The organism is Neobacillus nitrireducens, assembly GCF_030915405.1.
Classification (GTDB): Bacteria; Bacillota; Bacilli; order Bacillales; family Cytobacillaceae; genus Neobacillus.
In genome coordinates, this window is record NZ_CP133262.1 from 3,402,610 (window position 1) to 3,460,280 (window position 57,671).

The following is a 57,671-nucleotide window of genomic DNA, read 5'->3' on the forward strand; positions in this document are numbered from 1 at the left end:
TTTTACTTGCCTTCGGTTTAAAACTGCTTGCCCCCTTCTGGTAATAGGTGGATAGGCTAACCCTTTCGAATCCCAAACTTAAATATGATAAGATAAATTACATAAGATCTTGAGTAAGGAGGAAAACACATTGCAGCGCATTTTGTTTGTATGTACAGGAAATACATGTAGGAGTCCTATGGCTGAGGCAATTTTGAAAAATAAAGAAATTGACAGAGTTGAGGTGCGGTCGGCAGGAATCTATGCTGTGAACGGCAGTGAGGCTTCCGCTCATGTGAAAAGGGTATTGGAGGACAATGGGATTACACACAATCACCGCTCCAGCTTGTTAACCCGTGACGAGGTCGAATGGGCTAATCTCATCCTCACGATGACATCCTCACATAAGATGGCCATTCTGCAGCAATACCCGCAGCTGGGTCAAAAAGTATTTACTTTAAAAGAATACAGCGGTGAAGGCTCGGGTTCAGATGTGGTTGACCCTTACGGAGGAAGCTTAGCCATGTACGAAGAAACCTTTCGTGAACTAAATGGATTAATTGACAAAGCAATTGGAAAACTAAAGTAACTCAGGCTCTCTTTTTTGAAAAGAGGGCTTTAATTTTTGGCATGGCTTTTTAGTTTAATGGGAAACTTTATTTTTGGTTGGAACTTTATCTTTTTATAGCAGTATGTCAAAATTAATCACGAGAGGATAAGCCCTATAGTGGGGATAGTCCGTTAATAAGATATCGGAGGTTTTTAACATGAAAGTGGCACTAGCGTCAGACCATGGCGGGGTTAATCTTCGCAAAGAAATTGCACAATTACTTAAAGAAATGGGACTCGAATACGAGGATTTTGGCTGTGAATGTGAAACATCTGTCGATTATCCTGATTACGCACTGCCCGTTGCAAAAAAGGTGGCAAGCGGCGAGTTTGACCGTGCCATCCTAATTTGTGGGACTGGAATTGGCATGACGATTGCCGCCAATAAGGTGAAGGGGATCCGCTGTGCCCTAGTACATGATACATTTAGCGCAAAAGCAACGCGGGCCCATAATGATTCAAATATTCTTGCGATGGGTGAGCGTGTCATTGGACCCGGTCTTGCCCGAGATATTGCCCAAATCTGGTTAACAGGTGAATTTGAAGGCGGCCGCCATGCAGGGCGTGTTGGAAAAATTAGCGAATATGAGGATAAGCACCTCTAACCAGGCTTGGATTGGACTGAAAATCTGTTCGAGGAGGGTAAGGTTTATGATTCTAAAGTGTGAACAAGAATTGGAAGCGATACTAACGGAATTCAAAGAACAAGCAGCATTCCAACAAGGGCAGCTGCTAGTAATTGGCTGCAGTACGAGTGAAGGTTATCGGGGAGAGAATTGGGACATCGGGGACCGTTGAAGTGGCGGAAATGATTTACCGCTGTTTGAAAAAACTCCAAGAGGAAACGGGGATTGTACTTGCCTTCCAATGCTGCGAGCATCTGAACCGAGCCTTGGTTGTCGAACGAGCTGTTTTAGTGGAAAATCGTCTCGATGAAGTTTCAGTTGTCCCTGTCCGAACAGCTGGCGGGGCGATGGCAACGTACGCGTTTGGAGCGATGGATGATGCCGTTGTTGTTGAGTTTATAAAGGCGGATGCCGGCATCGATATCGGCAACACACTCATTGGTATGCATTTAAAACATGTCGCCGTTCCCGTCCGCGTCAAGCAAAAAAGCGTCGGACAGGCCCATGTCACCCTGGCCAAGGTTCGCCCAAAGCTGATTGGCGGAGTGAGAGCTGTATATGAACGGAGCCAGGAAAACACGAGCTGCTCTTAATGCAATGGGGTGTCTGCCATTAAAGTTTTATATGGCTGTATGATTTTATGGAGTAGAAGCGGTTTTGTTGAAAAGACGAATATTATTTTAAAATAATAGATGTTCGTTCGTGAAAAAATGACCCTAGATTTAAAAATGTTTACTTTCGGTGAAAAATATTATAAAAAACCGAAGAATGTTTTTCTTTTAATTTGAGTGTGTTTCTGCTAAAATAAAAAAGAATTTTTCGAAATTTATAAGTACTTACATATAAAGGGGGATTTTTTGTCATGAAGCATTTGTCTCAAGCCGATGAACAGGTTTTTCAAGCGATTCAAAAAGAATTAGGTCGTCAGCGTTCCAAAATTGAATTAATTGCCTCAGAAAACTTTGTTAGTGAAGCAGTCATGGAAGCCCAGGGGTCTGTATTAACGAATAAATATGCAGAGGGGTATCCTGGCCGTCGCTATTATGGTGGCTGTGAATATGTTGATATCGTCGAAGACTTAGCACGCAACCGGGCGAAGGAAATTTTCGGAGCGGAGTATGTAAACGTACAGCCGCACTCAGGTGCACAGGCCAATATGGCCGTTTACTTCACGGTTCTTGAGCAAGGTGACACCGTGCTTGGCATGAATCTCTCCCACGGCGGCCATTTAACACACGGCAGTCCAGTTAACTTCAGTGGTGTTCAATATAACTTTGTTGAATATGGAGTCGACGAAACAACACACCGCATCAATTATGATGATGTCCGTGCCAAAGCACTTGAGCACAAGCCGAAAATGATTGTTGCCGGTGCCAGTGCCTATCCTCGTGAGATTGACTTTGCGAAGTTCCGTGAGATTGCCGATGAAGTCGGTGCGTACCTCATGGTCGATATGGCGCACATTGCCGGGCTTGTAGCGGCAGGTTTGCATCAAAATCCAGTTCCTTACGCTGATTTTGTGACAACAACCACTCATAAAACCTTGCGCGGTCCACGCGGCGGGATGATCCTTTGCAAAGAGGAATTTGGCAAGAAAATTGATAAATCAATCTTCCCTGGAATTCAAGGCGGTCCATTAATGCATGTGATAGCTGCAAAAGCTGTTGCCTTTGGTGAAGCACTGCAGGACAGCTTTAAAGCATATGCTGGTCAGATTGTCACCAATGCCCAACGTTTAGCCGAAAGTCTCCAAAAAGAGGGCTTGAAGCTCGTTTCCGGCGGAACGGACAACCACCTGCTGTTGGTGGACGTGCAGACGCTTGGTCTGACAGGCAAAGTTGCTGAAAAAGTCCTTGATGAAATTGGGATTACAGTCAATAAAAACACGATTCCATATGATCCACAAAGCCCATTTGTAACAAGCGGTATCCGTATCGGTACGGCGGCAGTAACAAGCCGTGGCTTTGGTGAAGCGGAAATGGACGAAATTGCTTCAATCATCGCGTTTACCTTGAAAAATCATGAAGATGTGGCGAAGCTAGAGGAAGCAGCAGGCCGCGTCGAAGCGTTAACAAGCAAATTTACACTTTATCCAGAATATTAATTAGAAAAGTTCAAGCCTGGAACTTGACAGTTTTCATTTTTATCAGCAGAGAATCGACCTAACTTTTTAAAGTGGGGTCGATTTTTTTTGAAAAATCTAACTAGTTGATTTGAGCGTATTTTGATTTGCTCATTGCATTTTTTTTCTGTAAAATGAGACGAAGTGTACATTAATATAAAATAAGGGGCGATGATTATGGCCAAGGTATTTGTTTTTGACCATCCATTAATTCAGCATAAACTAACATACATACGTGATAAAAACACCGGAACAAAGGAGTTCCGCGAGCTCGTTGATGAAGTTGCGACCTTGATGGCGTTTGAAATTACTAGGGATATGTCGCTTGAGGATATCGATATCGAGACACCTGTTTGTCCGGCGAAATCAAAGGTTCTATCCGGTAAGAAAATGGGGATTGTTCCGATTTTACGTGCAGGAATTGGAATGGTGGATGGCATCCTGAAATTAATTCCAGCCGCGAAAGTGGGCCATATCGGTTTATACCGCGACCCTGAAACCTTGATGCCGGTCGAGTATTATATTAAGCTGCCAAGCGATGTCGAAGAGCGCGATTTCATTGTGGTTGACCCGATGCTAGCAACAGGCGGTTCGGCGATTGAAGCGATTCGCTCCTTGAAGAAGCGTGGCGCCAAGCACATCAAGTTTATGTGTTTGATTGCTGCACCAGAAGGCGTGGAAGCGGTAAAGACAGCCCACCCGGATGTGGATATCTATATTGCTGCCCTAGATGAGAAATTAAATGACCACGGCTACATCGTCCCAGGCCTTGGTGATGCAGGAGACCGGTTGTTTGGAACAAAATAAGATTTAGTTTGAAAAAAAGTCGGGCTTGCTCGGCTTTTTTTTTGTTGGTTTTTATTAAAATAGGTCATTGTCTTTTGGAAATTTAATTTGAAACCATCCATTTTTGAAAAAATAAAAGAAATCGCTTCAGAACGCTGGAAAAATTTATAGAAAGATACTTATTCTTTACTGGAATAGGGTTCCTTTTTAAAAAAAAGAGAATGATCAAGAGATAAAAAAGCAAAAACAGGAGTTTTATTTGGTAAAATTTGTCTAATTGTACAAAACACCTTGAAAAGTGAACAAAACTATTTAGAAATTGAACAAAACGATTAAAAAATGAACAAAACCTGTTTAAAAGTGAACAAAACCAATAAGAATTTTAAAAAAACCCCAACGAGAAGGAATTTCTTCAAAAAAAGAGCACTAAAGTCAATAAAATTCAAAATATATCCATAATTTTTATGCAGGAAATCTCAATTTTTAATAGAAAGTACCTCTGAAACTAGAAAATGAGGTGTGATGGATGGTTGTTTTAGAATTACAATTACCAATTCAAGCTTATCAATGTATGGCGTTGCTGCGTAGATTGAAGAAAAGTCATCCAATCAGAACGACAGTCGAACGCGACCTGCGATCGTGGCTGAAAGGATACTACGGGGAGAAGGAATGCAGCTATTTTCTGTCGCTTTTGCCTGAAGATCAATATTACATTTTTCATGGCCTGCGGCTAACCGACAAGAAGGTATTCCAAATGGATCTGGTACTCGTTTCACAGAGATTTATCTTCATGGCAGAAATCAAAAATCTATCGAAGAAATTGATTTTTAACAAAGAAACCAATCATGTAACAAAGGAATTTAATAATGAAGAAGAAGGCATTTCGAATCCAATTCTTCAGGTGAAAAGGCAGAAACTGCAATTCGTAAATTGGCTCAGGAAGAAGCAAATGCTGGGTTTACCAATTGAAAAGGCGGTCATCATCAGTAAACCAACGACGAAAGTGGAAACAACTCCAGACAATCAGCAAATTTTCAATGAGTTGATTTATGCTGAGTCGCTTCTGGATAAGTTGGAAGAACTGGAAGCCAGGTATCAAAAGCCTTTGTTTACGAAAAGAAAAACGAATCAATTAGTGGACCTCCTTTTAAGCCACCATCAAACTCCTATTCCGGATATCCCCCTATCGTACAAATTATCCAAGTCTGACATAATTTCAGGAGTGTTTTGCCCTAATTCTCAAACAGGTAACATGGAATTTTACTCAGCAAAGTGGCACTGCCCCGATTGCGGATATTCCTCTAAAACTGCCTTTTTTCAGACAGTCGATGATTATTTCCTCTTGTTGGGACCGACGATTACCAGGAAGCAGTTTGCAGAGTTTTTGTGTATCGGTTCTAGTTCCGTAGCGGGGCATCAACTTCGATCGCTCAACCTCACGTCATCAGGCTCCAAACGAGGAACAAACTACACTCTTCCCAAAAATCAACTCCTGTGCCCACTCGACGAAAAGGGAATCAACGCCTATACGATTCCGACCAGGTAAACTAGATAGGAGGTTCCACCGTAAATACAGGAAATCAACACCCAACCAAGGTGTCACCCGATAATTAGGTGTGCATACTTTCCCCCTTCATTGAAAACGATATGGAAAAAGGGGAATTCCGTCGATGAAAATTCTACTTGCGTTACTGCTGGTTTTTCAAACTCCGAAAATACTCATCCATCCTCAGATCACCAAAAGCACGCAGGAAACAACTGCGATTATTATCCTGGACAAAGCGCATACTGACCGGGAAATCCGGCAGATTATTCAACCCTACAAAGACGTTAAATTGCGCCGAGTTTTTCACGATGCGCTGGATGGATTCTCCGTCGCAGGCAGTGCGGAATCACTTGCGAAGCTCGGTCGCAGCCATGAACAAATTCGCAGTGTCTCACCAGTGATTACCTACCAGGCGGAAACGGAAGAGAGCGTCAAGATCATTGGCGGAGACGAGGTTCGCCGTTTTTTTGATAAAAAAAACCAACGGCTGACAGGAAAGGGGGTCACGGTCGGGGTCATTGATACCGGAGTTGATTACACTCATCCCGACCTCATGCGTAACTATGCTGGCGGCCGGGATCTGGTCGATAACGACCGCGATCCGATGGAAACGCTCGCCATCGGGAAGGCGACGATCCACGGAACACATGTGGCTGGCATTATTGCGGCCAATGGGAAAATAAAAGGCGTTGCCCCAGAGGCGAAAATTGTTGCGTACCGGGCACTTGGACCTGGCGGGGGCGGGACCACCGAGCAGGTGCTCGCGGCGATTGACCAAGCGATAAAGGATAAAGTCGACATTGTGAATCTCTCGCTAGGAAATGATATTAACGGGCCTGACTTGCCAATCAGCCTTGCCCTCAACCGTGCCGTCGACCGCGGGATCGTCGCTGTTGCAGCTTCAGGTAACTCTGGGCCGGATATATGGAGTGTTGGCTCGCCCGGGACGGCTTCCAAAGCAATCTCGGTCGGGGCATCTACCCCAACCCTGGAAACACCTTATTTATTAATAGAAGGAAGCAGGAATAAATTCCGGATTGAGCCGCTTGAGGGCTCAGCCAATTGGGCACTCGACCGCTCAGCTGACATAGTCGATGGCGGGATGGGCAGGCCGAATGAACTGAAGAATGTTGATGGGAAAATTGCCCTCATTAAAAGAGGCATCCTAACTTTTTCAAAAAAAGCAGAAAATGCGAAGCGAGCGGGGGCGAAGGCGGTCCTAATCTATAATAATATGAGTGGCGGCCGCTTCATGGGAAACCTTGACACCCAAATGTCGCTCCCGGTCGGCGCCATCTCGAAGGAAGACGGGGTTATTTTACAAAAAGCTTTAAAAAGCAAACCGACCTCAGCACGAGTCACTGTCCGTGAAGACCAGGACCAGCTCGCCGACTTTAGCTCACGCGGACCTGTGACAGGGACTTGGGAAATCAAACCGGATATTGTTGCGCCCGGGGTAGCGATTCATTCGACGATTCCGGGCGGCTATTTATCGCTTCAAGGGACGAGTATGGCGGCTCCGCATGTGGCGGGGGCGTGTGCGTTAATTAAGCAGGCCCATCCGGATTGGACGCCCGAAGAAATCAAAGCGGCGTTGATGAACACCGCGAAACCGCTGGCCGACTCCGGAACCACGGACCACGTAGGGAAGGGGAACCTGAGAAGCGGATCAACCTATTACCGTACCTATGAACAGGGGGCAGGAAGAATCCAAGTCGATGAAGCCATCAAAGCGACATCCCTTGTTTCACCAAGCAGTCTCCGTTTTGGGAAATTTACCGAACGAAATGATGACCATAAAGCCTATTTGCATGTTGTCAATACAAGCAACCAGGACCAGCGCTATTCATTTGCCATCCCGCCCCATGTTGTGGGAATCGACTGGCGCATGCCGTTAACGTTTACATTGAAGCCAAAAGAAACAAGAGACATTACCATTGAATTAACGGTCGACCCAGAGCTGTTTAAAGGGAAAATTTATGATGGCTACCTGCGCCTCGAGGCGGGCGGGTCCACGATCAGAATCCCCTATCTCTATGTTTTAGCGGAGCCAAATTACCCACGGGTCATGGGCTTTGATTTTGCAGAGGGAGACAAACCCGGGCAGTACCGCTATGAGGTATATTTGCCAGGCGGGGCGGAGGAATTTGGGATTGCGCTGTTTAACCCAGAGGATTACCGTTTTGTCGGTTTTTTAGATACGATTACTAATGTAAAAAAAGGACTCATTCGCAAGGACATCGAGGCTGAAATGCTGCCGGCGAATGGGAACTATTTAGTAAAAGTTTTTGCGATAAAGGCCGGCAGGGAGGATCACATGGAACGCATGATCACCATTGATAGGCAGGAAAACTAAAATAGCATGATGAAACAGACCATGTTCTCTCCAGACATGGTCTGTGTTTCGCAAAAACCATAACAAAAGTTCATAAAATTGTACCATTAGTATAATTCTAAACGTTCACAAAACGGACACAAATTAGGCAAAATTCCTTCACAATTTCCAATACAATAGGATTGTTGAGTTAATTCTAAATTGGAGGAAAATTAAGGGAAAGACTTTGTGGTATAATTCACGTAAATTCATTGACAATGCCAGGGTGCTATTGTATGCTAACAAAGGGTGTAAATGATAGGGTTTTCATGCAATTTAATCTATCTGAGGATAGTATTTAGGTAATGAATTTTACTTTTTGCCCGATTGGCATTCTCTAAGAGTGAGGATGTGTAATATGCGTCAAAACAACCGCAACCCATTACAAGCTATGGCTTTAATGTCCGCAATTGTCTCCCAATTAGTAGGTTCCATTTTAATAGGTATTTTCTCAGGCAGATGGCTGGATCAACATTGGGGTACCGAGCCAATTTTCTTAATTGTCGGACTGCTTATAGGTTTAGCAGCGGGTACCTATTCCATGCTTCTCTCAATCCGCCATTTCTATTCAGGAGATAAATAACTATGCCAGAATTCAGAGTTATGTACAACAGGCAGCGCAAATGGATTTTTTACTTGTTGTCCATTTATGTTCTAGGCTGGGGCTTCACATCGTATCAACCAATCTTTTTAGGGTTAATTCTTGGGACGTGCTTTAGTTATCTGAATCTGTGGATTCTAGTGAGAAAGACGGAAAGCTTTGATAAAAAGGTAACAGAGGGTAAGAAGCCCAAATCTTTAGGGTCGCTCTCGAGGATGGCTGTGGCGGGAATTGCTGCGTTAATCGCCTTACGATATCCCGAGCAATTTGATATGATTAGTTTAGTGATAGGATTAATGACATCCTATATTGTCATTATGATAGATTATTTTTACCATGCATTGCATGTACATAAATGAAGCGGAAGCGAGGTGAGTTTACATGGAACATGGTATTCCACAGTTTGAATTTATGGGCCTTTGGTTTAATGGCGCCAATATGCTGATGATTACGGTTGCTAGTTTAATCGTTTTCCTTATTGCTGTTCTTTCGACACGGAAGCTGGCAATGAAACCTACTGGGATGCAAAACTTCTTTGAATGGGTAATGGACTTTGTTAAAGGAATAATCAACAGCACGATGGATTGGAGAGATGGTGGAAGATTCCACATCCTGGGGATTACATTAATTATGTATATTTTTGTATCCAATATGCTAGGTCTTCCATTTGCAATTGTGGTTGATGAAAAGCTTTGGTGGAAATCACCAACGGCTGATCCAATGATCACCCTAACCCTAGCAGTTATGGTATTGGTACTATCCCATTATTATGGGGTCAAGCTAAAAGGTGTAAAAGGTTATGCAAAAGGTTTCTTCAGTCCAATGGGATTCTTATTCCCATTGAAAATCATTGAGGAATTTGCCAATACGCTGACTCTTGGTCTGCGTCTATATGGGAATATTTTTGCAGGTGAATTGCTTTTATCCCTATTGGCAGCTGGATTAGCACATCAAGGTATTGTCGGCACCATCGCAGCGATTCCGCTGACATTGGTATGGCAAGGGTTCTCTATTTTCGTTGGTACCATCCAAGCTTATATTTTCACAATGTTAACAATGGTTTACTTGTCTCATAAAGTGAGTCACGACCATTAATAATAATACACCCGTTCATTTTTTATGAACAAAATAAAAAAATAACCTATGTTTCATACATTTAAGGAGGAAAAAAGTAATGACAGGATCAATTGGTGTTTTAGCAGCAGCAATCGCAATCGGTTTAGCAGCAGTAGGAGCAGGTATTGGTAACGGTCTTATCGTAGGACGTACAGTAGAAGGTATCGCTCGTCAGCCTGAGCACCGTGGTTTACTTCAAACGACAATGTTTATCGGGGTTGCGTTAGTAGAAGCATTGCCGATTATCGGTGTAGTTATCGCGTTCATGGTATTAAACAAATAATTCTAGGCAAATCCACTTTGGCGATGATCAACAAATCTTCGCCATTCATTTATGTGTTTTTTCTATCGTTAAGCAACTCTTGAAAGGAGTGAACCGAGGGTGTTAACAAACAGTTTTGTATTAGCGACTGCTGCTGAAGGCGGCGGCCACATTAATACTGGAGATATCTTCTTCCAGCTCATCGTATTTATTATTTTGTTAGCCTTACTCAAAAAGTTTGCATGGGGTCCGTTGATGGGCATCATGAAGACTCGTGAAGAGCATATTGGTAATGAAATCAGCGCGGCGGAAAATAGTCGTTTAGAAGCTGAAAAGATTTTACAAGAACAAAGAAATCTTTTAAAAGAAGCACGTACGGATGCTCAAAACTTAATCGAAGCTGCGAAAAAGCAAGGGGAACTTCAGCGTGAAGAGATCGTTGCGGCCTCACGTACAGAGTCTGAACGTATTAAAGAAGCAGCCAAGCTTGAAATTGAGCAGCAAAAAGAAAAAGCTGTTGCCGCGATTCGTGAACAAGTTGCCTCACTATCTGTGTTAATTGCTTCAAAAGTAATTGAGAAAGAATTAACTGCAGCAGATCAGGAGCAATTAATAAACGAATATATTAAAGAGGCAGGAGAAGAGCGATGAGCAACTCAATGGTAGCAAAGCGCTACGCGTTGGCTCTTTTCCAAATAGCGAAAGAGACGAGTGCACTCGGAGTAATTGAAGAAGAACTTCGTGTAGTGAAGGAAGTTGTCCAATACAATCCTGACTTAAAAGTCGTCTTAAGTTCTTCCAAGCTTTCAAAAGAAGAGAAAAAAGAGATTATAAAAGCATCATTCACATCAGTAAATGTAAATGTACTTAATACATTGTTGATCTTAATCGACCGCCACCGTGAAGACCAAATTGTTGACGTGGCAAATGAATTTTTAGAGTTAGCGAATAATGAGATGGGTATTGCTGAAGCAAAAGTATACAGCACTCGTGAATTAACGGATGCGGAGCGCGAAGGAATCTCTTCTGTATTTGCTAAAAAAGTGGGCAAGAAGTCCCTAAAAATTGAAAATATCGTAGATTCCAACCTGCTGGGCGGCATTCGCCTGCGAATTGGAAATCGTATATATGACGGGTCATTAAGAGGCAAACTCGATCGTTTAGAACGTAAATTGTTAAGCTAGATTCGAAAGATTAGGGGTGAAACTCATGAGCATCAAAGCTGAAGAAATTAGTGCCCTGATAAAAAAGCAAATTGAAAACTATCAGGCGGAAATTCAAGTAACGGATGTTGGTACAGTTATCTCAATCGGTGACGGTATCGCACGTGTTCATGGCCTCGACAATGTCATGGCTGGAGAACTTGTTGAATTTTCAAACGGCGTTATGGGTATGGCACAAAACCTTGAAGAAAATAACGTTGGTATCATCATTCTTGGACCTTTCACAGAAATTAAAGAAGGCGACGAAGTACGCCGTACAGGACGCATCATGGAGGTTCCAGTTGGTGAGGAACTAATCGGACGCGTGGTAAACTCACTTGGACAACCAGTAGATGGTATGGGTCCAATCAATACAACAAAAACACGCCCTGTTGAAGCAGTAGCTCCAGGCGTAATGGCCCGTAAATCCGTTCATGAGCCATTACAAACAGGTATCAAAGCGATTGACGCCCTTGTGCCAATCGGACGTGGTCAACGTGAGTTAATCATCGGTGACCGTCAAACAGGTAAAACATCTGTTGCCATCGATACAATCTTGAACCAAAAAGGTCAAAACATGATCTGTATCTATGTTGCAATCGGTCAGAAAGAATCGACTGTTCGTAATGCCGTTGAAACACTTCGTAAATACGGGGCATTAGAATACTCCATCGTTGTTACCGCTTCTGCATCACAACCAGCTCCATTGCTTTACTTAGCACCATACTCAGGTGTTGCAATGGCAGAAGAGTTTATGTATAACGGCAAACACGTATTGATCGTGTATGATGATCTTTCTAAACAAGCGGCTGCTTACCGTGAGCTTTCCTTGCTGCTTCGTCGTCCTCCAGGTCGTGAAGCTTATCCAGGGGATGTATTCTACTTGCACTCACGTCTTCTAGAGCGTGCAGCGAAAATTAACGATACACTTGGTGCTGGTTCGATCACTGCGCTTCCGTTCATTGAAACGCAAGCGGGCGACGTTTCTGCATATATTCCAACAAACGTTATCTCGATCACTGATGGACAGATTTTCTTACAATCAGACCTTTTCTTCTCCGGTGTACGTCCGGCGATTAACGCAGGTCTTTCTGTATCACGTGTAGGTGGTTCTGCACAAATCAAGGCAATGAAAAAGGTATCTGGTACCTTACGTCTTGACCTTGCATCTTACCGTGAATTAGAAGCATTTGCTCAGTTTGGATCAGACTTAGATAAAGCAACACAAGCGAAATTGAATCGTGGTGCTCGTACAGTTGAAGTGCTTAAACAAGACCTGCACAAGCCACTTTCAGTTGAAAAACAAGTAGCAATCCTTTACGCATTAACACGCGGCTTCCTTGATGAGATTCCATTAGAGGATATCAGCCGTTTTGAATCAGAATACCTTAATTGGTTAGACCACAACCGCAAAGAGTTGTTAGACCATATTACAAAAACGAAGGACCTTCCTTCGGATGACGATATGGCTTCTGCAATCAACGCCTTCAAAAAGACGTTTGCAGTTTCCGAATAATAGGGTCTGACATTTAGAACGGTGAGGGTGTCAGGCACCATGTGAATGGTTCACACAGTGCCTCGCGCCTTACCAGACATTCTTTGAAAAAGGGTGGTGAGAACCTATGGCTTCATTACGTGAGATAAAAACTCGTATTAATTCAACGAAAAAGACGAGTCAAATAACAAAGGCAATGGAAATGACCTCTGCTGCAAAGTGGAATCGGGCCGTCGTGAATGCAAAAGCATTTGTTCCTTATATGAATAAAATTCAGGAAGTAACGGCATCGATTGCAATTGGCTCAGGCGGAGTAAATCATCCTATGCTGACACATCGACCTGTTAAGAAAACCGGTTACATTGTGATGACCTCTGACAGCGGACTTGCCGGTGCTTTTAACAGCAACGTGTTACGTCGCGTCAGTCAAACAATCAAAGAACGTCATAAATCGAATGATGAATTCGCCATCATTGCAATCGGACGCGTAGCACGTGACTTTTTTACCAAGCGCGGCATGAATGTAATCCTTGAAACAATCGGAATTCCGGCCCAGCCGAACTTCGCTGACATTCAAGACATTACCCGAGCAACCGTTGGAATGTTTGCTGATGGAACCTTCGATGAACTATATATCTATTACAGCCATTATCTAAGTGCCATTTCACAGGAAGTCCTTGAGAAGAAGCTCCTTCCGCTATCGGATTTAACCGCTTCTGACAAGCTCATTTCCTATGAATTTGAGCCATCTGCAGAAGAAATATTAGAAGTTCTCCTGCCTCAATATGCTGAGAGCTTGATTTACGGCGCTCTATTAGACAGCAAAGCGAGCGAGCACGCTGCCCGGATGACTGCAATGAGAAATGCAACTGATAATGCGAAAGAATTAATAAACCACTATACATTGGTATTCAACCGTGCCCGTCAAGCATCGATTACCCAAGAAATCACGGAAATCGTCGGCGGTGCGGCAGCGCTAGAATAGAGTTTAGATTAATTCTAATCTGGTGCCTGACACCAATGTTGCGAAAGAGTAAGTTAGGAGGGAAAACGATGAGCAAAGGACGCGTTCTTCAGATTATGGGTCCGGTAGTTGACGTTAAGTTCGAAAGCGGTCATCTGCCTGCGATTTATAATGCGTTGAAAATTTCAAGTAAAGCGAGTAATGCTTCCGAAGTTGATATCAACATTACCCTTGAAGTAGCTCTTCATTTAGGTGATGATACGGTTCGTACAATCGCGATGTCAACCACTGATGGTTTAACTCGTGGAATAGAAGTTGAAGATACTGGTGCACCGATTTCTGTACCGGTTGGTGATGTAACACTTGGTCGTGTATTTAACGTATTAGGTGAAACAATTGACCTTGCTGAAGCGATTCCAGCAACTGAGCGCCGTGATTCAATTCACCGTGAAGCACCAACATTTGAAAATCTTTCTACTCAGGTAGAAATTCTTGAAACTGGAATTAAAGTAGTAGACTTACTTGCCCCATATATTAAGGGTGGTAAGATCGGTCTATTCGGTGGTGCCGGTGTAGGTAAAACCGTTTTAATCCAGGAATTAATCAATAACATCGCTCAAGAGCACGGTGGTATTTCCGTATTCGCCGGTGTTGGTGAGCGTACTCGTGAAGGTAATGACCTTTACCACGAAATGACGGATTCAGGCGTTATCAAGAAAACAGCAATGGTTTTCGGACAAATGAACGAGCCGCCGGGCGCACGTATGCGTGTTGCTCTAACTGGTTTGACCATGTCTGAGTATTTCCGTGATGAGCAAGGACAAGACGTGTTGTTCTTCATGGATAACATTTTCCGTTTCACGCAAGCAGGTTCTGAGGTTTCCGCGCTACTTGGCCGTATGCCATCTGCGGTAGGTTACCAGCCAACTCTTGCCACTGAGATGGGTCGTTTGCAGGAGCGGATTACTTCTACAAACTTAGGATCAGTAACATCGATCCAAGCGATTTATGTACCAGCCGATGACTATACGGATCCGGCTCCGGCGACAACATTCGCTCACTTAGATGCAACAACAAACCTTGAGCGTAAGCTTTCTGAGATGGGTATTTACCCTGCGGTGGATCCATTGGCTTCCACATCTCGTGCCTTGTCACCTGATATTGTTGGCGAAGAGCACTACAATGTAGCCCGCCAAGTACAATCAACTTTACAACGTTATAAAGAGTTACAAGATATTATCGCAATCCTTGGTATGGATGAATTAAGTGATGATGATAAGTTAACGGTACAACGTGCGCGTCGTATCCAAGTATTCTTATCGCAAAACTTCCACGTGGCGGAGCAGTTTACGGGCCAGGCGGGTTCTTATGTACCTGTTAAGGAAACGGTTCGTGGTTTCAAAGAGATTCTTGAAGGTAAGTATGACCACCTTCCAGAAGATGCTTTCCGTCTTGTTGGACGGATTGAAGATGTGCTTGAGAATGCAAAACGCATGGGCGTTGAGGTCTAAACTGAGCCTGGAGGGTAAAAAATGAAGACGATTAAAGTCAGTATTGTTACTCCCGATGGCCCGGTGTTTGAATCAGATGTTGAAATGGTAAGTACCAAGGCAACTAGTGGTGATTTGGGGATTTCCCCGGGCCACATGCCGTTGGTTGCTCCGCTCGAAATTACGTCTGTTCGTCTCAAAAAAGACGGTAAAACGGAGTTTGTTGCGGTTAGTGGTGGATTTTTAGAGGTCCGTCCTGATCAAGTGACGATTTTAGCTCAATCAGCGGAACTTGCTTCTGAAATTGATGTGGAACGTGCCATAAAAGCGAAGGAACGTGCCGAACAACGGATGAAGGATCAGCATATCGAGCATATCGATTTTAGACGTGCTGAGCTTGCCTTGCAGCGTGCCATCAATCGCCTCGCCGTATCGGAAAGAAGAATGTAGTTTTATTAAATATAGCTGTAGAACCCCTGTGGCGGCAATTTCGATTGTTGCCGAAGGGGTTTTTTTGTAGTTTATTTTTGGCTTGAGCCTTTTACCTAATAGCTTGGGTGGTTTTTTGCATGAAATGGATGGGAGTGAATAGGATGGTAGTGGGACATGTTTAGATAATGTGAGATGGTGTTTGACTTCGTTTGGTAAATTACTTTTTTAGGAAAATAAAAGGTTTGGCTAAAAAAGAGATATTCGGTGAATTTTTAATGACAAATCTCACTGACAGTGTTCACATTTTGTTGTTTAATAGGGGTTGTTGTCGAACCTTTTTGGATGTTAGTTGGTTCTAGCGAACTGCATCCGAAGTCTCAGCACGTCATCTTCAGCTAGCGTTGCAATTTGCTAAAATTCCCTATTTTAAGCCTCTTTTGAAAGCGAGCTCTCAAGGGCCTTAAAATGTGAAATATTAGTGGCGTTATATTCAAACTTTTATGAATTTGGCTTGTCGACATGGGTTTGTAACAATGCTATAATGAATTCGGTTACAATATTAATTAGTATGAAAATTTACAACATTGGAGGGGATGGACATGGAACTTCTAAATGTATATCAGAATAATTATCTGATTGTTTTTGCGTTTCTATGTCTTGGGGTGCTGCTGCCTGTGGTGGCGTTATATTTAGGTAAACTTCTGCGTCCGAATAAACCAAGTGATGCAAAGTATACCACATATGAGAGCGGTATTGAGCCATTTCACGATTCCCGTGTACAGTTCAATGTCCGCTATTATATTTTTGCCCTGATGTTTGTTATTTTTGATGTAGAAACCGTGTTTTTATATCCTTGGGCAGTGGCCTATGATAAACTGGGGATTTTTGCATTAATCGAGATGTTGATTTTTGTTATTATGTTATTAATTGGCCTTGTGTATGCTTGGAAAAAGAAGGTGCTCCGATGGAATTAAAACTAGATGGCATTTCACAACAAGAAATGGCCGAGTTACAGCGAAGTGTATTTATGACTACGCTAGAGCAAATTAAAGCTTGGGCTCGAAGCAGTTCGATCTACCCGGTGACATTTGGTCTGGCTTGTTGTGCGATTGAAATGATGGGTGTGGGCGGTGCGAATTATGACTTGGACCGTTCGGGCTCCTTTTTCCGTACGTCACCGCGTCAGTCCGATTGTATGATTGTGTCTGGAACTGTGACGAAGAAGATGGCACCAATTTTACGAAGATTGTATGACCAAATGCCTGAGCCAAAATGGGTCATTGCGATGGGTTCTTGTGCGACAGCAGGTGGGCCGTATGTAAAGTCTTATTCCGTCGTTAAGGGAGTCGATCAAATCGTTCCTGTCGATGTCTACATACCTGGATGCCCTCCAAACCCAGCCGCTTTAATTTATGGAATCAATAAATTAAAGGAAAAGATTCGCTATGAAGCGAAGACTGGGAAGAAGGTGATCTAACCGATGAGTGGGGAAAAAGATCTTGATCAGTTAAAAAGGGAAGCAGTCGAGAAAGCGAAGGCTGCAGCAGCCGCAAAGCGAGCAGCAAAGGCCTTAGGGGAAGCCGCACCGGCATCAAAGCCAGCGGAAAAACCAGTGGAAGAGCCTGTTAAAGCGGAAACGCCAGCACCGACTCCGTCTGAATCTGTAAATGCCGAAGCACCCGCGGCTAGTGACTCAGATGACCTTGCGAAGAAAAAAGCAGCGGCGGTAGCGAAGGCGAAGGCTGCAGCGGCGGCAAAACGTAAAGCGATGGAGCTTGCAGGAGGCTCAGGCCCAGCCGAAGATACTGCAGCACCAAACGCGCCAACTGAACCGGAAGCACCAGTATCAGCCGACGGTGATGATCTTGCGAAGAAAAAGGCAGCGGCAGTAGCGAAAGCAAAAGCAGCTGCGGCAGCGAAGAAAAAAGCGATGGAACTAACAGGTGGAGAAGCCACTAAAGCTGAAACAGCCGAAGGTGAAAATGCCCCGGCAGGCGACGATGCGAAGGCCAAAGCGGTAGCAGCAGCCAAGGCGAAAGCAGTGGCAGTAGCGAAGGCAAAGGCAGCCGCAGCAGCGAAAGCGAAAGCAGGAACAGGCGCCGACTCAGACTCAGCACCAGCAGGTGGCGATGACGAAAAGGCGAAGGCAATTGCAGCTGCGAAAGCAAAAGCGAAGGCAGTAGCAGCGGCGAAGGCAAAAGCAGCAGCCGCAGCGGGAGGAAAAGCTGATGCACCAGCAGCCCCGGCAGCTGAAGCGAAGCCATCCGTAAACCAGGCATTCCTCGATAAGTATGTGAAGGTCATTACCGAGCATCTGGGAGCAGATGTTCTAGAAGATTCTTATATTAATAAACTCTCAAAGGACGTTCCAACCCTTGTGGCGAAGCGTGATACATATTATAAGGTAGCTCAATTTTTAAAATACAATGAGCTATTAGGATTCGATTATTTATCAGAGCTTCATGGATCAGACTTTGAAACACATATGGAAGTTTATGTTCACTTGTTCTCATATAAAAACCGTCAGTCCGTCGCCCTCAAAGTGAAGATTGACCGCAGCGAACCAACAATCGAGTCCTTGCAGCCACTTTGGGCAGGCGCAGAATGGCCTGAATGTGAAGCTTATGATTTACTAGGAATCAAGTTTCCGGGACATCCAGACTTACGGCGCATCCTGCTAGGCGAAGATTGGGTTGGCCATCCACTGCGAAAAGATTATGAGCCGTACGACGTGGAGGTGTAACCAATGATCAGAACAGAAGAAATGATATTAAACGTCGGTCCTCAGCATCCAAGTACGCACGGAGTTTTCCGCTTAGTTGTTAAAATTGATGGGGAAATCATCACCGAAGCGAAGCCTGTCATCGGATACTTACACCGTGGGACAGAAAAGTTAGCAGAAGACCTGCAATATACACAGATTATTCCTTATACCGACCGGATGGACTACTTGTCCTCGATGACCAATAACTATATCCTCTGTCATGCCGTTGAAACGATGATGGGGATTGAAATTCCTGAACGAGCTGATTTCTTACGCGTGATTGCGATGGAATTGAACCGGATTGCCAGTCACCTCGTGGCCTGGGGTACCTATATCCTTGACCTTGGTGCAACTAGTCCGTTCATTTATGCCTTCCGTGACCGCGAAATGATTATCAATATGCTTAACGAATTATCAGGGGCACGCTTGACCTTCAACTATATGCGTGTGGGCGGTGTGAAGTGGGATGCACCTGAAGGCTGGATTGAAAAAGTAGGCAGCTTTGTTCCGTACCTGCGCGGCCAGTTGAAAGGCTATCACCAGCTAGTCAGCGGAAATGAAATCTTCCTTGACCGTGTCAAAGGGGTCGGAAAGTATACAAAAGAAGAGGCGATCCAATATTCGCTAAGCGGACCCAATTTGCGCAGTACCGGCGTGAAATGGGATCTTCGTAAAGATGAGCCATACTCCGTTTACAATCGTTTTAACTTTGATGTTCCGACTTCAGAAGACGGTGATTGCTTAGCCCGCTATCATTTGCGTCTGCAAGAAATTGAAGAATCGTTAAAAATTCTGGAACAAGCCGTGGAACAATTTCCAGGCGAAGGCCCGATTATGGCGAAAGTGCCAAAGATCATTAAGGCACCTAAAGGAGAAGCCTTTGTCCGGATTGAATCACCACGCGGAGAGATTGGCTGCTATATTTACAGCGACGGCAAAAAAGAACCGTACCGCTTAAAGTTTAGAAGACCATCCTTCTATAACCTGCAAATTCTCCCGAAACTATTAAAGGGCGAAAATATTGCAAACATGATTGCTATTTTAGGGGCAGTAGATATTGTCCTTGGGGAGGTTGACGGCTAATGATAGAAGAATTGCTCCAGTCAAGTCCGGGTTGGGCTAACTTTGGGATTTTCTTTTTAATAGGCGTTGTCTTACTTTTATTCGTATTAGCTTTCGTTTGCTACGCAATTTTGGCAGAGCGGAAGGTATTGGGTTACATGCAGCTGCGCCATGGTCCAAACCAGGTCGGCGGCAAATGGGGACTCTTACAAACGATCGCAGACGTCCTCAAGCTGTTACTAAAAGAGGACATCATTCCAAAAGCAGCTGACAAGCCATTATTTATCATTGCACCAGTCATCGCCTTCGCACCATCCTTTTTGGTCTTAGCGACGATACCATTCACAGACGCCTTTCAGTTTGCGGATATAGGCGTTGGCCTACTTTATTATATTGCCGTTAGCGGATTAACCACCTTCGGCATGTTGCTTGGCGGCTGGGCCTCGAATAACAAGTACGCTCTCCTTGGAGGCATGCGTGCATCAGCCCAGATGATTTCCTACGAAATCCCGTTAGTTATGTCGGTGCTAGGTGTCATCCTACTAACAGGAAGCTTAAATCTAAATGATATGGTCGAAGCACAGAAGCACGGCTGGTTCATTGTCTTACAGCCAATCGGCTTTGTTGTCTTCTTCATCGCATCCATTGCCGAATTAAACCGGACACCATTCGACCTGCCGGAATCGGAAAACGAACTAGTCGCTGGATACCACGTAGAATATTCCGGATTCCGCTGGGCCTTCTTTATGCTCTCTGAATATGTGTATTTATTCGCAATGTCCGCCCTAATTACAGTTGTCTTCCTAGGTGGATGGCTCGCACCCATCAGCTTTCTGGACTTTATCCCAGGTGCCGTATGGTTCTCGCTAAAGTTTTGCGTCGTTGTCTTTGTCTATATCTGGCTGCGGGCAACACTACCGCGTTTCCGCGCCGACAAGTTGATGGAGTTTGGCTGGAAAGTCCTCCTGCCAATCGCCTTAGCGAATATATTCTTAACAGCATTAATTAAATCGTTATTCTTTTAAAAAATTTATGGTGCCTGACACCAAAAACCATCTTTAAAACGTAAAAGGGGTGAAAAACGTGCTTGGATTAGCAAAAGGCTTGAAATATACCCTGAAAAACTTGACGAAGGAAAAGGTTACGTACGATTATCCGAACAAGCCGCTTCCACTGCCAGACCGGTTCCGCGGAATTCAAAAGTTTTATCCGGAGAAATGTATTGTATGTAATCAGTGCATGAATATCTGTCCGACCGATTGTATTAATTTAACGGGCAAGAAACATCCGGATCCAACGAAAAAAGGAAAAATCATCGATACCTATGATATCAACTTTGAGATTTGCATCCTTTGTGACCTATGTACAGAGGTCTGCCCGACCGAAGCAATTATCATGACAAATAACTTCGAGCTCGCTGAATACAGCCGTGACATGTTATTTAAAAACCTAGAATGGTTAGATGAAAACGACGAAAACATACGGCAGGTGAATAAACCATGACCTTTTCAGGCGAATTCCTCGCTTTTATTGGAATCGCACTTGTTGCCATTATCGGCGGTGTGCTTCTTTTAAACCTTACCAAGGTGGTTCATATGGTCGTTTCGCTGATCTTCACCTTTGTCGCCATCGCTGGACTTTACGTTCTGCTGTCAGCTGAATTTGTGGCTGCCGTGCAAATCTTAATCTATTCAGGTGCGATTACCATCATTATGCTCTTTGGAATCATGTTAACGAAGCATGATGATGAACATGAACCAAAAACAGGCAAATGGCGGAAAATCCTCGTCTTTTTGGGGGTTCTCGGCTTTGCGGCTGCGGTTTACCTTGGCATTTACAATTTCAATATCGAACAGGTTCCGACCACCTTGCATGAGAATAACACGATGCAAATTGGTAAAGCACTTTACTCAAAATACATCATACCGTTTGAGTTAACGTCAGTTTTACTATTAGTCGCCCTTGTCGGTTCCATTATCTTAGCGAAAAATGAGAAGAAGGAGGCGGACGATCAATGAGTTCTGTTCCCGCTTCAGCCTTCCTGGCACTTGCACTGATATTGTTTTGCATCGGCTTATACGGTGCGCTAACGAAAAGAAACACGGTTATTGTCCTCATTTCGATTGAATTAATGCTGAACGCTGTCAATATTAATCTCGTAACCTTCAGCAAATATGGAATGGCACCGTCGATTACCGGCCAAATCTTCGCCCTGTTCGCAATCAGCGTCGCAGCGGCTGAAGCAGCAGTTGGTCTAGCCGTCTTAATTTCACTTTACCGTGCTAGAAAAACCGTCAATATCGACGAAATGGACACATTGAAAAACTAACATAAAGACTTTTATAAAATAACTTTCGACAAAACTCGGGTGGTGCCTGTCACCGCCCGTGTCTAAGGGGATAGTGATAATGATGGAGAATGCATGGCTCATACCGCTTTTCCCGCTATTATCGTTTTTGATCCTTCTTCTTTTCGGGAAGCGACTGAAAGAGGCGAGTGCTTATGTGGGGATTCTTCTCACACTGGCATCGCTTGTCTACTCGATTTTGGTATTATTCGAGCGCTTTTCTGAGCCAACCTTCATTACGAAATTTGATTGGCTCACGATAGGAGATATGCATCTAACAGCGGGCTTTGAAGTGAATCAATTAAATGCATTAATGCTGTTTATCGTATCGCTCGTAAGTTTCTTAGTACATACCTACTCCAAGGGTTATATGCAAGGGGACGAGCGGTTTCCAGTATTCTATGCCTATTTAGGACTTTTTACGTTTGCAATGCTTGGTCTGGTTATTTCACCAAACCTACTGCAAACCTATATTTTCTGGGAACTTGTCGGTGTCGGTTCCTTCCTATTAATCGGTTTTTATTTTTACAAAGACGAAGCGAAGGCTGCCGCGAAAAAAGCATTCATTATGACCCGTATCGGGGATGTAGGCTTATTTATCGGTATGATTCTGCTATTCTGGGAAACCAAAAGCTTCGAATATAGCGAAATTTTCGCAAGCATTGATGCCGGTGCGGTGTCAGGCACCATGATTACGTTGACCGCCATTCTCATCTTTATCGGGGCCGTTGGTAAGTCGGGTCAGTTCCCGCTTCATACGTGGCTTCCGGATGCGATGGAAGGTCCGACGCCTGTTTCGGCGTTGATCCACGCCGCGACAATGGTTGCTGCCGGGGTTTACTTAGTTGCAGCCCTGTTTCCGCTGTTTGCAGCGAGCAAAACCGCCCTTCTAACGATTGCCGTGATTGGCGCGTTTACGGCAATTTTTGCGGCCAGCATTGGTCTTGTACAAACGGATATCAAACGCGTTCTCGCGTATTCAACGGTCTCACAGCTTGGCTATATGATGCTTGCTTTAGGGTCGGCAGGCTATGTTGCTGGAGTGTTCCACCTGATGACACACGCTTTCTTCAAGGCGCTTCTATTCTTAGCAGCCGGTTCTGTCATCCACGCGGTACATACACAGAACATCGAGGAAATGGGCGGTCTTTGGAAAAAGCTCAAACTAACTGGACCATTATTCTTAATCGGAACACTTGCGATCAGCGGTGTCCCAGGTCTTTCTGGATTCTTCTCAAAAGATGAAATTTTAGCAGCGGCATTGGAAGGCGGACATCCAATCCTTTTCTTGCTCGCACTTGCGGCTGCATTTATGACCGCCTTCTATATGTTCCGTTTGTTCTTCATGGTATTTACCGGTGAAGCACGCGGAGAACAGAAGCATGTGCATGAATCACCAGCTAACATGACGTACCCGATGATTCTCCTTGGTGTCCTGGCGATTGTTGCTGGTTATGTGAATACACCATGGTTTGGAACATTCCTTGGCGATTGGCTCGTTGATGGCAACGAAGCACTAGCGCACCATGGTCACGCCGAAGGTCCAGTATGGATCATGATTGCTGCAACGGTTGTTTCCTTAGCGGGAATCTACCTTGCGTACTTGATGTACAGCAAGCGTTCGCTCAAGCGCAACTGGTTAAGCGGTACGGGTGATACCTTGCACACGATTTTAACGAACAAATATTACGTTGACGAGTTTTATCAAATGACTGTCGTCGCGTTCACAAAAGGACTCAGTTACTTCTTACGCTTCATTGATGTCTTCCTTGTTGGCGGACTTGTCAAGGGCGTAGTCGGAATTGTCCAAGGTCTTGGTGCAGCAGGCTCAAGGCTGCAATCTGGACAGGTTCAAACGTACGGTGCCGTCGCCTTTATTGGACTTGCGGTACTCGTTGTCATCTTTGCATTAACAGGGGGGTACTTACGATGAATTTAACAGCTGTTCTTTCAATCCTAGTATTCTCCCCTTTACTAGGTATCGTGGTTTTGGCGCTTATGCCGAAATCAGCAGAAAAAGCGATTAAAGCGGTTGGCTTTCTAGCCACGCTGCCGGCCTTGCTGCTGGCACTTGCGGCTTATCTTCATTATCAATTTGGCAAGGATTTAGCTGACTTTTCGGTGTCGGTGCCATGGATTCAATTCCGCGGCATGGCCGGTGTCGACGAGCCCTTCTTCTCTGTCAATTATGAACTTGCCTTAGGCGGCTTCCAGCTCTTGCTGGTCGTCCTTACAGCGGTTGTTGCGACACTGTCTGCGCTTGCGGCGGCGAAGTTTGTGAAAAAGGAATGGAAAGGCTATTTTATGCTCTTCCTTCTCTTAGAAATTGGTATGCTCGGTGTATTTACGGCCGAAAACTTAATTTTGTTCTTTATCTTCTTTGAAATCACGCTCATTCCGACCTTCTTCTTAATCGGAAAATGGGGTTATTTTGAAAAAGAAAAAGCAGCCTACAGCTTCTTAATTTATAACGGCTTGGGTTCTGCTGTCCTACTGATCGTCATTATGATTCTGTTTGCAAAAACAGGCACAACTAATATTGATACACTTGTTCAAATCATGGCTGATCCAAGCGCGCCGCTCTCCGGCGACTTAAAGCTTGGCTTGTTCATTGCCTTATTAATTGCCTTTGGTGTAAAATTACCAATTTTCCCATTACACAGCTGGATGTTGAAGGTGCACGTTCAAGCACCGCCATCGGTTGTTATGATCCACTCCGGGATTCTCCTGAAGATTGGTGCGTACGGATTAATCCGTTTTGGAATGGGTATTTTTCCCGAGCAATTTAAGACTCTTGCGACGTTAATTGCTGTCCTTGGAGTGATCAATCTTCTCTACGGGGCGTTTCTAGCGTTCATTCAAACAGATTTTAAAATGGTTTTAGCTTATTCATCCATTTCCCATATGGGTATCGTGTTAATCGGACTTGCAGCGATGAATGAAGCTGGGGTTCAAGGGGCAATTTTCCAAGTGATTTCACACGGATTGATTTCCGCGCTGTTGTTCTTCTTGGTAGGTATCCTTTATGAACGCACCGATACGTCGCTCATCGAAAATTTGGGCGGAATGGCGAAGGGTATGCCGATTGCCGCGGGCTTCTTGCTTGCTGCAGGGATGGCGTCGCTTGGCTTGCCGGGGATGTCCGGATTTGTGAGTGAGTTTATGGCGTTCCTTGGTCTGTTCAAAGAAATGCCGTGGATTGCCGCGGTTGGTACCATCGGAATTATCATGACGGCGGCTTACTTGCTGCGCGCGGTGTTAGGCATCACGTATGGCAAGTCGCATCGTGAATTTACCGGTGTCCTTGATCTGAAAGGCGTGGAATTCGTGCCAGTGGTTATTTTGATGTTGTTAATCGTGTTAATTGGTGTTTACCCAAGTGTCCTCAGCGCACCTTTAAAAGCTACACTTGATACCATCATGCTAGGGATAGGAGGGTGATGAAGGATGAGTCTTAGTACCTTGCAGCAATTTAATTGGAGCGCGATGACGCCGGAGTTCATCATCCTTGGTGTGTCTGCACTTCTTACACTTTTAGATTTATTTATGCCAAAAAATTTGGATCGAAAAATTCTCGGCTGGATCGGAATTGCGGCGATTTTAGCGGCGATTGTTTCCGTGCTTGGCATGGTCGGCGGACCTGTGACGTCGATCTTGGATAATTCGTTCCGCTTAGATAGTTTCGCAATGGCCTTTAAATTATTGCTTCTTGCCGGTTCGGGTCTGGTCTTATTCTTGGCCGTCAGCTACAAGGCAAAGGATGGCTTGGAGGAGTATCACGGCGAGTTCTACTATTTGTTCTTATCGGCATTGCTTGGTTCAATGATAATGACATCAAGCGGCGATTTAATTACGTTATTTATCGGTTTGGAATTGTTAACCGTTTCTTCTTATATTTTAGCGGGTATCCGCAAATACAATTTAGAGTCGAACGAATCGGCGATGAAATACGTCATTAATGGCGGGATTTCGACTGCGATTACCTTGTTTGGGATGAGCTATGTGTATGGTTTGACAGGCTCAACGAACCTGATTGAAATTGCTGGTCGGTTGTCATCGGTTTCGGATGGCCAACAAGCCTATTTGTTAACTTTGGCCTTCTTGATTGTCTTTGTTGGGTTATCCTTTAAACTGGCTGCGGCGCCGTTCCACATGTGGGCACCTGATGTTTACCAGGGCGCACCAACACCTGTTACTGCTTTCTTGAGTGTCGTTTCAAAAACAGCTGGCTTTGTGATTGTGCTACGTATTTTATTAACGGTATTTGGCTCAGCGGCATCGGTCGGAGATCCAAGTAAGCCGATTTTGCTGGAGATGCAAGACTATCTCGCCTTTATCGCTGGGGCAACGATGATCATCGGAAACGTGGTCGCGCTTCGCCAGTCGAATATTAAGCGGATGTTTGCTTACTCAAGTATCGCTCATGCTGGTTATATCTTAGTGGCGTTCACTTCGCTTAGCTCGAATATGTTTTATTCAATATGGTTCTACTTGCTTGCGTATATGTTGATGAACCTTGGTGCCTTTGCCGTCATTCAAGTGGTGTCGGAAAAGACAGGCTCAACAAAGATTGCGGATTTCGCAGGATTGTATCGCCGTTCACCAGTGTTAGCCGTTGTCATGGGAATCTTGCTTGTTTCGTTAGCAGGTTTTCCGGGTACCGCAGGCTTCATTGGAAAATTAAACATCTTTATCGGAACGTTCTATGGAACGCCGCATTATGTGCTCGCATCTGTGATGATTGCGACAACGGTCGTTTCGTACTTCTATTATTTCGGCGTGATGACGCAAATGTTCTTCCGTCCGGCAAGTGATGAAAGCAAGTTCAATCTTCCATTCGGAATCATTGTCGTGTTGATCGTTGCTGTGGTTGGATCGATTCTGTTTGGAGTTATGCCAAATATCGCGTTCGATTTTATGCAAAATAACCTGGATATTCTAGCAGACTTTTTCAGCTAGTCAGTAACGTGGATGCAGGCTGCTTTGGGGAAGGCGGCCGGTCAAATTAAAGGGGTTTTATACAGGGAGAAGAGGAGGTTGGGGGACCTCTTCTTTTTTTGTTGGTAAATTTTACTTCTCTGACTAAATTGTTGTAATTCAGACGCAATTAGGACAAAACTAGTAAAATTTAGAAACTAATACGTTTTTCACTCGTAAATATGATAGAATAATCCTTATGTGAAAAAAGGAGGTTACCGAGTGATAAATGATTTTGGGCAGATTGCCATGTTAAGTATCCTGTCTCATTTAATTTTTATCGCGTTAGCCTGGTGGGCATTACAGGCGATTCGTTTGGAAAAATTGCTGAAATCAGGCCATGTCTTTCAGGCGCGGTTACTCTACATATTTTTATCCATTATCATGGGTTCATCTGTTAGTAACTTTTTCCTTGATTATCTTCAATGGTCGCAGCAGCTGCCTTTGATCATGCAAACGATACAATTGGTAAAAATTTAGGTCTTCATACATGTATCTATTTGACGATAAATTGAGTACAATCGTCTTTGTGTGGAAAAAATAACTTCAGTGTGAACGACCACAATGCTTGAATCGTGTCAAAAAGTGACGACATTTCCCAAGTATGCGATTCCTCCAACCGGTAACAATGGTAAGAAGGGGGAGTAGAAATGAAGAGAAATAGTCAGATTCTTTTGAGCTTGATAACGATCATCAGTTTAATCTTGGTTGTGATTGGAAACCAAACGACTGAAGCGAATAGTGGCGGAATCCGTTCCATTTTTCAAAACGAAATGGACTTAACGAAAATGGGCTCCATTTTACAAGCAGAAAATATTTTGCTCGATGAGTGGACTTTTTATGCAAGAGAACATTTAAATGGAATGAAGAGTGAGCAGGAAGTAAAGGAATATGCGAAAAAGCTTCAAGCAAAGTTTCCTGATTGGGAATGGTCTGTTAACAATACCAGTCAAAAATGGGAAGTAACAGCAATATCTCCAACATCTAGACACCACAGAGAAAAGCTTCAATTGATGGTAACCCACACAAAACAACCTGTTAATGCGTATATAGTATATAGTATCAGTGGTAAAGAGTGGAACAAGTCTTCGGAGGCCTTTTTCACCACCTCTGATTTTAAAACTAGGCTGTCTGACATATTTCGAGGAAACCCAACAATTTTCTCTTGTATGAAAGGTACCGTCGGTGATAAGATTGATAAGGCTTTACCTAAGACAGCGAATCATTTGCTGTCCGTATTTAATGCAAAAGAGATCGAAGCGTTAAAAGAGGAGACATTCATGTCTGTTTCGGCGAATTCGCCGTTGTTTACAGGCTCGATAGAAAATCAAAGAGATAACATGAATTTACAAATTGGGATACGCTCCGAAGGATTGGGCGGTAAGACTACCATCGTAGTTGGCACACCAATCATTACGATTGAATATTAATATAGAGAAAATGGACGCGGAGGGGAATACTCTTGGAAAAGATTATCGTCCGCGGCGGAAAAAGGCTTGATGGAACTGTTAAAGTAGAAGGCGCAAAAAATGCTGTCTTGCCTGTACTCGCTGCAACATTATTAGCAAGTGACGGAAAAAGTGTATTACGTGATGTACCTACACTCTCCGATGTATACACAATTAATGAAGTTTTACGTAACTTAAACGCTGAAGTATCATTTGAAAACAATACAGTCGTAGTAGATGCATCCAGAGTGTTAAAGGATGAGGCGCCGTTCGAATACGTTCGAAAAATGCGCGCGTCTGTGCTTGTCATGGGATCATTACTCGCTCGCAACGGCCGTGCACGTGTAGCTCTGCCTGGTGGTTGTGCAATTGGATCCCGCCCGATCGATCAGCATCTGAAAGGCTTTGAAGCCATGGGTGCTAAGGTTAAGGTAGGAAACGGATTTATTGAAGCGGAAGTAAATGGCCGCTTGCAAGGTGCAAAGATTTATTTGGATTTCCCAAGTGTTGGGGCTACTGAAAATATTATGATGGCTGCAACGCTTGCGGTTGGTACCACCATTATTGAGAACGTGGCAAAAGAACCGGAAATCGTTGACCTTGCCAACTTCTTGAACAAAATGGGCGCTAAAGTTCGCGGCGCTGGCACTGGGACCCTTCGTATTGAAGGTGTGGACGTGTTATTTGGCGCAGACCATAATATTATTCCTGACCGCATCGAAGCGGGTACCTTTATGGTGGCTGCCGCGATTACGGGCGGAAATGTATTAGTAAAGGGCGCAGTTCCTGAACATTTATCTTCATTGATTGCAAAAATGGTTGAAATGGGGATTACGATTCAGGAGGAAGAAGATGGCGTACGTGTCATCGGAACCGAACGTTTGAAGGCTGTCGACATTAAAACAATGCCGCATCCGGGTTTCCCAACCGATATGCAATCACAAATGATGGCGTTATTGCTTCGCGCAAACGGCACCTCGATGATTACAGAAACGGTGTTTGAAAACCGTTTTATGCATGTTGAGGAATTCCGCCGCATGAATGCCGACATCAAGATTGAAGGCCGTTCTGTTATTTTAAATGGTTCTTCCAATTTACAAGGTGCGGAAGTGTCTGCGACCGACCTTCGTGCCGCAGCAGCATTAATCCTAACCGGTTTGGTTTCTGAAGGCATGACACGCGTGACTGAGTTGAAACACTTAGACCGTGGCTACGTCAACTTCCATGGCAAGCTAGCAAGCCTGGGCGCCGACATCGAACGTATCAATGAAGCAGACGAAACGTTCACAGAAGTCCAAGACTACGTATCAGATATGAACGCTTAGAACTACATTAAAAATGAGTATTCGCAAAACAACGGGCCCTGATGTACAATCATCGGGCCTTTTTGCATTTCTGGGTGTCCTTGTTTGAAGGACAATGGTGCCGGATTTGTGTTTGTGTGGTGCCTGACACCATTTTAATCGATAGATTTTTTATAAAAAAAATTCGTAATAAATGCTTGTCCGCCTCCATATGTATTAATTGAGACGCATCCCGCCGTGGAGTAGGTGTGGCTGTGAATTTGCAAACTGGAGGCACTATCATGATAAAAATCAAACCTTTCGTCGTACTAGCAGCAGTCCTCATTGCCTTAACATTAATTATTCCAGCAGTCCTTGTATTACCCTTTTCAGATGAGCACCGAGCGAGCGGAAAGTTAGGGGAGGATTTAACCAAGACTCCTGGAAAAGAAGCGACAGAGGTGGCGGCTTCCGCAGATCCTGCCGTCGAAGTATCCGTTTTTCGCACCTCAAAATCTCAAATTGAGAATGTACAATTAGAAGATTACCTCGTTGGTGTGGTGGCGGCTGAGATGCCCGCAGAGTTTAAGGAAGAAGCCCTGAAGGCCCAGGCACTAACAGCGAGAACCTATATCGTGAAGCGGCTATTAAGTAAGGATACACTCGGTGTTCCGAAAGGTGCACAGGTAACGGACACCCAAATCCATCAAGTTTATATGAATGATGATGAACTTAGACGGGAATGGGGGATGGATTACGACACGAAAAGAAAGAAGGTCTTAAAGGCTGTCCGGGCAACCGCAGGGCAAATTCTGGCCTATGATGGCGAGCCAATTGATGCCTTGTTCTTCTCCACAAGTAATGGGTATACGGAAAACTCGGAAGATTACTGGTCAGGAAAATTTCCATACCTGAGAAGTGTTTCAAGTCCCTGGGATAAAAAATCTCCCAAATTTAATAGTCAAAAGGTCATGACGGTCAGTCAGTTTGAGGCACGGCTTGGGGTGAAGCTCCGTTCGGGGTCAACGATTGGAAAAATTGTTGATCGGACCAAAGGCAAACGGGTTGGCAGGGTTGATTTTAATGGGAAGGTTTTGAGTGGGCGGGATATCCGCGATAAACTGGATCTACGGTCCTCTGACTTTGCGTGGAAACGCAAGGGGGACAATATCGTAATTACGACTAAAGGATTCGGCCACGGCGTTGGAATGAGCCAATACGGGGCAAACGGCATGGCGATGGAAGGAAAGAATTATCGGGAAATCGTCAAGCATTACTATCAGGGCGTGGAAATTAAATCGGCTGATCATATGCTAGATACAGTTACCGCAAAGAAGTAAATAGGAAGTTAGGGGAGCCAGGCTGGGGGATGCCTGGCTTTTTGCGCCCACTTAAAAGTTCCCCTACAAAATTCCCCCTATATAATAAAAATAATTTTTCCAACTTCATGCATAAAAATATAGACACTGTTAAAAAATAAGTTTAAAAAAATTTTTTTCACCCCGTGTATATAATTCTACTTATCTGTTCAGAATGATTGCTGAGGTGATGAAAATGAGAGAGGAAGAAAACAAACGATCTTCTCAAAGTTCCAGCGTAAAACGCTTTTTCAAAAAGCGTTGGGTATTTCCAGCCATTTATATTGCAAGTGCAGCAATCATTTTGAGCGCAGTTCTATGGTATCAAACTAGCAACAACGCGTCAGACAAATACGATTACAAATCCACGGATATTGCAGGTAAAAAGAACCAAGAGCCAGCGATGGAAGTTAGCAAAACATTTGAAGACTTCAAAATGCCTGTGGAAAAAGCAGATGCAGCTATCGTCAAAACAAAATTCTATGATTTCAATGGTAAAGCAGAAGACCAGGAAGCGGCATTGGTATTCTATAATAATACCTACCAACCAAACACTGGGATTGACGTAACCATGAAAGACGATGAGTCATTTAATGTCGTTGCATCATTAAGCGGTACGGTCACACGAGTTGATGAAGATGCAGTCCTTGGGAATGTCATTGAAGTGGAACACGACAAAGGTATTGTGACACAATATCAATCCGTAAAAGACATAAAGATCAAGGTTGGCCAAGAAGTAAAACAGGGACAAGTTCTTGCCACGGCTGGACAAAGCTTGTTCAATGAAAAAGCTGGAACCCATGTACATTTTGAAATTCGCAAAGATGGAATTGCTGTGAATCCTAGTGACTATTTTAACAAATCGTTAAGCACGTTACAGGAAGCAGAACTTTCGACTGACAAAGCAAGCGAATCCGTAGAGACTCCACAAATGAAGGAAAAAGAGCAAATGATTGAAGATCCAGATAGCTCTCCTGACGTGGACAAAGAATCTACTTCTACAGAAAAAGCAAATTCATAAAAACGTTACAAAGGGGAAGGGGAATACTTTCCTCTTTTTTTGTACTCATTTTTCAATTACCCATTTTATGTATATTCACGGTATAATTAAGAGAAGTGGTGCCTGACACTCGTATAACGTCCGTCTACCATGGACAAATTGCCGGATATGTCTTTTTGTGGTGCCTGACACCAAGAATGTTTGAAAAGGAGGGATTCCATTGAGAAAAATAGCAGCAGCCCTGCTTCTCGTTTTACTAGTCGCCGGCTGCAGTAAGGAACCGACGCCGCAGGATCGATTCGCAAAATACATAGCTCTATGGAATGAGCAGAAGTTCGAACAAATGTATGATTATCTTTCAGCGGATGCCAAGGAAAACATCACGAAAGAGGAATTTACGAACCGATATCATAAAATCTACAAAGACTTACAGATTACTGACCTGAAGATTGACTTCAAAAAACCGAAAGAGGATAAGCAGGCATCAAAAGAACAAGCCCACTATTCTTTTGATGCGAAAATGAATAGTATTGCGGGACCTATTCAATTCACCTATGAAGCGAAGTTGCAGAAGGAGGAACGAGCAGACAAGAAGAATTGGTATGTGGACTGGAATACTGGGTTCATTTTTCCAAAAATGCAGAAAGGTGACACGATTGGGATTGAGACGATTGCGCCGAAACGGGGGGAGATTATCGACCGCAATGAGATTGGGCTGGCGGTGAATGGTCAGGTGTATGAGGTCGGCGTGGTGGCTGGGAAGGTGACGGATCAAACTTTGGAGCCGTTAGCTTCGCTTTTAAAAATGAGTCCGGAGCAGATAAAGAAGGCGCTCAGTGCAAGTTGGGTGAAGCCGGGGCTGTTTGTGCCGCTTGCGCGGGTCGCGATGCAGGATGAGGAGCGGATTGCACAGTTGATTGCACTCGAGCCCGTGCAAACGCGAAAGGTGGAGGCACGGATTTATCCGTATGAGAAGGCGGCGGCGCACCTGATTGGGTATGTGGGGCCGATTACAGCGGATGAGTTGACCAAACTCAAGGATAAGGGCTACTCGAGCAATGATATGATTGGGAAACGAGGACTCGAGCAGGTGTATGACGAGCAGTTGAAGGGGAAGACCGGCGTGAAGATTACGATTAAAAAGAAGAGCGGCGAGGTGGTGCTGCTCGCTGAAAAGCCGGTCGAGGATGGAAAAACGGTCAAGCTAACGATTGATGCGGATGTGCAGTCGGCTATTTATGATGAGCTCGGCAAGGAAGCAGGCACAGGAGCGGCGATCAACCCTGTGACGGGTGAGACACTGGCGCTTGTCAGCTCGCCTTCGTTTGACCCGAATCAAGCGATGCTTGGCTTTTCGGCGGCTGAGTGGAAGGCGCTGCAGGAAAATAAGAAACAGCCGCTTTCCACACGCTTTAGGATGACCTATGCGCCGGGTTCCGTTATGAAGCCGATCACGGCGGCGGTGGCATTGTCGAGCGGGGCGATTACGCCGGATGTGGCGGTGCCGATTCTAGGGAAGAAGTGGCAAAAGGATAAGTCGTGGGGCGGTTACTTTGTGACGAGGGTCCATGCGGGGACTGCGCCAGTTAATTTAGAAAAGGCGTTTGTGTTTAGTGATAATATTTATTTCGCCCAGGCTGCGTTGAAGACGGGGAAAGAGGCGTTCGCAGACGGCCTGAAGAAATTTGGTTTTGAGGAAGAGTTGGCGTTTCCGTTCCCGCTTGAAACATCAACGATTGGCACGCTGGACCGGGAAATTGCGCTCGCTGATTCGGGGTACGGACAGGGACAAATCCAAATGAGTATCGTGCATTTGCTATCGGCATATACGCCATTTGTGAATAAAGGCAATATGGTCAAGCCGATTCTGTTGGCGGAGGAGCAAAAGGGCCAGGTGTTGAAAGAGGCGGTGGTCTCAGCTGAACACGCCGGAGTGATTGCGGCCGATCTACGGAAAGTGGTGGGCGATGCCGGCGGGACAGCTCATGCCGCTGATATCAAGGGGTATCCGCTCGCTGGTAAAACAGGAACAGCGGAGATTAAACAAAAGCAAGGAGAAACCGGTACGGAAAATGGCTGGTTCATCGGATACAATACAGAATCGCCGAACTTGATGGTAGCGATGATGATAGAAAATGTCCAGGGCCGAGGCGGTTCACAGGTGCCAGTGAAAAAAGTGAAGAGAGTATTTGAGATGGTGCGATAGATTGGGTGGTGTCAGGCACCGAGAATTTGGGTGGTATCAGGCACCGCTGTTCGGTTTCGCTGTTCAGTTTCGCTGTTCGGTGTCGTAACCAGCAGAAGTAAAATAAGCGGAGATTTTCCGGTTAAATTCAAAATGGAGCTCGTTTCGGAGTAAATAAGCGGAGATTTTCCGGTTAAGCAAAGCAAAATCCTCCATTTTCACGTTTTTCGATTAAATAGGCGGAATTTCTCCGTCTATTTAAGCCATTTTCAATGCTATTCTCTAAATAAGCGGAATTTTCCCGTCTATTTATCAAACCCGGCGCTTAACCTACCCGCCAACCGATAAGAGCGAACTCGCACGGACCCAGATGAGGGAATCAGAATCATTTTATCGTGTAGTAGTCAGGCAACCAAAAATGGATACTAAAAATGGCTCAGTATAGTGAACTGAGCCATTTTATTTTTAATTGCAAAACAGATACAAAAGTAAAAACAAATCGGGTTACATTTTCGATTGCATTTTTGGGTTTGGCGATAGTTTACGGAACCCGTTAGGGCGGATGGCCCCTTTTTTTCGTTATGTTTCTTCAGGAGCTGGGAAGTTAGGCTGCCACTGATACCTATCCAGATCAATCACCCCATTCAGGCCAATCTCAACCCCTTCGGCCTCTAACGACAACACTTGCTCATTGTAGGACTCGTCATCCTGAAGGGCGATTTGCCCTTTAGCGTTGATGACACGGTGCCAGGGGAGGCGGTGCTTCTTACTCATAGAATGCAGAGCCCGGACGACTTGACGTGCCGCACGCGGGCTTCCAGCGAGCCGAGCGACTTGGCCATATGTCGCAACCTTGCCTTCAGGGATACTTCGAATAATTTCAACGACATTTTCAGTAAAAGGTGTCATCAGGATCGTCCTTTCAAAAAACTCATACCAAAAAGGTATCAAAAATATAATATTTTTAACAATACTTTTTGAAAAATAATCACTTAATCATGCAGATTATGGGGGTTATAAATCCATTTTTAGCCTCATTCCAATTAGAATCGCCATTTTTGAATAATTTTTCTCTCGACAAAATTCTTGGGAAATAAAAGTTGCCTGCTGGATATTTCCATTCCAAAACCGCATAGTACCGCCATTCTAGACACCTTGAAACGAATGTCGAAAAAAAGTAAGAAGTCCAATTTTCAAAAAACTTTGAATAACATCTTGTCCCGATTGAGTATTTATAGCATAATCCCGTATCCAAGCTAATAAAATGGTTACAAACCTTTACAAAGAGAGTGTTTGAGGTGAAGAGTCGTTTGAAGTTAACGGATATTCAGTCGGGGACATGATTATTCATTGTATAGACAGAAGGTAACTTACTTTCTGCCGTTTGGTGCCTGACACCCATCAAGGGGTGTCCTTCAGTGGTGGATTTGTGTCTTTTTATGGTGCCTGACACCAACACCAACACCAACACCAAAACTGATGACACCAATACGGAAGCAGAATTCGTCGAAGTGATAAGCGGGTCTCATTTCACACGTCTCACATCCAATTTAGGGAGGGCGAGAGTGTGCACGATTACATCAAAGAGAGAACTATCAAGATTGGAAAGTATATCGTGGAGACGAGGAAAACGGTTCGCGTGATTGCGAAGGAGTTTGGCGTATCCAAAAGTACAGTCCATAAGGATCTAACTGAGAGACTTCCTGAGATTAATCCAGAGCTAGCCAATGAGGTTAAAGGTATTTTAGATTATCATAAATCGATCCGTCATCTCCGGGGGGGAGAGGCAACAAAAATGAAATATCAGAAAGAAGAAAAGGAAGGCGAGGCTGTAAAATAAGCCTTCATTCCCCAACTATTAACGTTGAAAAAACTGAAAATTTTAAAGGCATTCTCTAGGAAACCTCCACTTCGACATCCTTCTGCAAAATATACCATCTTTTTTTTCTAAAAGTATGGAAATTTTCATGAGTATGGTACAATATACAATTAGGAAAAGTATGTGGATTCCGTTTTAAGGAGGAAAGAAAAGAGAATGTTTGCAAGAGATATTGGGATTGATTTAGGTACGGCAAACGTGTTAATTCACGTGAAGGGCCGTGGAATCGTATTAAATGAGCCGTCTGTAGTGGCAATTGACAAAAATACAAATCGCGTACTTGCTGTAGGTGAAGAAGCTCGCCGTATGGTTGGTCGGACACCTGGTAACATCGTCGCGATCCGTCCATTAAAAGATGGCGTGATCGCTGACTTTGATGTGACAGAAGCAATGTTAAAGCATTTTATTAATAAGTTAAACGTAAAGGGCTTTTTATCAAAGCCGCGCATTCTGATTTGCTGCCCAACGAACATTACGAGTGTGGAGCAAAAGGCCATCAAAGAAGCTGCTGAAAAGAGCGGCGGGAAAAAGATTTACTTAGAAGAAGAACCAAAAGTAGCTGCAATTGGTGCGGGAATGGACATTTTCCAACCGAGCGGAAATATGGTAGTGGACATCGGAGGCGGAACGACGGATGTGGCCGTTCTTTCAATGGGCGATATCGTGACTTCCTCCTCCATCAAAATGGCCGGCGACAAGTTCGACATGGAGATCCTCAACTACATCAAGCGAGAATACAAACTCTTGATCGGTGAGCGCACATCTGAAAATATTAAAATCAACATCGGGACGGTATTCCCAGGTTCACGCTCGGAAGAAATGGAAATCCGCGGCCGTGACATGGTGAGTGGTCTGCCTCGTACCATCACAGTTCGTTCCGAAGAAGTCGAGGGCGCTTTACGTGAATCGGTTGCTGTCATCGTTCAGGCGGCGAAAAGTGTTCTTGAACGCACACCGCCGGAACTATCAGCTGACATCATTGACCGCGGCGTTATTTTAACAGGCGGCGGCGCATTATTGCACGGCATCGACATGTTACTAGCGGATGAATTAAAGGTTCCCGTCCTAGTTGCTGAAAATCCAATGGATTGTGTGGCAATTGGAACAGGAATTATGCTGGATAACATCGACAAGATTCCAAATCGTAAGTTTGGGTGAGTTTTTTGAAAAAACTGTCCTTGACCTGCGAGTTGAAACTGGTTTCATTGTTCATTCTTTGACCCTTTTTTGGTTATTGTTGTAAGACATCATACCTTGCATACAAAAAGTCTAATGAAGCAGGCAGGACAAGCCTCAATCATTGGGCTTTTTTATTTGTGTTTAGGGATAATTTATCAAAAAATATATCATAAAAACCTAACAAAACGACATATATTGAGCAATTTTGACTATTTCCTGTAAAAAGTTGATGAGTATTTTCCATTTCTTTTTTATAATAGACTTGAGGAATTGTCGAAATTAATTATAGAAATATAAATTGAAACACCCAGCGATATGAGTTGAACAGAAAAAATGGATATAATATGTATAACTCTCTCTAGTCCGGGGTATCCCATGCCAGATAAAAATAAATGGACGGACTTCAGTTAAAGGGGAATTAAGGAATGTCAGTAGATAATCCAAATCAAGAATATAGAACGAGAGAAGAATATAAGCGGGCCAAAGCCGAAGAGCTGCAACGAAAGAAGGACGCGGAGAAACGCGCCAAGGATGAGGCTCGGCAGCAGAAGGACGCCGCCGAAAAACGAGTCAAGGACGAAGCTCGGCAGCAGAGGGACGCGGAGAAACGCGCCAAGGACGAAGCTCGACAGCAGAAGGATGCGGAGAAACGCGCCAAGGAAGAAGCTCGACAGCAGAAGGACACGGAGAAACGAGCCAAGGACGAAGCTCGGCAGCAGAAGGACGCCGTGCAGCGAGCCAAAGACGAGGCTCGAAAGGATGCTGAACAGCGGGCCCGGGCAGTGGCACGAAAAACAGAAAATGCAAAGCAACAAACCCAGACCGTGACACAAAAAACACAAAATGTCGACAAGCAATCCCAGGCCGTAGCACCAAAAACAAAGAGTGCGGATCAACAAGCAGCAACCAAAGCTCCGAGCCAAAAAGGAGAAAAAGGCGCGACGTCGAAGGTCAAAAAAATAGAAAAAAGCGCTACTCGTGAGGCCCAACGAACCATAGAGTCAAAAAATGGGGAGACGGAACCGGTGTCCTATAAACGGATTCGAATTCGGCTCATTCCGATTTGGCTGCGGATTATTCTTTTACTTGTATTGGTCATCGTCAGTGTGATGACAGGCGCAGTGGTCGGCTACGGAATGCTTGGCGGCGGAGAAATTGCTGAGGTTTTCAAGGAATCGACCTGGACACATATCCTTGATTTAGTTGATAAAGGAAAATAAATGGAGGGAGGGACGTAAATCCCTTCCTTTTTGTGTACCTTAAGTAGTAGAATAGGTAATAAACACTTGTTGCTAGTAGGAGGTACTAATATCATGCTCGATATCGAACAAATTAAAGAAATTATTCCCCATCGCTACCCATTTTTATTGGTCGACCGCATCTTAGAAGTCGAAGATGGAAAAAGCGCGGTTGGTATTAAGAATGTCAGTGCCAACGAAGAATTTTTCAATGGGCATTTCCCTGATTATCCAGTCATGCCTGGTGTATTAATCGTGGAAGCACTCGCACAAGTCGGGGCTGTTGCAATGTTGAAAAAGGAAGAAAATCGCGGTCGCTTAGCCTTTTTTGCAGGAATTGATGGCTGCCGTTTTAAAAAGCAAGTCAAGCCAGGGGACCAATTGCGGCTTGAAGTGGAAATCGTCCGCCTGCGCGGTCCCATCGGCAAAGGAAAAGCTGTTGCGACCGTTGACGGTGAAGTGGCATGTGAAGCGGAAATCACTTTTGCCTTAGGTGAGAAAAAAGAATAAGCAGATCAAGCGGCCGGAGAGAAATTTCCAGCCGCTTTTTTATCGCCCATTTTGCGGAGGCTGCCTGCTTACATTTTTGTAAAAAAATGCTTGCTATCATTTGAAAAACGCCGGGAACCCTAAAAACAGACCGATAAGAGATAGGTCAAATTATGTTTGGAAGGGGCTTCTTTATTTTGAAGAAAAAGTTATTTCTTTTGCTCGCAGGTTCCATTCTATCTGCTGTTATGTTAACCGGTTGCAATAACAATGATGATCAAAATCCACCACCGCCAGACGTGAACAATCCGTCAGATAACAATTTATATAATAATGACAATCTAAACAACAACGATTTAAATGACAACAACCGAACAAATCTGAATAATCCCCATGGTGTTAAATACGATGACGACAACATGGATTTAGACAACAGAAATAACCATTATCCAAACACTGAGGACAAAAATACGGATACCGACAAAGACCCAATGAAAGATAGCAACACCAAAAAGGAAGAAATCATCGAAGACGACATTGACAGACATGATGCCGATAATAAGGACGAGTAAAACATAATAAAGGCGGTGTGAGCAGAGCCAAATTACAATTCATTTATCCACGGGAAATTTGTATTCCCATTACGTCTGGTTAAATTGACTCGCTTATGCGGAGCTCCGCCCCTTTTCCAAAAAAGGGACCGGCAACTTTCTGCCAGGTCCCTTCTTCTATCTACTATTACGACTTTATTTTCAGCTTTGGTTTACTTTTTATTTTATCCCTGAACTCAGTAAGCAGTGCGGGACCTTCAAACCCCTTTTGCAGGAGGTTTTCAAGCAACAGCTCCGAATAATCACTTTTGTTTCGGCGGATTTTGCCTTCCAACAAAACGCTAATATGTTTTTCAAATTTAGTCAATGAGCAAATTTTTGTTTGAAAATAAGCTGGAGCATTTTCCTTCTTGGTAATCACGGCTTCGACAATAATGTCGCGGTCTTGCTCGGAAATTTTTTTGAAATAATCATAGAGGGACAAATCTGTATACGCCTCAAGCAGCCATGTGGAGCGCTCGTCTTCCTTATTGAGAATCAAACCATCCACCAACGGAACTTCCACTGAAGCATCATCTTCGACCACATCTAATGAGTACAATTTAAAAGATTTCATCTCAACCTCCTGATTTCCTTTTCCTAAATTATAACATAGGTTCAGGTAAAGCAAATGTCGAATAATATTTGTCGAAATTTCAAAGATAGGTTTTTCTGTAAAAAACGACACCACTTTTTGACAAAAACCCTCAAGATAAACCTATTATCCTCCAAAAATCAGCCCGAAAATGGTCATTTCACGATTTTACAACCATTGAACCTGCAAGATATGATAGCATCATCAAACAAAGAAGGAGATGAAAAAATGATCAATCAAGTCACACTCGTTGGCCGGTTGACGCGAGATCCTGAGCTAAACAAGACATCAGAAGGAACGCCAGTGGCCCACATCACTTTAGCGGTGACACGACACTTTCGCAATCAAAACGGCGAAATTGAGGCGGATTTCGTTCAGTGTACTCTTTGGCGGAGGGCGGCGGAAAATACGAGCCAATATTGCCGTAAAGGGTCAGTTATAGGGATTACTGGAAGGTTGCAAACCCGGAATTACGATAATAAAGAGGGAAAAAGGGTATATGTGACTGAGGTTATCGCCGAAACGGTCCGCTTCCTAAGCTCAAAGCCACATAGTGAGACGGTGCCTGCGCCTGAGCCTGAGCCGAAAAAGGAGGAAGTGGCAATTGAGGGATAACTATGAAATGGCCAGGAACCTTGAGCAATTACTGGAAAGCTTAATAAAAATGGTTGGAAATGCAAATAAAAACGTCGATAGCCTCCAAAGGCGCGTCAGCCAGTTGGAATGGGTCATTAAGGAACAACAAAATGAAATGAAGGAAAGAGACAACCTCATCAGAATGTACTCCACATATCCACATGAATCTTCACAAAACATTCCTTTACGATTTTAAGTGATATTCAAAAAAATTTGCCTCGGTTGCATGCAATATCAAGCTTCCCGGCAACTATTTTTTAAAAAATATCCCCGCAACTGACTATTTTGATAAAGAAAATCAACCACATCTTCGTGTTTCATCTCCACTATTCCGGCTGCCGTTTGCCGGTTTTTTTTGTTTACATGTATAAAACCATTTTAACGGGATAAACTAATATAAAAACCCCCCTGTTTTTTTAAAAGAAGCCGCTGAACTTATCAGCGGCTTCTTTGTTGATTATACAGCAGGAACTTAAACATCCCTTTTTCCTAAAATTTATCCTTATGATGCTTATTGACTTTAATCTGGCTAATAAATGAATCAATGTAAAAGGACCTCCGCTTGGGCGGCATGAGATAAAGTTCTATGAGGGCCATTTTAAAATCAGGTTCATTCAGAAGAAACTGGTTAATAATCAACAAATCACGATCATCGCTGGTCTCCTTTGCGATAAATCCAGACCCCTCCGTTTTAGGCAGTAGTTGGTCGAGTTCCTCCACTAAATATTCCTTATCCACCTGATAAATTTCAGCAAATCGAACCACCGTTTGATAGTTGGGAATACTTCTACCCGTTTCGTAGCGACTAACTGTGGACCGATCCATCCTCATCATATCCGCAAGTGTTTGCTGGGACCAATTTCGGTTGTCGCGTAATTCCCTTAATTTTTCTGATAAAGACATCCAATTCACCGCCAATCAAACAATTCATAGGTTTAACTTAACGAGAAACAGAAGTGTTAGGTTTGATTGTGTGAATTGTGCACAATGATTTATGTGAAAAAATGGCACACTATCGACAGAATATGACCTGGTGGATAATTTCATTAAAGGAATTAAGGAATTATTGTCGAATAATGATAGTCGGTGTAAAAAATTGTAATATTTGGAGGTAGTTATTTTTGTGGAAAAAAACTCAATAGTATTTATCGGTGAGCAATACAACAAGCAGCAAGTTGAAGTCAAAAGTAAACCTAGCTTTTTCGATGCTGTGCAACTCGCAACCCAGTCGCCCCACACAACAGAGGATTCTCCCTATCAATCCATCCCTTTTAACAAAAAAGCAATTATTCCTATCCAAATTTATAATTCCAATATTCATATCAGCTACGACCGTCATAGTCATTCGCTACAAATTGTTAAAGAAAATAACGAATTAACCGAAAAAGAGGTGTTCGAGCTCCTCCATCATTTTGCAATAAAAGAAGATAAGAGGGTTTCCTTTTTAGCAATATTCCCGAATGGTAAAAAGCGACTAACAAAAGCGAGAAAAGCGGACACGTTATCGGAGAGTAAGAGGTTAAAGGAGGAACAGAATAGAGTAAAATGGTGAATTATTTTACATTTGGTAGTGGTGCCTGACACCAAAAAGCGGCACCGCTACGTCCTTTTTCTGTACTAAAAGTTGACACTGTTATGACACAGAAATGACACTTTTTATTGTAATAAGACAAAAAGTGATGTAGTTTTAATCTTTTTGTAACATTGCTGGCATATTCTTCTGGTATAAATAAGAGTACTAAGGAAAGGAGAAAGCGTATGCAAACGACAAAAAAGCGTATCATTCTCGTGTTACTTACCATCATGCTATCAGTAACGGGGTCTATGGTTACATATGCACAAACAAGCAGTGAAGACCTACATAACGCGAAGCAGCAGCTAGAACAGAAACAAAAAATGGTGGAGCAAAAAGCCCAAGAAAAGCAAACCGTTAATCAAGAAATAGATAAAATTAAACAAGAATTGAACTCTCTTTACAGTGAGATTACAAAAAATAAAGAGATAATGGCGGACACGCAGCAAAAAATAGACGAAACAAATCAACTGATTGAAAAAAAGAAACAAGAAATTGTCGCCCTCGAAGATAAAATTCTTGCTCGGACAGGAATCATGAAGCAGCGGGCCGTCGCACTTCAACAAAATGATTCCATCGATGTGATGATTAACTTATTCTTCGAGTCTGATAGTATCTCAGATTTTATCCAACGCGCGAGCGCTGTTTCAACCCTGATGGATGCGGATAAAGATATCTTAGGATCCCAGAAGGAAGACCTGCAGCAGATTGAAAATGATAAAAAAGAGATTGATAGACAAGAACAAGTATTATTAGAAGACCAAGAGAAGCTTTCGAAACAGCAAAATGATCTCGATCAAAACATGCAAAAACGCCAACAAGCTTTAACCGTAATGCAGCAAAAATATAATCAAATCCTTCAACAAATGACGCAGGCCGAGCAAGAAAAAGCAGGCGTTGAATCACAACTGAAAGAAATTCAGGCACAAATTAAAAATGAACAAGAAGCGGCCAACGCTCCAAAAACAAAATCAGCTCCAGCTGGTGAAAACAATACAAATACGAATACAAATACAAACACAGCCGTAAGCGGTAATGAGATGTATGTCACCGCTACAGCATACAGCCCGGAAGAGTCCTATCACATTACTGCCGCTGGCTACAATATTCGTAAACATCCGAATATGAAATTGATTGCCGTTGACCCAAGAGTCATTCCGCTTGGAAGTAAAGTCTGGGTAGAAGGATACGGCATCGCCGTTGCCGGTGACACAGGCGGCGCAATTAAAGGTCATAAAATCGATGTGTTAGTGCCAACTAGATCAAAAGCATTACAATGGGGCAGAAGAACCGTGAAAATTATTGTCCTAGACTAGAAGTTTCAACTCATAAGTACAAGATCTGGCACAAAAAAGTGTCAGGTCTTTTTTTTGACACTAATGACAATTGGTGCCTGACACCGAAAACTCCATTATCACGAGTATAATGCAGAAATTGGTGCCTGCCACCGACCGAAAACACTATTAGCACGATCTATTTAAGATGATCATTCAAGACATTTTCCTCAAGGACTGAAAACTTATCCCCGTATACCTTCTCTATATGATTTTCACCCCAGGTACAGAGCGAATTCAGAATCCCCTCCAGACTCCGGCCGTACTCACTCAGCTCATACTCAACCTTCGGCGGAATCTGATTATAAATAATCCGATTAATCACACCGTCCTCCTCCAGCTCACGCAGCTGCTGCGTCAGCATCTTCTGTGTAATATTCGGCATCAGCCGCTTTAACTCACTCGTCCGCTTTTTCCCATGCGTCAAATGGCAGAGAATGACACACTTCCACTTCCCGCCTATTACCTCCAGCGTCGCCTCAACTGATATATTATATTTCTTCTTTTCCATTTTCATCTTCCTCCTCAAATCATGTTCAGCCAGGATTATAGGAACTAAAAAGTTCCTATAGCACCTTTGGGTACCTATATCACTTTAAAGTGCGTACTTCCGGTAATCTCTCATATACCCCATAATAACATTTGCCGGATGAAAACAAGCATACCTTATTAAATAAACCTACACAACTGAGGAGGAAAATTCATGCCTTTAAATAAACAGCAAAGCACATTCGCATTACTGGCCCTAGCCGTCAGCGCCTTCGCAATCGGAACTACCGAATTTATCAGTGTCGGCCTGCTGCCGCTCATCGCCGAGGATTTGCACATTCCCGTCACAACCGCCGGACTAACAGTCTCCCTATACGCACTCGGGGTCACATTTGGGGCACCGGTCCTAACATCACTAACATCGAGAATGTCACGCAAGACCCTTTTACTATGGATCATGATCGTCTTCATCATCGGTAACGGAATCGCCGCAAGCGCCACAACCATCAGCGTCTTGCTCGCGGCCCGCGTGATTTCCGCACTGTCGCACGGTGTCTTCATGTCGATAGGCTCCACCATCGCCGCTGACCTCGTCCCGGCCAACCGGCGTGCCAGTGCGATATCAATCATGTTCTCTGGCCTCACCGTTGCCACCGTCACTGGTGTCCCGTTCGGAACATTCATCGGCCAACAATACGGCTGGAGGCTTGCCTTCATTCTCATAGTCATCGTTGGAATCATCGGCTTTATCGCCAACTGGGCTTTAATACCTTCTTTTTTGAAAAAAGGAACCCGAACGAGCACTCGGGATCAGTTCAAGCTCCTAACCAATGGCCGACTCCTACTTTTATTCGCCATCACGGCCCTGGGGTATGGCGGGACATTTGTTGTCTTTACTTATTTATCACCATTACTACAGGAAATAACTGGTTTTAAAGAAGGATCAATCGCAATTATTTTACTGGCCTACGGATTGGCGATCGCGCTAGGCAATATGATGGGCGGCAAGCTCTCCAACCGCAATCCGATAGGTTCACTATTCTATATGTTTATCGTCCAAGCCGTTGTGCTGTTAGTCCTAATGTTCACGGCACCGTTCAAAATCGCGGGCCTCATCACGATTATTTTGATGGGCTTACTTGCTTTCATGAACGTTCCAGGACTGCAAGTATACGTCGTCATCCTCGCGGAACGCTACGTCCCGAGTGCCGTCGATGTCGCATCCGCCCTCAACATTGCCGCATTCAACGCCGGAATCGCGATAGGTTCCTACTTAGGTGGTATCATCACCGACTCCATCGGCCTCATCCACACCACTTGGATTGGAGCCCTAATGGTACTGGCAGCCGCCATCCTCACAGGGCTAAGTCGAGCGCTGGAGCGGAAAGAACAAGCAACTGCAAAAATGACAATGGTGTCAGGCACCACGAAAACACAACTATCCTCCTGAGGGGGACAGTTAAGTAATTCAACTCAATTTTTCGATTCGCTGATAAATGGCCTAGCATCGCTGATATATCCTAAATTCCGCTAATAAGGTGTAATTTTACACTTCGATTTGGGAACCTAGAGTTTGATAGTAGTTAAAAGCAGTACTCTTTATGATAACTTTCTGTATTAAAGCTAAAAATAACAAATTGGACAAATTCGCTTATTTGTCCGTGTGGTGTGTACTGGCCAATCTCGCTAATGGGATTGGCCTTTTTTCTATTCTTTCATTTCCCGTCCAAAGGAAATGTCGGCTCCTAGGGTAAATGGAGGGCCCTTCCATTTACCATTCAAAGGAAAAAATGGCTTCGACGGTAAATGCAGAGCTGTTTCATTTCCCGTCTAAAGGAAAAAGTTACTTCAGTGGTAAATGGGAAGAGTTTACAGCTGAAAAAAGGTTACTTAAAATTAATCAAATATAAAAAGTCATGGACCGCCCTATTTAGCTTCAGCTTGATAGCGTCCACCTTCCTCATCGTGCGCCTCCTAACGGGCACGATGAGGAAGACCTCCGAGAAACAATAATAGTACATTGGTGTCAGGCACTACTTGTGGACACCTCTCCACAATAATGGTGTCAGGCACTACTTGCGGACACTCGTCCATATCAGGAGGACAAAAAACGAATGCTTTGAACACTCCTTTGTTATAATTATGGTATGTAAGTATTTATGACTAAGGGGTTGTTTGAATGGTTGGCAAAGTGCAAGTGGATGGTTGGAATGCGAGTTTGTATGATAAAGAGCATTCCTTTGTTTCTCATTTGGGAGGGGAATTAGTTCAATGGCTTGCACCGAAGCCAGGTGAAAAGATACTTGATCTTGGCTGTGGAACGGGGGATATTGCCAACCAACTGAGTAAGCAAGGCGTCGATATTACGGGGATGGATAAATCCGAAAATATGGTCGAGCAAGCACAAAAGAAGTACCCAGATATCACCTTCATCGTCGAGGATGCTGTCAATATGCGGTATAGTAACGAGTTTGATGCTGTTTTCTCTAATGCGACACTTCACTGGATTAAAACGCCAAGACAGGCGCTGCAGTCGATTTATCAGGCCTTAAAACCTGGAGGAAGATTTGTCGCTGAATTTGGCGGGAAAGGCAACGTCCAGACAATTATCGGCGCAATCATGAATCAATTAGGTGAGGTGGGAGTCCCGTATCAATCAGAGAAGTTCCCTTGGTACTATCCAAGCATTGGTGAATACACTTCCATAATGGAACAAGTGGGATTTCGCGTAACCCACGCCGAACACTTTGATCGGCCAACGCCTTTAAACGGAGAACTGGGACTGAAAAACTGGATCGAGATGTTTGCCACTGGCATGTTCGAAGGCGTAACAACCGAAACAAAAGAGGTAATCGTCACTCGTGTTGAAGATTCCCTAAGAACAGGATTATTCCGGAACGGTGAGTGGATTGCTGATTATAAGCGGATTCGTGTCCTGGGGATAAAAGAGTAATCACAGGGGGCCTAATGGGGCCCTTTTAATCTAAGCTTGTCTCAGGCGCTTACTGAAAAAATAATCAGAAATAACCGCCACACAGGACCCAGTGATATTATAAAAGTCAGAGTGGAGCCCCTACAAGGAAAAGTTAAATAAAGCGTTTCTGCGTGCATAGAACAGAAACGCCCTTAGAACATCAGTAGGGACAGGCCCATTGGTCCCGTTTTGGTTACTTATTATGACTTTTTTGAGCCTTTAAAGCTACTTTTTCAAATCCATTTCCTCGCTCTTCCGCAAATTCTAAATCTGCTTTGGGCAGAGCCGTATTATGTTTCTTTTTAAACTGGTTATTCTTATTTTTCGCCATTTTTCCACCACCCGCCTCGTTTTCCTTCATGGACGCTAACTAGACTGTTATCAGCACCCACGATGTTAGTTTGCTTTCTATTTCCTAGGGCTATGCTAGTTGATTTTTTTTTCAAAAAAAGAAGCCCGTTCTATTAAGAAGGGGCTTACTTGAATGTTAAAAATAGATTAATGAACACGGATAATTTCGTTCATATATTGGTCATGGTGAACTCTGGTATGCTTGGACTCAAGCCGTTCAAATTCCTCGACTTCATCAAATGACTCGCCAAACCACCAGTTTTTAAGTTCAAATAAAAAGTCTGTAAGCATCGTAATTTCCTCCCTGAATTGGGTGATTAGATTAGATTCTTTATATTCTTATTATACTTGTGAATCACTTCACATGAAAGCGATTACCTAATAGGCGGAATAGCAAAATTATACAGAAAAATGAAATAAGGCTGCCCCGAATCTCGCTCGTTCTAGCGGGAAAGGACAGCCTTTTTCTTTTTAAAAAAATAGCCTTTGAATGAACCAAATGGCGCCCATCGCAACAATGGCATATGAACCATAGGTGACGATTTTTCGGGAGCTTTTAAACTTGAACATATAGGACAATAATGGGAGCAGTAAAAGGACAAGTGAGAGTTGAACAGCCTCAATTCCCAAATTAAAATTCACCAAGGCGATAGCAAGGTGGCTTTTTGGAATCGACATTTCGCGTAAGATACTTGCAAATCCTAGTCCATGAATTAACCCGAATAGAAAGGTGATCGTCCAACGGTGGCGGATTTCCTTCCTGAAAATATTTTCTGCGGCCACATAGCAAATACTAAAGGCAATCACTGCCTCGACAAACCGTGAAGGCAGCGTAATCCAGCCTAATACGGCCAAACTTAGCGTGATACTATGAGCAATCGTAAACGATGTAACAATGGCTGCATATTGCTTAAACGTTTGCTTGCGAAGTAACAAGGCAAACAGAAATAATAGATGATCATAGCCGGTAAGGATATGAAGAGTTCCTAGTTTGAAAAATGAAAACCACGAAGAAGTCGGTGGTTTTTCAACAGGTTTAACCGCCTCAGGATGATCTTGCGCTGTACCAGTATCAGGTTGTGTGGTTTGGTCTTGTCCTTGCTCTTGCTGCACTTCCGTTAACAGAATCGTCCAGGTGCGTTCCTTCCCCTGTAAGACTGCCTCGCTCGTCTGGCCCATCAAGTCGGCGGAAATCAGGTCGACATAATTAGCCCCAGTATCATTAAAATAAAAGCCATCATTATAGACGATCGTGTCACCCGGCGAAAAGGCAGGATAGGTCATCGTTGTGGAAACAAATTCTTTATTTTCCTTTTTCACAAGCTTCATTTTCTCGACCATTGGTGTTACTTCTTTGTTGTTCCTGTCCAATGTCAAACCTTCAGTAATTAATTCCTCAAGATGATGCCGATCCTTTTCCAGTTCTGATTTTTCAAGGACCCAGTTTTTATTTCGATCAATATCAGGTAATAATTCGATAAGCGATAGAGAATCAAGTGTGAATACCACTTCCGTTTTCTTGTCATCCATTGTTATTTTTGTATAACTTGCACTATATGCGTGTGCATCGGCAATCATAGGGAAAGAGATGGATGCAATGAAAAATATAGAAAGAAAACTACATATCTGACTTCTAACGAAAAAACTCCCTATATGTTGAATTGTAGAGAAAAATGAAACCACAGACGAACCTCCTGAATGTTATTTTAAAATAGTGACTTAAATAGTCCGAGAGTGTTAAAAAAGGTGAAACCACCTTAATATAATCACATCTTATTAGTCTTTGTATACCCGTTGAAAGATAATTTAGTCTATTTAGAAATAATTATCTAAATATTACTATATTCATAGTGTTAAATATTTTGTAGAATAATAGAGTAATCGAAAACATTCAAAGGAGGCAAATATGTAAGCGTTTCCAGTTAATGTTTGCAAACGAAATTACTACAAAGGGTGGTAGATGAATGAAAGCAAGACAAAGGAAGTATAAGCGTTGGACAAGTACGATTATGGCAGCACTTCTCTTGATCAGTACTTTTTTGCCAAGTGGTCTAATTGGAAAGGCCCATGCAGAACAGGCTGATCATGTTGTTATCTCACAGTATTTTGGAGGGGGAGGTAATGCAGGGGCACCATATAATAAAGATTTTATTGAATTATATAATCCAACTGATCAAGATGTGGTACTTGATGGCTGGTCAGTCCAATATGCTTCCACATCAGGAACCTCATGGCAAGTTACGCCATTGGCAGGCACAATCAAAGCTCATGGATATTACTTGATTGCAGAAGGCGGCGGGGCCACTGGTGTGAATCTTCCAACACCAGATGCTTCTGGAGCATTAACAATGTCTGGAACAGGTGCAAAAATCGCCTTGTTCAAAGACAAAACGACGGCGGCCACTGGTGCTAAACCAGCTGATACCATTGATTTTGTTGGTATGGGCGGGGCAACTTCTTTCGAAGGTACTGCAGCTACCAAAGCACCATCAAATACAACAAGCGTTCAACGTCGTCCATACGCTAACGTGGACCCTGCTCCTGGCAAAGGAAATGCATGGGACACTGATGACAACGCAGCCGACTTCTATGTTGGTGCAGTTGCTACACCTAGAAACACTGCGAGCCCAGGGGAGACCCCAATGGTTCCTGTAACAAGCTTGCAGCCAAAGGGTATTAACGTCCAAGTTATCCAACAGAGTACGAATGTAACAGTAAAAGGGGCTGTAGATGCGGCGGCCGCAAATTCTGTTATTAATGTATATGAAAGCTCTACGAAGGGGACGGCTGTTGCGACGGGAAATGCAGCAGATGATGGAACTTTTTCCATCAATTTCACAACTGCTAAGACCTATACATCTTTATATATTGCGGCAAAACAAACAGATATGGATGAAAGTGCTGCGATCCAAATCGATGTAGCAAAAGCAAGTGCGTCAATTGCTCAAGCGAAATTAACTTATGCGGTCATTAATGGACAAGGTAATCTAAACGGTAATACGGGTGCCGCTGTTGCGAATTCAACGATTCGCATTTATCCAAATGGAACAGCGAATCCTTCCGAAAAGTTAAAAGAACTGAAATCAGGGACTGCGGGCGATTTTTCAACAACAATTGCAGATGCTCCTGATACGGTTTATCTAACACAAATTACAAGCTCGGCGAAGGGGATTATGTTAGAAAGTACTCCTGTCGCAGTGACAAAAGCTGATTTATCAGTTGTGACCAAGCTAAAAGATGTTCGCGCATCGGATGCAAATGGTAAAACCATCAACGTAAATAAATATTTTACCGTTGAAGGTGTAGCAACAGTAGATAATCAAATTTTAGGAACACAAAAGCAAAACTTCTATATTCAAGACGATACAGCAGGGATTAACATATTTAATTCTTCCTTAGTCACTCCATACAATGTGTTAAAAGGTGACAAATTAAGAATGACGGGTAAAGTCCTTGTTTATAATGGTTTAGCAGAATTTGAACCTGTATCAATTGAGAAGATTAGTGAAGGGAATCCAATCCCAAATCCAACACAATTGACGATTCTTGATTTAAATACGTTTGCAACAGCTGAGCCGCTGGAAGGAACGCTTGTCACGGTGACTGGTAAAGTTTCGGCAGTAGCCGCTTCAGGTGCAAACTATAATGTTACATTTGTCGATGCAAACAATAAAGGTACAACCATTCGGGTGATGGGTCCAACAGGAATCGTTCCTGATACAGACCTTGCCATTGGAAAAAGCTATACCGTAACAGGTGTATTAGGGCAATATTCTACCAATGCCAACCCGCAGAATGGATACCAAGTTTACCCGCGTGATCTTAGTGACATTCGGCCAATTCTTGGGATCACTCACACACCATTAACAAGTGTTTACAAAGAGGTAAATGTTGAATTTGCAGCCACTGCGGATGGTGCTGAATCCGTAACAACATACTACCGTCCAACGGGTTCGACAGAATACACTGTCTTACCAATGGCAAAAGGCAGCGAAGGCCGTTATACCGTTACGTTAGAAGCAGCAAACGTACCTCAAGATGGATTCGAGTATTATATTGAAGCAAAAGCAGGTATTCAAGTTCAATCAGCTGGTACGAAAGAGGCGCCATTAGCTGTAACATTAAAAGAAGATACAGATGCACCAACAATCAGTGGTGAGAAACCGCAAAATGAAACAAGAGTGGAAAGTCCACACCCTGAAATTACCGCTTTAATTAATGATCCAAGTGGAATTGAAGATGGTTCCGTCCAGATGTGGTTGGATGGCGACGAGCTTACCGCTCCTGCTGCTACCATCTCAAAGACACAGGTGAAATACACACCTGAAGAAGAACTAGCTCTAGGAGTTCACACAGTAAAAGTTACGGCAAAAGACGTAAAAGGGAACCAAGCCGTAAAAGAATGGACATTTGAAGTGGTTCCTCGTTTCTCTGGCGGTAACCATTACCGTGGAACAACACATAACCACACAAACATCTCTCATGATGGTGCTGGTACACCAGAAGCTGCGTTAATTGCAGGTCAAGCGCATAATTATGATTGGTTTGCCTTCTCCGACCATTCACATGATATCGATCCTGAAAAACTAGGAACAGATACCGTAACACGCAAAACTGCTGATGGAAAAGATGTGCCGGAACGTTCTGGTGGAGACCAGTGGCAGTTAACAAAAGACCTAGCTACTAAATATACAAAAAATGGTGAATATGTAGTATTCCCAGCATTTGAAATGACTTCCACCACTTGGGGCCATTCCAATATCTTTGGATCAGAAAACTTTATTGACAGAAATATCAATGGCAAGCAATACCAAGACTTAAGCCAATATTATGCATGGGTAATGACCTATGATGATATCGTGGGTCAATTTAACCACCCTGATATGTCTGCCAATGCCTTTAATAACTTTAAACCATACAATAGTGACGTTGATAAATTATTTACGATGCTAGAGGTTGGTAACGGTTCAGGACACTATGGCTATGCCAATGCTGAAACGAAATTCTACTCTGCTCTTGATTTAGGCTGGCATGTTGCCCCTACTTATGGGGAAGACAACCATGAAGGAACATGGGGAGAAGTAAATGCTCGTACCGTAATCGTTGCCGATGATCTTTCGGAAGCATCCCTTCTACATTCGATGCGTAATATGCGTGTCTACATGGAAGAGGATCCAAACTTCACGTTAGATGTGTTAGCAAACGGCTACTATATGGGTTCAACCGTTGATAGCAAAAAATTAAACTTTAAAATCTCTGGTAGTGACTTAGTAGCAGAAGCGAAGAATAGCACGAACTATAACTACCTTCCTACTACTTATAAGTCAGATGATAGAATTTCTAAAGTTGAATTAATTTCTAATGATGGAAAAGTAGTCGATTCCATTACACCAATGGAAAAAGACTTCGAATGGACACCAACCTATACAGTTACAGGTGGCCAGCAATGGTTCGTTGTCAAAGTAACACAAATGGACGGAGAAAGAATTTACTCCTCACCGATCTGGTCAAAAGAAGAATCAGTCGATGTTAAAGTAAATGGAATCGATATTGATGGTGACGTGATTGTAGGCGGCAACCCTGCGACATTAAAAGCAACTGTTGCGAACAACGGTACAGAAGTAGTCAAAAACTTAAAGGTAGACTTCTACTATGATGAAGTAAAGCCTGAGAATTTCATTGGCACAAATAATATTTCATCGATTTTAACAAAGAACTCTGCAACTGCGACAGCTACGTGGGCAAACCCAATTAAAGGCGACCACCAACTAATTGTCGTCGTCACATCCAATGAAGGTTTAGACCTTGGTGATGTGAAATATTCTTTACCTGTAAAAATCAAAGAACCACTAGGTGTGAAAGTATTAATCGATGCCAACCATGGAAACGAAAATACAAGCAGCGACAGTGGAACTTACAAAAATAACTTAACAGCGTTCACGCTTATGCTTCAAAAAGAGGGCTACACCGTAGCTGAAAATAAAGTAGCCCTTACGGACGAAGTGTTGGCAAATGTGAAGGTATTAGTTTTAACAAATGCAAGAATTGCACTAACTGCTGACGAAAATGCAGCCGTTGCGAAATTCGTGAAAAATGGCGGCTCGTTATTAATGGCAGGTAAGAGCAATAACAGTGCAGACCCTACGATTAATAACAGCTTATTAAGTGATATTGGTTCGGGTATTCGGATGGGGAATGATGGCGTATTTGACTTAAGTAAGAGCGGTAACTTCTGGAGCGATCCAACGGTTAGCCCTTATGCCGTCAGAGTTCATCCAGGACTTGTCACGAATCATATGACTGACCGAGTTTCTTTCATTGATTACTATAGCGGTGGAAGCTTGTCAGGAGTAAATAACGGCAAACTGACCGAATCTGGTAAGGTAGTTATTTTAGCAAAAGGAAATGAAACCACGTATCAAGGAAATATCCAAGGCGGCTACACCTATGATGCGGTTTCTGACTCTTCCGGAGGCTCAGAAATTCCATTAATCGCATCTGAAGAAATTGGTGACAATGGCCGAATCATTGTTTCAGGTATGAACATTTTTAACAACAAACAGATGGATGAATCGTATGAACCAAAAGGTAACGATGAATTTACCTTTAACGCAGTCAACTGGTTAGCCCATCGTGAAATGAAAGTGGCCAACATTGCCGATGTTCGTAAACTAGCCGATGACACCGATGTAGTCGTTGAAGGTACCGTTACAACTGGAGCAGGCGTCTTCTTTGATGCTTTCAACCTACAAGATGAGACTGGCGGTATTATGGCTTACCTTGAAGTTCCAGATGGTTCATTAAAAGCAGGCGACAAAGTACGTGTTTATGGTCATATTAAGCGATTTGATAATAATATTGAGTTAGAGTTTACTAGCTTTGCGAAGGATGTTATTAAACTTGGATCAGGCGATCCTGTCGTGCCGAAACAAGTAGCCACTGGGGAAGCAACATCAGCTGCCAACCAAGGTTTCCTTGTGAAGGTAAAGGGGAAAGTCGTATCTAAATTTGACGAAAACTCTTATGTTATCAACGATGGTTCTGGTGATGTGTTAGTGTTCACAGATGGATACATTGTGAACCAAAGCAATGTCCAAGTACCAGTTCTTAAAAAAGGCGACACATTAGAGGCTGTTGGTTTATCTGGTGCGTTTGCACAGGGTACGCGGATTCGTGTCAGAGATACAAGAGAACTAGTCGGGACAGCGGATACGACTGCTCCATCAGTGCCAGTAGTAAAGGGTGTAACAGATGTAGACCTTTCTATTGAAGGAACGACTGAAGCAGGTGCAAAAGTTGTTGCCCATGCCAATGGACAAGAAATTGGTTCTGCAACAGCAGATCAAGAGGGTAAATTCACGATTTCAATCGCTAAGCAAGCAGCAGGCGTGAAGATCACTGTAACGGCTACGGATGAAGCGGGGAACGTTAGTGACGCAGCTGAAGTAATCGTAAGTGACGTAACTGCACCAGCTGCACCGGTTGTAAGTAGTGGTGTGAACGACAATGATTTAGTCATCAACGGTACAGCAGAAGCTGGAGCATCTATTAATGCGCAGGTCAACGGTCAGGAAATTGGCAAAGCAACTGCTGATGCTGAAGGTAACTATACAATGACTATTGCTAAACAAGCAGCAGGAGCGAAGATTACTGTAACGGCTACTGACAAAGCGGGTAATGTAAGTTTTGCAACTGAAGTAACAGTTCAAGACGAAAAGGTTACTACCGTGAGTGTATCAACAGTTAAGCCTGGTCCACAGGTCTTTAAGGAGCCAATTCAGTTTACTGCTGCCTCTGAAGGAAGCAGGACTCCAGAATATCGCTTCTATGTCCTTGATAAAAAGGGAGACCTCATGGTATTGCAAGATTATGGTGTTAGCAATACGTTGACATGGACAGCAAAAAAACCAGGCACCTATACTATATTTGTGGAATCAAAGGACAAATATAATTTCGGATTATCCTCATATTATTATGAAGCACGGACGGAATTAACCTTTGATGTGGTAGCAGGTAAAGCGAATACGCAGAGATAGAATTTTTACAAAAAGAAAAAGGTGGGGAGAGTCTAATCTGGTACCCGTGTCAAGGACACATGAAAAAAAGAGTTATGATACTAAAAGATGATTCCTATATTGAATAGGGGTCATCTTTTCTAAATTCCATTGATAACGATAATTGTTATAGTAAACCATGTAATGATTTATTTTTGCCTTTAGTTCGTCTAATGTTTTACATGATTGATAGTCTACCTCATCCTTTAAATGACCAAAGAAAGATTCCATTGGGGCATTATCCCAACAATTGCCTCGCCTAGACATAGATTGACCTAAACCATTTTTCTTCAACAGATTCTGATATTTTGGGCTGGTATAATGGCTTCCTTGATCCGAATGGATAAATGCCTCTGAATGTAAACTAATTTTCTTATTCTTCATTAATTTATCAATGGTTTTTGTTGCGATATCTAACGTGATGCGATCCGAAACATGATATGCTAAAAGTTCATTGGTGGAGGCATCTTTTATGGCCGACAAATAAGCCATATCCCCGTTATATGGTAAGTAGGTAATATCGGTTAGTAATACCTTTCCTGGAATTCCTTGCTTAAATTCTCTGTTTAATTTATTTGGAACGACCTGATGTTCTTTAGTTGCCTTTGCTATTTTTTTATAAGGATTTGCCTTTCTATGGGGGCAAATGATTTCATACTTGTTCATAATTCTTTGGATCTTTTTTCTGCTAATTTTATGGTCGTATTCATTATTCAATATCATTTTGATGGAACGTGAACCCTTCTTATATCCGCGTCGATTAAACGCTTTCATTATTATTTCCTTCGCTTCTAAGTCCTTTTGCTCTCTTTCAAATCGGCTTTCGGCTGCTTTTTGATAGCTGTAATATCCAGAACGAGACACCCCTAAAAGCTTACAAAAATACTTTGTCATCTGTTTAAACTGATTTTGATCTATAGTCTCATAAATCAGCTGGAATATCTTACTCGTCTCTAGGTTTTGACTTTTCTTTAGCAGCCTCCTTTCTGTCATTTCTAGCTTTTTTAACAGCTCCACCTGTCCTTCCAGCAACTTAATTCGTGCTTCCTGCCTCTCTATAATCTCTTCTTGAGTCAGTTCTCGTTTTAAAGGCCTACCTGGGGTTGTTTTCCGTCCGTCTGAGAGTCCAATTAACCCATTTTTTTCATAAGCTTTTTTCCACCTAAATGCAGATTGTTCGATCCGCTTCATACCTAAAATGCTCATATCAAAGCCGTTTTCCTCAAAGATTTGTCTAGGGAGTTTACCTACCCCGTATTCATCTATAAATTTATTTTTAAATTCATCTGTATATGTAATTGATAAGCTGCTGACCCGTTGTACATTTGGGTTCTTTTGAAGTATTTTTATTTCTTTAGTTGAAAATGTAATTTTGCTCATAGTCGTTCCCCTAATCCCCATGTCTTAAGATTTTAGTATATAAAAAAATACCTAGAGATGAAACACTCTTTTTCAAGTGTCCTATCTCTAGGTACCATATTACCCGAAATATGACTCTTTCCACCTTTTTTAGTTTGCTTTTCGGGGAACCACGTCAGCCCAGATAGACCAAATCCTTCAGTTCATCCGTCGATAACTCGGTAATCCAGTTCTCACTTTGGATAATCTGGTCATTCAAGAATTGCTTTTTCTCGAGCATCGCATCGATTTTCTCCTCAAGCGTACCTGTGCAAATCATCTTATGAACGTGAACGAAGCGGGATTGGCCGATCCGGTAGGCGCGGTCCGTCGCCTGGTTCTCAACGGCCGGATTCCACCAGCGGTCGTAGTGGATTACGTGGTTAGCGGCTGTCAGATTCAGCCCCGTTCCGCCAGCTTTCAAGGACAGCAAGAACACCGGGAACTCCTGATTCTGGAACCGCTCAATCATCTCGTCACGCTTCACTTTCGGCACACTTCCATTGAGAAATGGCACCTCAATGCCAAATTTCTTCTTCAACGTGCTTTTGATCATTTCGCCCATTTCGATATATTGGGTGAAAATCAGACAGCTTTCACCCTGTTCCAAAACCGCGTCGACCAATTCGACCAGTTTCTCCAACTTATTTGAACGTTCCAGAAGTTGGCGGGTGGCTGACTTTTCCTTCAGATAAAGAGCCGGATGGTTGCACAACTGCTTCAAACGGCTAAGCATTTGTAAAATTAATCCCTTACGCTCAAAGCCGGACAGTTTTTCAATTTCCGCAAACGTATCATGGATGAGCTGCTCATACAACGAGGCCTGTTCAGCGGTAAGCGGGCAATATTCCTTTTGCTCGAGCT

The 57,671-nt window shown here is 43.4% G+C and carries 55 protein-coding genes and 1 pseudogene (2 of these 56 only partly in view); 47 read left to right on the forward strand and 9 right to left on the reverse strand.

Features of this window, described 5'->3' with window-relative positions:
* From RCG22_RS16480 to RCG22_RS16650, 35 genes and pseudogenes are all read left to right on the forward strand, one after another.
* Window positions 1-44, forward strand: the 3' portion of a protein-coding gene (locus RCG22_RS16480) for a manganese efflux pump MntP (protein WP_098260180.1). The gene continues 514 nt to the left of window position 1, outside the view; the window shows 44 of its 558 coding nt (coding positions 515-558); its start codon lies beyond the left edge, outside the window; the stop codon is at window positions 42-44.
* Between the two features lie 98 nt (window positions 45-142).
* A complete protein-coding gene (locus tag RCG22_RS16485; protein WP_308107185.1) occupies window positions 143-568 on the forward strand; it encodes a low molecular weight protein arginine phosphatase in 426 nt (141 codons plus the stop codon).
* 178 nt (window positions 569-746) lie between these two features.
* Window positions 747-1,193: a ribose 5-phosphate isomerase B gene (gene rpiB, locus RCG22_RS16490; RefSeq protein WP_308103812.1), complete on the forward strand. Its 447-nt coding sequence runs from the start codon at window positions 747-749 to the stop codon at window positions 1,191-1,193.
* Between the two features lie 46 nt (window positions 1,194-1,239).
* Window positions 1,240-1,807: pseudogene (locus RCG22_RS16495) on the forward strand (TIGR01440 family protein).
* A gap of 269 nt (window positions 1,808-2,076) precedes the next feature.
* Window positions 2,077-3,318: a serine hydroxymethyltransferase gene (glyA, locus tag RCG22_RS16500; RefSeq protein ID WP_098260176.1), complete on the forward strand. Its 1,242-nt coding sequence runs from the start codon at window positions 2,077-2,079 to the stop codon at window positions 3,316-3,318.
* A 195-nt stretch (window positions 3,319-3,513) separates the two neighbouring features.
* Entirely contained in the window at window positions 3,514-4,143 is a 630-nt protein-coding gene (gene upp / locus RCG22_RS16505) for a uracil phosphoribosyltransferase (protein WP_308103814.1), read from the forward strand.
* Between the two features lie 505 nt (window positions 4,144-4,648).
* On the forward strand, window positions 4,649-5,668 hold the full coding sequence (locus RCG22_RS16510) for a nuclease-related domain-containing protein (protein WP_308103815.1): 1,020 nt from the start codon (window positions 4,649-4,651) through the stop codon (window positions 5,666-5,668).
* A gap of 124 nt (window positions 5,669-5,792) precedes the next feature.
* Window positions 5,793-8,024 carry a S8 family serine peptidase gene (locus RCG22_RS16515; protein ID WP_308103816.1) on the forward strand — a complete coding sequence of 744 codons (2,232 nt, stop codon included), beginning with the start codon at window positions 5,793-5,795 and terminating at the stop codon, window positions 8,022-8,024.
* 376 nt (window positions 8,025-8,400) lie between these two features.
* Window positions 8,401-8,625 (forward strand): AtpZ/AtpI family protein, encoded by a 225-nt coding sequence (locus RCG22_RS16520; protein ID WP_098262253.1) that lies wholly within the window; start codon window positions 8,401-8,403, stop codon window positions 8,623-8,625.
* A gap of 2 nt (window positions 8,626-8,627) precedes the next feature.
* Complete coding sequence (locus RCG22_RS16525) at window positions 8,628-9,002, forward strand: ATP synthase subunit I (protein ID WP_098262254.1); 375 nt, start codon at window positions 8,628-8,630, stop codon at window positions 9,000-9,002.
* A gap of 22 nt (window positions 9,003-9,024) precedes the next feature.
* Window positions 9,025-9,738: a F0F1 ATP synthase subunit A gene (gene atpB, locus RCG22_RS16530; RefSeq protein WP_098262255.1), complete on the forward strand. Its 714-nt coding sequence runs from the start codon at window positions 9,025-9,027 to the stop codon at window positions 9,736-9,738.
* Window positions 9,739-9,817: 79 nt separating this feature from the next.
* A complete protein-coding gene (gene atpE, locus RCG22_RS16535; protein WP_026568218.1) occupies window positions 9,818-10,042 on the forward strand; it encodes a F0F1 ATP synthase subunit C in 225 nt (74 codons plus the stop codon).
* A gap of 99 nt (window positions 10,043-10,141) precedes the next feature.
* A complete protein-coding gene (gene atpF / locus RCG22_RS16540; protein WP_098262256.1) occupies window positions 10,142-10,672 on the forward strand; it encodes a F0F1 ATP synthase subunit B in 531 nt (176 codons plus the stop codon).
* Window positions 10,669-11,205: a F0F1 ATP synthase subunit delta gene (locus tag RCG22_RS16545; protein ID WP_098262257.1), complete on the forward strand. Its 537-nt coding sequence runs from the start codon at window positions 10,669-10,671 to the stop codon at window positions 11,203-11,205. Before atpF ends, RCG22_RS16545 begins: the two co-directional genes overlap by 4 nt.
* 25 nt (window positions 11,206-11,230) lie before the next feature.
* Window positions 11,231-12,739, forward strand: a complete 1,509-nt coding sequence (gene atpA, locus RCG22_RS16550; RefSeq protein WP_098262258.1) for a F0F1 ATP synthase subunit alpha — start codon at window positions 11,231-11,233, stop codon at window positions 12,737-12,739.
* Between the two features lie 106 nt (window positions 12,740-12,845).
* Complete coding sequence (gene atpG / locus RCG22_RS16555; RefSeq protein ID WP_308103817.1) at window positions 12,846-13,703, forward strand: ATP synthase F1 subunit gamma; 858 nt, start codon at window positions 12,846-12,848, stop codon at window positions 13,701-13,703.
* 68 nt (window positions 13,704-13,771) lie between these two features.
* Window positions 13,772-15,193 (forward strand): F0F1 ATP synthase subunit beta, encoded by a 1,422-nt coding sequence (atpD, locus tag RCG22_RS16560; RefSeq protein ID WP_098262260.1) that lies wholly within the window; start codon window positions 13,772-13,774, stop codon window positions 15,191-15,193.
* A gap of 21 nt (window positions 15,194-15,214) precedes the next feature.
* Window positions 15,215-15,622, forward strand: coding sequence for a F0F1 ATP synthase subunit epsilon (locus RCG22_RS16565; RefSeq protein WP_098262261.1), 408 nt, complete (start codon window positions 15,215-15,217; stop codon window positions 15,620-15,622).
* A 581-nt stretch (window positions 15,623-16,203) separates the two neighbouring features.
* Window positions 16,204-16,578, forward strand: coding sequence for an NADH-quinone oxidoreductase subunit A (locus RCG22_RS16570; protein WP_066248618.1), 375 nt, complete (start codon window positions 16,204-16,206; stop codon window positions 16,576-16,578).
* On the forward strand, window positions 16,569-17,081 hold the full coding sequence (locus RCG22_RS16575; RefSeq protein ID WP_098262262.1) for a NuoB/complex I 20 kDa subunit family protein: 513 nt from the start codon (window positions 16,569-16,571) through the stop codon (window positions 17,079-17,081). Before RCG22_RS16570 ends, RCG22_RS16575 begins: the two co-directional genes overlap by 10 nt.
* A gap of 3 nt (window positions 17,082-17,084) precedes the next feature.
* On the forward strand, window positions 17,085-18,347 hold the full coding sequence (locus RCG22_RS16580; protein ID WP_308103818.1) for an NADH-quinone oxidoreductase subunit C: 1,263 nt from the start codon (window positions 17,085-17,087) through the stop codon (window positions 18,345-18,347).
* A 3-nt stretch (window positions 18,348-18,350) separates the two neighbouring features.
* Window positions 18,351-19,451 carry an NADH-quinone oxidoreductase subunit D gene (locus RCG22_RS16585; protein ID WP_098262264.1) on the forward strand — a complete coding sequence of 367 codons (1,101 nt, stop codon included), beginning with the start codon at window positions 18,351-18,353 and terminating at the stop codon, window positions 19,449-19,451.
* A complete protein-coding gene (gene nuoH, locus RCG22_RS16590; RefSeq protein ID WP_308103819.1) occupies window positions 19,451-20,455 on the forward strand; it encodes an NADH-quinone oxidoreductase subunit NuoH in 1,005 nt (334 codons plus the stop codon). The genes RCG22_RS16585 and nuoH overlap by 1 nt, the downstream gene beginning before the upstream one ends.
* Before the next feature lie 58 nt (window positions 20,456-20,513).
* Window positions 20,514-20,933: an NADH-quinone oxidoreductase subunit NuoI gene (nuoI, locus tag RCG22_RS16595; protein ID WP_088090191.1), complete on the forward strand. Its 420-nt coding sequence runs from the start codon at window positions 20,514-20,516 to the stop codon at window positions 20,931-20,933.
* Entirely contained in the window at window positions 20,930-21,448 is a 519-nt protein-coding gene (locus RCG22_RS16600; RefSeq protein ID WP_308103820.1) for an NADH-quinone oxidoreductase subunit J, read from the forward strand. Before nuoI ends, RCG22_RS16600 begins: the two co-directional genes overlap by 4 nt.
* On the forward strand, window positions 21,445-21,759 hold the full coding sequence (nuoK, locus tag RCG22_RS16605; protein WP_066248597.1) for an NADH-quinone oxidoreductase subunit NuoK: 315 nt from the start codon (window positions 21,445-21,447) through the stop codon (window positions 21,757-21,759). The genes RCG22_RS16600 and nuoK overlap by 4 nt, the downstream gene beginning before the upstream one ends.
* A 79-nt stretch (window positions 21,760-21,838) precedes the next feature.
* Window positions 21,839-23,710, forward strand: a complete 1,872-nt coding sequence (gene nuoL, locus RCG22_RS16610; protein WP_308103821.1) for an NADH-quinone oxidoreductase subunit L — start codon at window positions 21,839-21,841, stop codon at window positions 23,708-23,710.
* On the forward strand, window positions 23,707-25,218 hold the full coding sequence (locus tag RCG22_RS16615) for an NADH-quinone oxidoreductase subunit M (RefSeq protein WP_098262268.1): 1,512 nt from the start codon (window positions 23,707-23,709) through the stop codon (window positions 25,216-25,218). The genes nuoL and RCG22_RS16615 overlap by 4 nt, the downstream gene beginning before the upstream one ends.
* A gap of 6 nt (window positions 25,219-25,224) precedes the next feature.
* A complete protein-coding gene (nuoN, locus tag RCG22_RS16620; protein ID WP_308103822.1) occupies window positions 25,225-26,736 on the forward strand; it encodes an NADH-quinone oxidoreductase subunit NuoN in 1,512 nt (503 codons plus the stop codon).
* Between the two features lie 240 nt (window positions 26,737-26,976).
* Entirely contained in the window at window positions 26,977-27,234 is a 258-nt protein-coding gene (locus RCG22_RS16625; RefSeq protein WP_098262295.1) for a DUF1146 family protein, read from the forward strand.
* 170 nt (window positions 27,235-27,404) lie between these two features.
* Window positions 27,405-28,184: a YwmB family TATA-box binding protein gene (locus RCG22_RS16630; RefSeq protein WP_308103823.1), complete on the forward strand. Its 780-nt coding sequence runs from the start codon at window positions 27,405-27,407 to the stop codon at window positions 28,182-28,184.
* A 32-nt stretch (window positions 28,185-28,216) separates the two neighbouring features.
* On the forward strand, window positions 28,217-29,527 hold the full coding sequence (murA, locus tag RCG22_RS16635; protein ID WP_308103826.1) for a UDP-N-acetylglucosamine 1-carboxyvinyltransferase: 1,311 nt from the start codon (window positions 28,217-28,219) through the stop codon (window positions 29,525-29,527).
* Window positions 29,528-29,787: 260 nt separating this feature from the next.
* Complete coding sequence (gene spoIID / locus RCG22_RS16640; protein WP_308103828.1) at window positions 29,788-30,825, forward strand: stage II sporulation protein D; 1,038 nt, start codon at window positions 29,788-29,790, stop codon at window positions 30,823-30,825.
* A 214-nt stretch (window positions 30,826-31,039) separates the two neighbouring features.
* Complete coding sequence (spoIIQ, locus tag RCG22_RS16645) at window positions 31,040-31,864, forward strand: stage II sporulation protein SpoIIQ (RefSeq protein WP_308107186.1); 825 nt, start codon at window positions 31,040-31,042, stop codon at window positions 31,862-31,864.
* Between the two features lie 199 nt (window positions 31,865-32,063).
* The gene (locus tag RCG22_RS16650) at window positions 32,064-34,049 is read left to right on the forward strand and encodes a penicillin-binding transpeptidase domain-containing protein (RefSeq protein WP_308103829.1); all 1,986 of its coding nucleotides are present in this window, start codon (window positions 32,064-32,066) and stop codon (window positions 34,047-34,049) included.
* A 558-nt stretch (window positions 34,050-34,607) separates the two neighbouring features.
* Here RCG22_RS16650 and RCG22_RS16655 read toward each other — a convergent pair.
* Window positions 34,608-34,937 (reverse strand): MGMT family protein, encoded by a 330-nt coding sequence (locus RCG22_RS16655; protein WP_308107187.1) that lies wholly within the window; start codon window positions 34,935-34,937, stop codon window positions 34,608-34,610.
* 658 nt (window positions 34,938-35,595) lie between these two features.
* On the opposite strand from RCG22_RS16655, the gene spoIIID reads away from it, so the two are divergent.
* The 5 genes from spoIIID to RCG22_RS16680 all read left to right on the forward strand — a co-directional run bounded on the left by spoIIID (window position 35,596) and on the right by RCG22_RS16680 (window position 39,385).
* On the forward strand, window positions 35,596-35,868 hold the full coding sequence (gene spoIIID / locus RCG22_RS16660; protein ID WP_026568271.1) for a sporulation transcriptional regulator SpoIIID: 273 nt from the start codon (window positions 35,596-35,598) through the stop codon (window positions 35,866-35,868).
* Between the two features lie 195 nt (window positions 35,869-36,063).
* Window positions 36,064-37,065, forward strand: coding sequence for a rod shape-determining protein (locus RCG22_RS16665; protein WP_098263835.1), 1,002 nt, complete (start codon window positions 36,064-36,066; stop codon window positions 37,063-37,065).
* A 446-nt stretch (window positions 37,066-37,511) separates the two neighbouring features.
* A complete protein-coding gene (locus RCG22_RS16670; protein ID WP_308103830.1) occupies window positions 37,512-38,306 on the forward strand; it encodes a DNA-directed RNA polymerase subunit beta in 795 nt (264 codons plus the stop codon).
* A gap of 93 nt (window positions 38,307-38,399) precedes the next feature.
* Complete coding sequence (gene fabZ / locus RCG22_RS16675) at window positions 38,400-38,834, forward strand: 3-hydroxyacyl-ACP dehydratase FabZ (RefSeq protein WP_308103831.1); 435 nt, start codon at window positions 38,400-38,402, stop codon at window positions 38,832-38,834.
* A 152-nt stretch (window positions 38,835-38,986) separates the two neighbouring features.
* Entirely contained in the window at window positions 38,987-39,385 is a 399-nt protein-coding gene (locus tag RCG22_RS16680) for a hypothetical protein (protein ID WP_308103832.1), read from the forward strand.
* Between the two features lie 166 nt (window positions 39,386-39,551).
* Here the strand turns inward: RCG22_RS16680 and RCG22_RS16685 are convergent, their stop codons facing one another.
* A complete protein-coding gene (locus tag RCG22_RS16685) occupies window positions 39,552-39,980 on the reverse strand; it encodes a YwpF-like family protein (protein WP_098263839.1) in 429 nt (142 codons plus the stop codon).
* A gap of 246 nt (window positions 39,981-40,226) precedes the next feature.
* Here RCG22_RS16685 and ssb point away from each other — a divergent pair, with 246 nt between their 5' ends.
* Together ssb and RCG22_RS16695 are read left to right on the forward strand one after the other, a co-directional pair.
* Window positions 40,227-40,613 (forward strand): single-stranded DNA-binding protein, encoded by a 387-nt coding sequence (gene ssb, locus RCG22_RS16690; RefSeq protein ID WP_308107188.1) that lies wholly within the window; start codon window positions 40,227-40,229, stop codon window positions 40,611-40,613.
* Window positions 40,603-40,830: a hypothetical protein gene (locus RCG22_RS16695; RefSeq protein ID WP_308103833.1), complete on the forward strand. Its 228-nt coding sequence runs from the start codon at window positions 40,603-40,605 to the stop codon at window positions 40,828-40,830. Before ssb ends, RCG22_RS16695 begins: the two co-directional genes overlap by 11 nt.
* A 293-nt stretch (window positions 40,831-41,123) precedes the next feature.
* Here the strand turns inward: RCG22_RS16695 and RCG22_RS16700 are convergent, their stop codons facing one another.
* Window positions 41,124-41,537, reverse strand: a complete 414-nt coding sequence (locus RCG22_RS16700; protein ID WP_308103834.1) for a helix-turn-helix domain-containing protein — start codon at window positions 41,535-41,537, stop codon at window positions 41,124-41,126.
* A 220-nt stretch (window positions 41,538-41,757) separates the two neighbouring features.
* Here RCG22_RS16700 and RCG22_RS16705 point away from each other — a divergent pair, with 220 nt between their 5' ends.
* A complete protein-coding gene (locus RCG22_RS16705; protein WP_308103836.1) occupies window positions 41,758-42,186 on the forward strand; it encodes a hypothetical protein in 429 nt (142 codons plus the stop codon).
* A gap of 206 nt (window positions 42,187-42,392) precedes the next feature.
* Window positions 42,393-43,523, forward strand: a complete 1,131-nt coding sequence (locus RCG22_RS16710) for a 3D domain-containing protein (protein WP_308103837.1) — start codon at window positions 42,393-42,395, stop codon at window positions 43,521-43,523.
* Between the two features lie 157 nt (window positions 43,524-43,680).
* Here RCG22_RS16710 and RCG22_RS16715 read toward each other — a convergent pair whose 3' ends face one another.
* Complete coding sequence (locus tag RCG22_RS16715; RefSeq protein ID WP_308103838.1) at window positions 43,681-44,052, reverse strand: winged helix-turn-helix transcriptional regulator; 372 nt, start codon at window positions 44,050-44,052, stop codon at window positions 43,681-43,683.
* 192 nt (window positions 44,053-44,244) lie between these two features.
* Here RCG22_RS16715 and RCG22_RS16720 point away from each other — a divergent pair, with 192 nt between their 5' ends.
* Window positions 44,245-45,480 (forward strand): MFS transporter, encoded by a 1,236-nt coding sequence (locus RCG22_RS16720; protein WP_308103839.1) that lies wholly within the window; start codon window positions 44,245-44,247, stop codon window positions 45,478-45,480.
* A gap of 729 nt (window positions 45,481-46,209) precedes the next feature.
* Window positions 46,210-46,983, forward strand: a complete 774-nt coding sequence (locus RCG22_RS16725; protein WP_308103840.1) for a class I SAM-dependent methyltransferase — start codon at window positions 46,210-46,212, stop codon at window positions 46,981-46,983.
* A gap of 214 nt (window positions 46,984-47,197) precedes the next feature.
* Here RCG22_RS16725 and RCG22_RS16730 read toward each other — a convergent pair whose 3' ends face one another.
* The 3 genes from RCG22_RS16730 to RCG22_RS16740 all read right to left on the reverse strand — a co-directional run bounded on the left by RCG22_RS16730 (window position 47,198) and on the right by RCG22_RS16740 (window position 49,038).
* Complete coding sequence (locus tag RCG22_RS16730) at window positions 47,198-47,335, reverse strand: hypothetical protein (RefSeq protein ID WP_176525659.1); 138 nt, start codon at window positions 47,333-47,335, stop codon at window positions 47,198-47,200.
* Between the two features lie 167 nt (window positions 47,336-47,502).
* Window positions 47,503-47,646: a hypothetical protein gene (locus tag RCG22_RS16735; protein ID WP_308103841.1), complete on the reverse strand. Its 144-nt coding sequence runs from the start codon at window positions 47,644-47,646 to the stop codon at window positions 47,503-47,505.
* 180 nt (window positions 47,647-47,826) lie between these two features.
* Window positions 47,827-49,038, reverse strand: coding sequence for a HupE/UreJ family protein (locus RCG22_RS16740; RefSeq protein WP_308103842.1), 1,212 nt, complete (start codon window positions 49,036-49,038; stop codon window positions 47,827-47,829).
* A gap of 281 nt (window positions 49,039-49,319) precedes the next feature.
* Between RCG22_RS16740 and RCG22_RS16745 the strand changes: the two genes are divergently transcribed.
* Window positions 49,320-55,391 (forward strand): Ig-like domain-containing protein, encoded by a 6,072-nt coding sequence (locus tag RCG22_RS16745; RefSeq protein WP_308103843.1) that lies wholly within the window; start codon window positions 49,320-49,322, stop codon window positions 55,389-55,391.
* Window positions 55,392-55,463: 72 nt separating this feature from the next.
* Here RCG22_RS16745 and RCG22_RS16750 read toward each other — a convergent pair whose 3' ends face one another.
* A complete protein-coding gene (locus RCG22_RS16750) occupies window positions 55,464-56,789 on the reverse strand; it encodes an IS3 family transposase (RefSeq protein WP_308103844.1) in 1,326 nt (441 codons plus the stop codon).
* Between the two features lie 154 nt (window positions 56,790-56,943).
* Window positions 56,944-57,671, reverse strand: partial view of a DEAD/DEAH box helicase gene (locus RCG22_RS16755; protein WP_308103845.1) — the end only. 2,248 nt of this gene lie beyond the right edge of the window; the window shows 728 of its 2,976 coding nt (coding positions 2,249-2,976); its start codon lies off the right edge, out of view; the stop codon is at window positions 56,944-56,946.

What these genes read in the sequence shown, in the direction of transcription:
- nuoH (WP_308103819.1), top strand. Translation starts at nt 19,451, where the DNA reads ATGATAGAAGAATTGCTCCAGTCAAGTCCGGGTTGGGCTAACTTTGGG.
- RCG22_RS16580 (WP_308103818.1), top strand. Translation starts at nt 17,085, where the DNA reads ATGAGTGGGGAAAAAGATCTTGATCAGTTAAAAAGGGAAGCAGTCGAG.
- RCG22_RS16565 (WP_098262261.1), top strand. Translation starts at nt 15,215, where the DNA reads ATGAAGACGATTAAAGTCAGTATTGTTACTCCCGATGGCCCGGTGTTT.
- upp (WP_308103814.1), top strand. Translation starts at nt 3,514, where the DNA reads ATGGCCAAGGTATTTGTTTTTGACCATCCATTAATTCAGCATAAACTA.
- RCG22_RS16545 (WP_098262257.1), top strand. Translation starts at nt 10,669, where the DNA reads ATGAGCAACTCAATGGTAGCAAAGCGCTACGCGTTGGCTCTTTTCCAA.
- RCG22_RS16600 (WP_308103820.1), top strand. Translation starts at nt 20,930, where the DNA reads ATGACCTTTTCAGGCGAATTCCTCGCTTTTATTGGAATCGCACTTGTT.
- nuoN (WP_308103822.1), top strand. Translation starts at nt 25,225, where the DNA reads ATGAGTCTTAGTACCTTGCAGCAATTTAATTGGAGCGCGATGACGCCG.
- RCG22_RS16665 (WP_098263835.1), top strand. Translation starts at nt 36,064, where the DNA reads ATGTTTGCAAGAGATATTGGGATTGATTTAGGTACGGCAAACGTGTTA.
- atpG (WP_308103817.1), top strand. Translation starts at nt 12,846, where the DNA reads ATGGCTTCATTACGTGAGATAAAAACTCGTATTAATTCAACGAAAAAG.
- RCG22_RS16585 (WP_098262264.1), top strand. Translation starts at nt 18,351, where the DNA reads ATGATCAGAACAGAAGAAATGATATTAAACGTCGGTCCTCAGCATCCA.
- RCG22_RS16735 (WP_308103841.1), bottom strand. Translation starts at nt 47,646, where the DNA reads ATGCTTACAGACTTTTTATTTGAACTTAAAAACTGGTGGTTTGGCGAG.
- atpA (WP_098262258.1), top strand. Translation starts at nt 11,231, where the DNA reads ATGAGCATCAAAGCTGAAGAAATTAGTGCCCTGATAAAAAAGCAAATT.
- RCG22_RS16630 (WP_308103823.1), top strand. Translation starts at nt 27,405, where the DNA reads ATGAAGAGAAATAGTCAGATTCTTTTGAGCTTGATAACGATCATCAGT.
- RCG22_RS16745 (WP_308103843.1), top strand. Translation starts at nt 49,320, where the DNA reads ATGAAAGCAAGACAAAGGAAGTATAAGCGTTGGACAAGTACGATTATG.
- RCG22_RS16570 (WP_066248618.1), top strand. Translation starts at nt 16,204, where the DNA reads ATGGAACTTCTAAATGTATATCAGAATAATTATCTGATTGTTTTTGCG.
- RCG22_RS16670 (WP_308103830.1), top strand. Translation starts at nt 37,512, where the DNA reads ATGTCAGTAGATAATCCAAATCAAGAATATAGAACGAGAGAAGAATAT.
- RCG22_RS16575 (WP_098262262.1), top strand. Translation starts at nt 16,569, where the DNA reads ATGGAATTAAAACTAGATGGCATTTCACAACAAGAAATGGCCGAGTTA.
- RCG22_RS16515 (WP_308103816.1), top strand. Translation starts at nt 5,793, where the DNA reads ATGAAAATTCTACTTGCGTTACTGCTGGTTTTTCAAACTCCGAAAATA.
- RCG22_RS16725 (WP_308103840.1), top strand. Translation starts at nt 46,210, where the DNA reads ATGGTTGGCAAAGTGCAAGTGGATGGTTGGAATGCGAGTTTGTATGAT.
- atpE (WP_026568218.1), top strand. Translation starts at nt 9,818, where the DNA reads ATGACAGGATCAATTGGTGTTTTAGCAGCAGCAATCGCAATCGGTTTA.
- spoIIQ (WP_308107186.1), top strand. Translation starts at nt 31,040, where the DNA reads ATGAGAGAGGAAGAAAACAAACGATCTTCTCAAAGTTCCAGCGTAAAA.
- RCG22_RS16520 (WP_098262253.1), top strand. Translation starts at nt 8,401, where the DNA reads ATGCGTCAAAACAACCGCAACCCATTACAAGCTATGGCTTTAATGTCC.
- spoIID (WP_308103828.1), top strand. Translation starts at nt 29,788, where the DNA reads ATGATAAAAATCAAACCTTTCGTCGTACTAGCAGCAGTCCTCATTGCC.
- RCG22_RS16615 (WP_098262268.1), top strand. Translation starts at nt 23,707, where the DNA reads ATGAATTTAACAGCTGTTCTTTCAATCCTAGTATTCTCCCCTTTACTA.
- RCG22_RS16720 (WP_308103839.1), top strand. Translation starts at nt 44,245, where the DNA reads ATGCCTTTAAATAAACAGCAAAGCACATTCGCATTACTGGCCCTAGCC.
- RCG22_RS16750 (WP_308103844.1), bottom strand. Translation starts at nt 56,789, where the DNA reads ATGAGCAAAATTACATTTTCAACTAAAGAAATAAAAATACTTCAAAAG.
- atpB (WP_098262255.1), top strand. Translation starts at nt 9,025, where the DNA reads ATGGAACATGGTATTCCACAGTTTGAATTTATGGGCCTTTGGTTTAAT.
- RCG22_RS16700 (WP_308103834.1), bottom strand. Translation starts at nt 41,537, where the DNA reads ATGTCTTTATCAGAAAAATTAAGGGAATTACGCGACAACCGAAATTGG.
- RCG22_RS16525 (WP_098262254.1), top strand. Translation starts at nt 8,628, where the DNA reads ATGCCAGAATTCAGAGTTATGTACAACAGGCAGCGCAAATGGATTTTT.
- RCG22_RS16685 (WP_098263839.1), bottom strand. Translation starts at nt 39,980, where the DNA reads ATGAAATCTTTTAAATTGTACTCATTAGATGTGGTCGAAGATGATGCT.
- RCG22_RS16730 (WP_176525659.1), bottom strand. Translation starts at nt 47,335, where the DNA reads ATGGCGAAAAATAAGAATAACCAGTTTAAAAAGAAACATAATACGGCT.
- glyA (WP_098260176.1), top strand. Translation starts at nt 2,077, where the DNA reads ATGAAGCATTTGTCTCAAGCCGATGAACAGGTTTTTCAAGCGATTCAA.
- rpiB (WP_308103812.1), top strand. Translation starts at nt 747, where the DNA reads ATGAAAGTGGCACTAGCGTCAGACCATGGCGGGGTTAATCTTCGCAAA.
- fabZ (WP_308103831.1), top strand. Translation starts at nt 38,400, where the DNA reads ATGCTCGATATCGAACAAATTAAAGAAATTATTCCCCATCGCTACCCA.
- ssb (WP_308107188.1), top strand. Translation starts at nt 40,227, where the DNA reads ATGATCAATCAAGTCACACTCGTTGGCCGGTTGACGCGAGATCCTGAG.
- nuoL (WP_308103821.1), top strand. Translation starts at nt 21,839, where the DNA reads ATGATGGAGAATGCATGGCTCATACCGCTTTTCCCGCTATTATCGTTT.
- RCG22_RS16710 (WP_308103837.1), top strand. Translation starts at nt 42,393, where the DNA reads ATGCAAACGACAAAAAAGCGTATCATTCTCGTGTTACTTACCATCATG.
- RCG22_RS16655 (WP_308107187.1), bottom strand. Translation starts at nt 34,937, where the DNA reads ATGACACCTTTTACTGAAAATGTCGTTGAAATTATTCGAAGTATCCCT.
- RCG22_RS16510 (WP_308103815.1), top strand. Translation starts at nt 4,649, where the DNA reads ATGGTTGTTTTAGAATTACAATTACCAATTCAAGCTTATCAATGTATG.
- RCG22_RS16680 (WP_308103832.1), top strand. Translation starts at nt 38,987, where the DNA reads ATGTTTGGAAGGGGCTTCTTTATTTTGAAGAAAAAGTTATTTCTTTTG.
- atpD (WP_098262260.1), top strand. Translation starts at nt 13,772, where the DNA reads ATGAGCAAAGGACGCGTTCTTCAGATTATGGGTCCGGTAGTTGACGTT.
- RCG22_RS16715 (WP_308103838.1), bottom strand. Translation starts at nt 44,052, where the DNA reads ATGGAAAAGAAGAAATATAATATATCAGTTGAGGCGACGCTGGAGGTA.
- nuoK (WP_066248597.1), top strand. Translation starts at nt 21,445, where the DNA reads ATGAGTTCTGTTCCCGCTTCAGCCTTCCTGGCACTTGCACTGATATTG.